The organism is Stenotrophomonas sp. ZAC14A_NAIMI4_1, from assembly GCF_003086915.1.
Classification (GTDB): Bacteria; Pseudomonadota; Gammaproteobacteria; order Xanthomonadales; family Xanthomonadaceae; genus Stenotrophomonas.
Genome location: NZ_CP026002.1, coordinates 1,321,135 through 1,377,100, shown reverse-complemented (window position 1 = coordinate 1,377,100; position 55,966 = coordinate 1,321,135). Strand labels below are relative to the sequence as shown.

53 protein-coding genes and 2 rRNA genes (1 of these 55 cut by a window edge) are annotated in these 55,966 nt (G+C 67.5%); 20 read left to right on the top strand and 35 right to left on the bottom strand.

Going from position 1 to position 55,966, the window contains the following annotated elements; genetic code table 11:
- The 7 genes from C1926_RS06415 to C1926_RS06385 all read right to left on the bottom strand — a co-directional run.
- Positions 1-572, bottom strand: the 5' portion of a protein-coding gene (locus tag C1926_RS06415) for an HAD family hydrolase (protein WP_108758623.1). 181 nt of this gene lie to the left of the window's left edge; the window shows 572 of its 753 coding nt (coding positions 1-572); its start codon is at positions 570-572; its stop codon lies beyond the left edge, outside the window.
- 123 nt (positions 573-695) lie between these two features.
- The gene (locus C1926_RS06410; protein WP_108758622.1) at positions 696-1,106 is read right to left on the bottom strand and encodes an EF-hand domain-containing protein; all 411 of its coding nucleotides are present in this window, start codon (positions 1,104-1,106) and stop codon (positions 696-698) included.
- Positions 1,107-1,333: 227 nt separating this feature from the next.
- A complete protein-coding gene (locus C1926_RS06405) occupies positions 1,334-1,705 on the bottom strand; it encodes a hypothetical protein (protein ID WP_108745791.1) in 372 nt (123 codons plus the stop codon).
- A gap of 580 nt (positions 1,706-2,285) precedes the next feature.
- Entirely contained in the window at positions 2,286-2,999 is a 714-nt protein-coding gene (locus C1926_RS06400) for a M15 family metallopeptidase (RefSeq protein WP_108758621.1), read from the bottom strand.
- Positions 2,932-4,449 carry a serine hydrolase domain-containing protein gene (locus C1926_RS06395; protein WP_108760638.1) on the bottom strand — a complete coding sequence of 506 codons (1,518 nt, stop codon included), beginning with the start codon at positions 4,447-4,449 and terminating at the stop codon, positions 2,932-2,934. The genes C1926_RS06400 and C1926_RS06395 overlap by 68 nt, the downstream gene beginning before the upstream one ends.
- A 146-nt stretch (positions 4,450-4,595) precedes the next feature.
- Positions 4,596-7,619: a TonB-dependent receptor gene (locus C1926_RS06390; RefSeq protein ID WP_108758620.1), complete on the bottom strand. Its 3,024-nt coding sequence runs from the start codon at positions 7,617-7,619 to the stop codon at positions 4,596-4,598.
- Between the two features lie 51 nt (positions 7,620-7,670).
- Positions 7,671-9,137: a transglutaminase-like domain-containing protein gene (locus C1926_RS06385; protein WP_108758619.1), complete on the bottom strand. Its 1,467-nt coding sequence runs from the start codon at positions 9,135-9,137 to the stop codon at positions 7,671-7,673.
- 137 nt (positions 9,138-9,274) lie between these two features.
- Between C1926_RS06385 and C1926_RS06380 the strand changes: the two genes are divergently transcribed.
- The 7 genes from C1926_RS06380 (at position 9,275) to C1926_RS06350 (ending at position 15,851) form a co-directional block, all read left to right on the top strand.
- Positions 9,275-9,628, top strand: a complete 354-nt coding sequence (locus C1926_RS06380) for a hypothetical protein (protein WP_108758618.1) — start codon at positions 9,275-9,277, stop codon at positions 9,626-9,628.
- A gap of 56 nt (positions 9,629-9,684) precedes the next feature.
- Positions 9,685-11,121 (top strand): SH3 domain-containing protein, encoded by a 1,437-nt coding sequence (locus C1926_RS06375; protein ID WP_108758617.1) that lies wholly within the window; start codon positions 9,685-9,687, stop codon positions 11,119-11,121.
- Positions 11,118-12,212, top strand: coding sequence for a dipeptide epimerase (locus tag C1926_RS06370; RefSeq protein ID WP_108758616.1), 1,095 nt, complete (start codon positions 11,118-11,120; stop codon positions 12,210-12,212). The genes C1926_RS06375 and C1926_RS06370 overlap by 4 nt, the downstream gene beginning before the upstream one ends.
- A 295-nt stretch (positions 12,213-12,507) precedes the next feature.
- Positions 12,508-13,356: a MurR/RpiR family transcriptional regulator gene (locus C1926_RS06365; protein WP_108758615.1), complete on the top strand. Its 849-nt coding sequence runs from the start codon at positions 12,508-12,510 to the stop codon at positions 13,354-13,356.
- Between the two features lie 15 nt (positions 13,357-13,371).
- Complete coding sequence (locus C1926_RS06360) at positions 13,372-14,133, top strand: L,D-transpeptidase family protein (protein ID WP_108758614.1); 762 nt, start codon at positions 13,372-13,374, stop codon at positions 14,131-14,133.
- A complete protein-coding gene (locus C1926_RS06355; RefSeq protein ID WP_108758613.1) occupies positions 14,130-15,428 on the top strand; it encodes an amino acid permease in 1,299 nt (432 codons plus the stop codon). Before C1926_RS06360 ends, C1926_RS06355 begins: the two co-directional genes overlap by 4 nt.
- A gap of 75 nt (positions 15,429-15,503) precedes the next feature.
- Positions 15,504-15,851 carry a hypothetical protein gene (locus tag C1926_RS06350; RefSeq protein ID WP_079220385.1) on the top strand — a complete coding sequence of 116 codons (348 nt, stop codon included), beginning with the start codon at positions 15,504-15,506 and terminating at the stop codon, positions 15,849-15,851.
- 128 nt (positions 15,852-15,979) lie between these two features.
- Here the strand turns inward: C1926_RS06350 and yiaA are convergent, their stop codons facing one another.
- Positions 15,980-16,432, bottom strand: coding sequence for an inner membrane protein YiaA (yiaA, locus tag C1926_RS06345; protein ID WP_108758612.1), 453 nt, complete (start codon positions 16,430-16,432; stop codon positions 15,980-15,982).
- Between the two features lie 165 nt (positions 16,433-16,597).
- Between yiaA and C1926_RS06340 the strand changes: the two genes are divergently transcribed.
- Entirely contained in the window at positions 16,598-17,776 is a 1,179-nt protein-coding gene (locus tag C1926_RS06340) for a PQQ-dependent sugar dehydrogenase (RefSeq protein ID WP_108758611.1), read from the top strand.
- A 72-nt stretch (positions 17,777-17,848) separates the two neighbouring features.
- On the opposite strand, the gene C1926_RS06335 is transcribed toward C1926_RS06340, so the two are convergent.
- The 4 genes from C1926_RS06335 to folB all read right to left on the bottom strand — a co-directional run bounded on the left by C1926_RS06335 (position 17,849) and on the right by folB (position 22,553).
- On the bottom strand, positions 17,849-18,421 hold the full coding sequence (locus C1926_RS06335) for a hypothetical protein (protein WP_108758610.1): 573 nt from the start codon (positions 18,419-18,421) through the stop codon (positions 17,849-17,851).
- 106 nt (positions 18,422-18,527) lie between these two features.
- Positions 18,528-20,702, bottom strand: a complete 2,175-nt coding sequence (locus tag C1926_RS06330) for a glycoside hydrolase family 3 N-terminal domain-containing protein (protein WP_108758609.1) — start codon at positions 20,700-20,702, stop codon at positions 18,528-18,530.
- Positions 20,703-20,840: 138 nt separating this feature from the next.
- Positions 20,841-22,112: a mechanosensitive ion channel domain-containing protein gene (locus C1926_RS06325; RefSeq protein WP_108758608.1), complete on the bottom strand. Its 1,272-nt coding sequence runs from the start codon at positions 22,110-22,112 to the stop codon at positions 20,841-20,843.
- Positions 22,113-22,199: 87 nt separating this feature from the next.
- On the bottom strand, positions 22,200-22,553 hold the full coding sequence (gene folB, locus C1926_RS06320; RefSeq protein ID WP_025878255.1) for a dihydroneopterin aldolase: 354 nt from the start codon (positions 22,551-22,553) through the stop codon (positions 22,200-22,202).
- Positions 22,554-23,062: 509 nt separating this feature from the next.
- Here folB and C1926_RS06315 point away from each other — a divergent pair.
- Positions 23,063-23,716, top strand: coding sequence for a hypothetical protein (locus tag C1926_RS06315; protein WP_108760637.1), 654 nt, complete (start codon positions 23,063-23,065; stop codon positions 23,714-23,716).
- Between the two features lie 33 nt (positions 23,717-23,749).
- Here the strand turns inward: C1926_RS06315 and tsaD are convergent, their stop codons facing one another.
- Positions 23,750-24,775, bottom strand: coding sequence for a tRNA (adenosine(37)-N6)-threonylcarbamoyltransferase complex transferase subunit TsaD (gene tsaD / locus C1926_RS06310; protein ID WP_108758607.1), 1,026 nt, complete (start codon positions 24,773-24,775; stop codon positions 23,750-23,752).
- Positions 24,776-24,941: 166 nt separating this feature from the next.
- Between tsaD and rpsU the strand changes: the two genes are divergently transcribed.
- The 6 genes from rpsU (at position 24,942) to C1926_RS06280 (ending at position 30,155) form a co-directional block, all read left to right on the top strand.
- On the top strand, positions 24,942-25,157 hold the full coding sequence (gene rpsU, locus C1926_RS06305) for a 30S ribosomal protein S21 (RefSeq protein WP_002808376.1): 216 nt from the start codon (positions 24,942-24,944) through the stop codon (positions 25,155-25,157).
- 134 nt (positions 25,158-25,291) lie between these two features.
- Positions 25,292-25,735, top strand: coding sequence for a GatB/YqeY domain-containing protein (locus tag C1926_RS06300; RefSeq protein ID WP_079225055.1), 444 nt, complete (start codon positions 25,292-25,294; stop codon positions 25,733-25,735).
- Between the two features lie 172 nt (positions 25,736-25,907).
- Positions 25,908-26,828, top strand: coding sequence for a YihY/virulence factor BrkB family protein (locus tag C1926_RS06295; RefSeq protein WP_108745780.1), 921 nt, complete (start codon positions 25,908-25,910; stop codon positions 26,826-26,828).
- Between the two features lie 60 nt (positions 26,829-26,888).
- Positions 26,889-28,631, top strand: coding sequence for a DNA primase (gene dnaG, locus C1926_RS06290; protein WP_108758606.1), 1,743 nt, complete (start codon positions 26,889-26,891; stop codon positions 28,629-28,631).
- A 24-nt stretch (positions 28,632-28,655) separates the two neighbouring features.
- Complete coding sequence (locus C1926_RS06285; protein WP_108758605.1) at positions 28,656-29,156, top strand: protein tyrosine phosphatase family protein; 501 nt, start codon at positions 28,656-28,658, stop codon at positions 29,154-29,156.
- A 27-nt stretch (positions 29,157-29,183) separates the two neighbouring features.
- On the top strand, positions 29,184-30,155 hold the full coding sequence (locus C1926_RS06280; protein ID WP_097048522.1) for a bile acid:sodium symporter family protein: 972 nt from the start codon (positions 29,184-29,186) through the stop codon (positions 30,153-30,155).
- Positions 30,156-30,302: 147 nt separating this feature from the next.
- Here C1926_RS06280 and C1926_RS06275 read toward each other — a convergent pair whose 3' ends face one another.
- From C1926_RS06275 to C1926_RS06250, 6 genes are all read right to left on the bottom strand, one after another.
- Positions 30,303-31,028, bottom strand: a complete 726-nt coding sequence (locus C1926_RS06275) for a hypothetical protein (RefSeq protein ID WP_108758604.1) — start codon at positions 31,026-31,028, stop codon at positions 30,303-30,305.
- Between the two features lie 186 nt (positions 31,029-31,214).
- On the bottom strand, positions 31,215-32,024 hold the full coding sequence (locus tag C1926_RS06270) for a calcium-binding protein (RefSeq protein ID WP_108758603.1): 810 nt from the start codon (positions 32,022-32,024) through the stop codon (positions 31,215-31,217).
- Between the two features lie 136 nt (positions 32,025-32,160).
- Positions 32,161-33,054 carry a heme o synthase gene (gene cyoE / locus C1926_RS06265; RefSeq protein WP_079225044.1) on the bottom strand — a complete coding sequence of 298 codons (894 nt, stop codon included), beginning with the start codon at positions 33,052-33,054 and terminating at the stop codon, positions 32,161-32,163.
- A gap of 4 nt (positions 33,055-33,058) precedes the next feature.
- Positions 33,059-34,222, bottom strand: coding sequence for a COX15/CtaA family protein (locus C1926_RS06260; protein WP_108758602.1), 1,164 nt, complete (start codon positions 34,220-34,222; stop codon positions 33,059-33,061).
- Positions 34,223-34,232: 10 nt separating this feature from the next.
- Positions 34,233-34,802: a hypothetical protein gene (locus tag C1926_RS06255; protein ID WP_108758601.1), complete on the bottom strand. Its 570-nt coding sequence runs from the start codon at positions 34,800-34,802 to the stop codon at positions 34,233-34,235.
- Between the two features lie 94 nt (positions 34,803-34,896).
- Positions 34,897-35,613 carry an SURF1 family protein gene (locus C1926_RS06250; RefSeq protein WP_108758600.1) on the bottom strand — a complete coding sequence of 239 codons (717 nt, stop codon included), beginning with the start codon at positions 35,611-35,613 and terminating at the stop codon, positions 34,897-34,899.
- Positions 35,614-35,670: 57 nt separating this feature from the next.
- On the opposite strand from C1926_RS06250, the gene C1926_RS06245 reads away from it, so the two are divergent.
- Positions 35,671-35,889, top strand: coding sequence for a twin transmembrane helix small protein (locus C1926_RS06245; protein WP_049468560.1), 219 nt, complete (start codon positions 35,671-35,673; stop codon positions 35,887-35,889).
- A gap of 20 nt (positions 35,890-35,909) precedes the next feature.
- Here C1926_RS06245 and C1926_RS06240 read toward each other — a convergent pair whose 3' ends face one another.
- From C1926_RS06240 to C1926_RS06215, 6 genes are read right to left on the bottom strand one after another with little or no spacing between them, the layout of a single operon-like run.
- A complete protein-coding gene (locus tag C1926_RS06240) occupies positions 35,910-36,785 on the bottom strand; it encodes a cytochrome c oxidase subunit 3 (RefSeq protein ID WP_079225028.1) in 876 nt (291 codons plus the stop codon).
- A 13-nt stretch (positions 36,786-36,798) separates the two neighbouring features.
- Entirely contained in the window at positions 36,799-37,389 is a 591-nt protein-coding gene (locus tag C1926_RS06235; RefSeq protein WP_108758599.1) for a cytochrome c oxidase assembly protein, read from the bottom strand.
- Positions 37,386-37,601 (bottom strand): hypothetical protein, encoded by a 216-nt coding sequence (locus C1926_RS06230; RefSeq protein ID WP_108758598.1) that lies wholly within the window; start codon positions 37,599-37,601, stop codon positions 37,386-37,388. Before C1926_RS06230 ends, C1926_RS06235 begins: the two co-directional genes overlap by 4 nt.
- 8 nt (positions 37,602-37,609) lie before the next feature.
- Positions 37,610-39,217 (bottom strand): cytochrome c oxidase subunit I, encoded by a 1,608-nt coding sequence (gene ctaD / locus C1926_RS06225; protein WP_057497455.1) that lies wholly within the window; start codon positions 39,215-39,217, stop codon positions 37,610-37,612.
- Positions 39,218-39,276: 59 nt separating this feature from the next.
- Positions 39,277-40,227 (bottom strand): cytochrome c oxidase subunit II, encoded by a 951-nt coding sequence (gene coxB, locus C1926_RS06220; protein ID WP_108758597.1) that lies wholly within the window; start codon positions 40,225-40,227, stop codon positions 39,277-39,279.
- Positions 40,228-40,238: 11 nt separating this feature from the next.
- On the bottom strand, positions 40,239-40,715 hold the full coding sequence (locus C1926_RS06215; RefSeq protein WP_079225023.1) for a DUF2244 domain-containing protein: 477 nt from the start codon (positions 40,713-40,715) through the stop codon (positions 40,239-40,241).
- 274 nt (positions 40,716-40,989) lie between these two features.
- Here C1926_RS06215 and putA point away from each other — a divergent pair, with 274 nt between their 5' ends.
- Positions 40,990-44,208: a bifunctional proline dehydrogenase/L-glutamate gamma-semialdehyde dehydrogenase PutA gene (gene putA / locus C1926_RS06210; protein WP_108758596.1), complete on the top strand. Its 3,219-nt coding sequence runs from the start codon at positions 40,990-40,992 to the stop codon at positions 44,206-44,208.
- Positions 44,209-44,264: 56 nt separating this feature from the next.
- On the opposite strand, the gene C1926_RS06205 is transcribed toward putA, so the two are convergent.
- From C1926_RS06205 to C1926_RS06185, 5 genes are all read right to left on the bottom strand, one after another.
- Positions 44,265-45,332, bottom strand: a complete 1,068-nt coding sequence (locus C1926_RS06205; protein ID WP_108758595.1) for an AAA family ATPase — start codon at positions 45,330-45,332, stop codon at positions 44,265-44,267.
- Positions 45,319-45,918 carry a nicotinamide riboside transporter PnuC gene (pnuC, locus tag C1926_RS06200; RefSeq protein ID WP_108760636.1) on the bottom strand — a complete coding sequence of 200 codons (600 nt, stop codon included), beginning with the start codon at positions 45,916-45,918 and terminating at the stop codon, positions 45,319-45,321. Before pnuC ends, C1926_RS06205 begins: the two co-directional genes overlap by 14 nt.
- Positions 45,919-46,027: 109 nt before the next feature.
- Positions 46,028-46,468, bottom strand: coding sequence for a hypothetical protein (locus C1926_RS06195; protein ID WP_108758594.1), 441 nt, complete (start codon positions 46,466-46,468; stop codon positions 46,028-46,030).
- Positions 46,465-46,944: a hypothetical protein gene (locus tag C1926_RS06190; RefSeq protein WP_108758593.1), complete on the bottom strand. Its 480-nt coding sequence runs from the start codon at positions 46,942-46,944 to the stop codon at positions 46,465-46,467. Before C1926_RS06190 ends, C1926_RS06195 begins: the two co-directional genes overlap by 4 nt.
- Positions 46,945-47,082: 138 nt before the next feature.
- A complete protein-coding gene (locus C1926_RS06185) occupies positions 47,083-48,510 on the bottom strand; it encodes an outer membrane protein transport protein (protein WP_108758592.1) in 1,428 nt (475 codons plus the stop codon).
- Between the two features lie 228 nt (positions 48,511-48,738).
- Between C1926_RS06185 and C1926_RS06180 the strand changes: the two genes are divergently transcribed.
- The gene (locus tag C1926_RS06180) at positions 48,739-49,431 is read left to right on the top strand and encodes a rhomboid family intramembrane serine protease (protein ID WP_079225019.1); all 693 of its coding nucleotides are present in this window, start codon (positions 48,739-48,741) and stop codon (positions 49,429-49,431) included.
- Between the two features lie 35 nt (positions 49,432-49,466).
- Here C1926_RS06180 and C1926_RS06175 read toward each other — a convergent pair whose 3' ends face one another.
- From C1926_RS06175 to C1926_RS06165, 3 genes are all read right to left on the bottom strand, one after another.
- Positions 49,467-49,886 carry a hypothetical protein gene (locus C1926_RS06175; RefSeq protein ID WP_108758591.1) on the bottom strand — a complete coding sequence of 140 codons (420 nt, stop codon included), beginning with the start codon at positions 49,884-49,886 and terminating at the stop codon, positions 49,467-49,469.
- A 40-nt stretch (positions 49,887-49,926) separates the two neighbouring features.
- Positions 49,927-51,408 (bottom strand): S41 family peptidase, encoded by a 1,482-nt coding sequence (locus C1926_RS06170; RefSeq protein WP_108758590.1) that lies wholly within the window; start codon positions 51,406-51,408, stop codon positions 49,927-49,929.
- 108 nt (positions 51,409-51,516) lie between these two features.
- Positions 51,517-52,821: a peptidoglycan DD-metalloendopeptidase family protein gene (locus C1926_RS06165; RefSeq protein ID WP_108758589.1), complete on the bottom strand. Its 1,305-nt coding sequence runs from the start codon at positions 52,819-52,821 to the stop codon at positions 51,517-51,519.
- 95 nt (positions 52,822-52,916) lie between these two features.
- Between C1926_RS06165 and C1926_RS06160 the strand changes: the two genes are divergently transcribed.
- Positions 52,917-53,579: a hypothetical protein gene (locus C1926_RS06160; RefSeq protein ID WP_108745774.1), complete on the top strand. Its 663-nt coding sequence runs from the start codon at positions 52,917-52,919 to the stop codon at positions 53,577-53,579.
- A gap of 84 nt (positions 53,580-53,663) precedes the next feature.
- Positions 53,664-55,382, top strand: coding sequence for a M28 family metallopeptidase (locus C1926_RS06155; protein ID WP_108758588.1), 1,719 nt, complete (start codon positions 53,664-53,666; stop codon positions 55,380-55,382).
- Between the two features lie 219 nt (positions 55,383-55,601).
- Here the strand turns inward: C1926_RS06155 and rrf (C1926_RS06150) are convergent.
- Together rrf (C1926_RS06150) and rrf (C1926_RS06145) are read right to left on the bottom strand one after the other, a co-directional pair.
- A 5S ribosomal RNA gene (gene rrf, locus C1926_RS06150) occupies positions 55,602-55,716 on the bottom strand.
- Positions 55,717-55,848: 132 nt separating this feature from the next.
- Positions 55,849-55,963 (bottom strand): 5S ribosomal RNA (gene rrf, locus C1926_RS06145).
- Positions 55,964-55,966 lie beyond the last annotated feature (3 nt).

The window sequence follows — 55,966 nt, the reverse complement described above, 5'->3', positions numbered from 1 at the left end:
TCCGAGCGCAGCGAATTGCCGACCATCACGAACTGCTGCATCGGCAGGTCGAATTCGGCCAGCACGCGGGGGTAGGTTTCCGGGTCCTTTTCCGAGACGATCTCGATGCGCGGGAACAGCTCGCGCAGGTTGGCCACGTTGATCTTGGCTTCCTGGTGGAACAGGTCGCCCTTGGTGATCAGCACCACCGGGTAAAGCTCGGCGATGGCCGCCACCGACTCGCGCACGCCGTCGATGAGATCCACCGGGTGGCGCAGGGTGTCATGGCCGATGTCCAGCATGCGCTGGATGTCCTTGGCGTCGATGCGCTGGCCGGTGATGTCGATGGCCGCTTCGATCATCGACAGGACCATGCCCTTCACCCCATAGCCGAACACGGCCAGGTTGCGCTGCTGCACTTCCAGCAGGTGGCGGGCGGTCTGGGTGTCGTGCACATCGACGTAGCGCGACAGCAGGTCCAGGTAATCCTGCTCGGCCTTGCGGTAGTAGTCCTCGCTCTTCCACAGCGTGTCGTCACCGTCAAAACCGACCAGGCCGATGGCGCGCGAGCGCGCAGGCGTGGAGGCGTTCATGCGACAAGGATACAGCGCTGGCGAAGGCAACAAAAACCCGGGCGGCCAACGCCGCCCGGGCCCCATGCACCGGTTGCCCCGAACGCAACCGGATCCGTTCAACCGGTTCTGGTCAGGCGGCGATCAGTTGCCACCGCCGGCACCCGCACCCGCCCCGGCCTGCTGGGCGGCCACGAAGGCCTTGTACTCGTCGGCGCTGAGCTCGCCGTCCTTGTTGGTGTCGGCCTGGTCGAACACCTGGGCCAGGCCCGCGTTCACCTGTGCCTCGGACTTGCTGATGGTGCCGTTGCCATCGGTATCGATGCTGGCCCAGGTCTGGCCGCCGCCACTGGCCTGTGCCTGCGCCGATGCAGCCGCACTGGAGGCCTGGTCAGCCGCCTGGCCCGCCTGGGCTGCCGACTGCTGGGCCTGCGCCGCCTGATTCTGTGCCTGGGCTGCCTGCTGCTGGGCGGTCTGCGCCATGGCCGGGACGGCCAGCACACTACCGGCGGCAACGATCAGGGCGAGCAGGGGCTTGCGGTTGCGAATAGTCATCAGGTGGATCTCCTTTGGGTGGTGGAGCGCGGGGTGTTGTCTCCGCACGGCACCTACCCTGCCACCGCGTTTCTGAATCGATTTTGGGCTGCAACCGGCGTGAATACACCTCATTAACCACTCGCCCCGACGCATGCGTTAGCGCGGTGGTTAGGGCAAAGTGAGCGCTCCATAAGGCGAGCATTCAGCGCGGACGGATTTAACCGGCACGCAACGAAAAACCTGCGTCAATCGACGTTCTGCGCAGATGACCGCGAACTGAACAAGAGCCATCCCAATGCAACACCGGAGAGCGCACCGGCGATTTCCAGCACCACGCGGCTGCCCAGTTCGTTGGGGTCGTGGATGGTGGAGAGGAAGATGCGCGCATACAGCGGCGATTCCAGCCGCACGATGCCCATGTAGAACAGCTTCCACATATCGATGCCGGCGGAGATGGCCACCGCGAACACGCAGGCCCAGCCGATGGCATGGCCCATGGACCAGCGGAACACGCGGCACAGGTGATGCCAGAGGAAGTACACCAGCAGCCCGACCAGCAGGGCGATGGCACCGGCTTCGAGCGAGCCGAGCAGGCCGAAGTGCAGCGGAAGGTTCATGCGGGTGGGCAGTTGGGAGGCGGTAGTGAGTGTAAGGGTATCGGCAGGGCTTGCAGCCCTGCACCTGCAGAAGCCAGAGCCGAAGCAACAGCAAAAAGCTGACATTCCGTGGGATGGCGGGGCACTGTGGGTGTGCGGGGACGCCGTGAACCCGTCCCTGGGGGCTTGGTCGCCGCATCCATGCGGCTCACACCCCGCAAACCCACAGTGCCCCGCCTTCGACAGTTGGCCGGCGGCTTTTGGTGGGTGCCGACCGTTGGTCGGCACATCTGTCAGATCTCAAAATTCTTCTGGGGTCAGAGCCCGTTGCGAAGCAACGGGATCCGACCCAGTGCCGACCAACGGTCGGCACCCACCAGAGCAGAACGCCGTTCCAACAGGTCGCGAAAAACTGTCGAAGGCGGGGTGGGTCCGGTTGAGGGGGCGTGAGCCGCATGGATGCGGCGACCGAGCTTACATGGACGTACTTGCAGCGTCCCCCTCAACCGGACCCACCCCGCCATCCCACGGAATGCACGCATTTGACGTTGAAGTTGACGTTGATTCGGCAGGTGCAGGGCTGCAAGCCCTGCAAAAAACCTCACCTCACGGGAAAATCGTACGCGGTGCCGGCATCCGGCTCCGGCTGCAGCGTGTAGTGCCACCACTCCTGCGGGTAGTTGGCAAACCCTCGCCGCGCCATCGCCTGCAGCAACCGCTGCCGGTTCCCGCGCTGCGCCGCCGTCAGCCCCGCCGCGTCGGTATGCGCGCGTACGCCGAAGAAATCGAAATCCGTGCCCATGTCCATCACCACGCACGCGCCGGCCCGGCAATCCAGCAGCCCCAGGTCCACCGTCGCCCCCCGGCTGTGCCCCGAGCGCGCGGCGATGTAGCCATCGGCCAGCAGCCGCGGCTTGTCCAGGCCCGGGTACTGCAGTGCCTTGCGCGACTGCTCATGCGAATCGTTCACCCAGGCCATGAAGGCCTGCACCGAACGCACCGGGCGATAGCAGTCGTAGATACGCAGCGCGTAACCCTCCCCACGAAGATCACGCTCCACCGCGGCCAATGCCTTCGCCACCGGGGCCAGCAGGTAACACGAGGGCGCCTCGTAACCCGGCACGCGGGCGCCGGTGAAGTTGTTGCGGCCGGCGTAGCGGATGTCCATCTCGATCTGCGGGGCCAGCGTGCGGATCTCCAGCAGGCCGGCGCTGGCCGCATCGGTGGCCGGCGAGATGCGCGGTGGCTCAGCGGCGTGCGTGCTGCCCGCCAGGGCAATCGCCAATACGAGTGAAATGCAGGTCCTGGAAGTCATAGCTGAAGTCGATGTCCGGATCGATGGCGCGCAGCTGCAGCGTGGGCGGGTCACCGTCACCGGGCTGCAGCCATGCCTGCGCGGATGCCTCCAGCGTATCCCAGTGCAACCGCCACCGGCGCCCTTGCTGCATCACGGTCGCAGCCAGTTTCGGCGAGCGCAGCACCTCGAACCGCAGCGTGCCCGCAACCGGGCACAGCGTGGCCTCGCCCAGCCAGGGATCACGGTAGCGCCCCTGCTGCGCCTGCAGCGCGCCGGCACCGGCGGGCGCGATCGGATCGAGATACTCATCAACGTGGCCGATCACATCGGTCCGGCTCCGCTCATCGGCCAACGCCTGCAGATAGCCCAGCGCCGTCTGGCCCTCGGCAGGGGCGGTGAAGCGCTTCAGGAGCGACTGCATCAGCACCGTGCGTGCATCCTCGCCCTCGCCGTTCATCAGCATCACCGCGCCCACCCTGCGGTCCGGCAGCAGGGCCAGCGAGGAGTACATGCCCGACAGCGTGCCGGTGTGCGCCACCTTCCACTGCCCGTCCATGTCCGAAACACGCCAGCCATAGCCGTAACCCATGAAGTGCGCGTTGTCCCAGCGGCGCTGCCGCTCGCCCAGCGGCAGCGGCATGTGCAGGGTCCACAGCGTGCGCCGCTGGTCGCTGCCCAGCCAGCCGGGCACCAGCGCGGGGTCCAGCAGCACCTGCATCCAGCGCGTCATGTCGCGCAGCGAGCAACGGATGCCACCGGCGGCCATCGACGTCAGGTCGGGACTGGTCGTGCCATCGGCGTTGATCACCACGTTGCGGCCCTTGCGCCACGCATGTGGCTGGGCCACGTTGCCCACGCGCTTCACCGACCATGCGCCCACCTGGCAGCGGTCCATGCCGAGCGGTTCGAATACCTGCTCGCGCAGCAACTGGTCATAGGGTTTGCCGCCGGCGGCGGCCGCGACTTCACCGGCCACCACGTACATCAGGTTGTCGTAGGCGTAGCCGCTGCGGAAGCTGCTGACCGGCTTCAGGTGGGCCAGGCCGGCGATGATGTCCGCGCGGGTATAGGCGTTGGGCTCCGGCCACAGCATCAGGTCGCCGGCGCCCAGGCCAAGGCCACTGTTGTGGATGAGCAGGTCCCGCACCTGCATGTGCTCGCCCACCCACGGGTCATGCATGGTGAAGCCGGGCAGGTGCTTGCGTACCGGGTCATCCCAGCGCAGCCGGCCCTGCTCCACCAGGCGCGCCAGCAGCGCGGCGGTCATCGCCTTGCTGTTGGACGCGATCTTGAACAGCGTGTCTTCGTCGATGCGGCCGCCATCACCGCGCGCGCCTTCGGCGTGCTGGTAGACCACCCGCCCCTGCTCGACCACGGCCATGGCCAGCCCGGGCAGATGCGCGTGCTGGACCACGGCGGCGACATCGGCATCGATGGCGGCGGTGGCCGCCGCCGGGAAAAGCCACAGCGCAGCGACGCAGCCGTAGAGTCGAGCTTGCTCGACTGAACGACGTCCGGCAACCCGCAAAAAACAGTCGAGCAAGCTCGACTCTACCGGGCTGCGGGCAACCCGCGAAAAGCAGTCGAGCAAGCTCGACTCTACCGGGCTGCCGGTCAGAAGTTCCACGTCACCACCAGCTGCGTGTAGCGCGGCGCCTGCCAGCGGGTGCCCGTGGCGAAGGTGGCTTCGCGGTACTGGCCCGGCTGTGCTTCGTAGCGCTGGTGCACGTTGATGGTCTTCTGGTTGTTGGTCAGGTTGTACACCGACAGGCGGGCGCTGAGATCGATGCCCTCCACCGGCAGGCGCCAGGTCACGTTGGCCCCCATCGTCCAGGTCCACGGCAGGCGACCGAACGCGCCGCGCGGGCTGTACTCGAACTGGCGCTGGTCGTACGGCCCGGAGCAGTTGGCCACGCACAGCCAGCCGGTGCCGCCGCCACTGCCTTCGCTGGAGGTGCTGCCGCCGGCAATGGTGTCGTTCGGCCACATCACGCCATAGGCGGTGATCGGGCCGCCGGACTGCACCTGCAGCGTGGTGCCGAACGACCACTGCTTGTTCAGCGCATAGGCCGCGCGCAGCTTTATCTGGTGGCGGAAGTCGTTGAACAGCACGCCGTAGCGTTCATTGGTGGCCGGGTGGTCCCAGTACTGCACCATGCCGGTGTCGCCGTAGTTGGTATCGGAGTTCACCGGGCCTTCGAAGTTGCCATCGCTGCGCGACCACAGGTAGGAGGCATTGAGCATCCACTTCTCGTCCCAGGCGCGATCAATCTGGAATTCCAGGCCCTTGTAGGTGCGCTTGGGCTTGGAATAGCCGATGACCTCGCCGCTGCCGCCCTTGCGGTAGCCGCTGTTGGCGGTGTCGATGGTGATCCAGCCTTCGGTGGCGCAGCCGATGCTCTGGTCGCCCCACAAGGTCAGGCTCTCGCCGGGGTTGCCGATCGGCCACAGCGTGCTCGGCGTCGGGCCGCACGGGGTGTAGTTGATGCGGATGTCATCCAGCGCGCGGGTCATGCGCCGGTAGGTGGCGTTGACGCCCCACGACCAGGCCGCGTTGATCATGCTCTGGAAGCCAAGGATGTACTCGTCCTGGTAGACCGCCTTCAGGTCGCGGTCCACGCTCTGCCGCAGGTCGGCGCCGCCGGTGTTCATGCGGGTGTCGGTCGGCCCGATCTGCGCGCCGATGATCGGTGCCATGTACGCCGAACCGGTCGGCGAAGTCTTCTGCTCCCAGCCTTCCAGCACGTAGTAGCTGTATTCGTCGGTGAGGCCACCGGCAAAGTTGACGTTGATGTTGTTGGTGACCGGCAGGTAGTAGCGGCCCGCGTTGCCGAACAGCTTGGTGCTGCCATCGCCGCGCATGTCCCACGAGAAGCCCAGGCGCGGGGCGAACAGGTCATCCATCTTGATGAACGCCTTGCCCTCGGCCGTGCGGTTCTCGAAGCGGTCCCAGCGGATGCCGAGGTTGAGCATCAGGTTCGGGGTGATGTTCCAGATGTCTTCCAGGTAGAAGGCGTTGGCCTCGGTCTCGAACTTGCCGCCCGACTGGCGGTTGCGCGCGCGCAGCATCTCGGTGACGCCGGCCGGCACAAAGGCGTTGGCGCCGTCCCACACTTCATCGCCGGGCCGCGCCACGTAGGCGGTGTAGCTCAGCGCACTCGGCCCGGGGTAGCGGGTCGACTGGTCGGTGGTCATCAGCTCGCGGTCGAGGCCGAAGCGCAGCAGGTGGTCGCCCAGCTGCCATTCGAAATCCAGGCGCGCCACATCGCGGGTGTCATCGCGCTCGGCCACGGCCGTGCCGGTGGGATGGCAGCCGGGACGCAGGCCCTGCAGCTTGCCCAGGCGCGGGCCGTAGGTGCTGTCGGTGAACACCGGGCTGCAGGCCTGGTCCAGCGACGAGTTGGTGAACGCGCGCTGGTTGTTCTGGCCGACCATGGCGCGGGCGGTGAAGTTCTGCCCGAAGTGGCCGGTATAGGTGGCCGACCAGTTGCGGCCGCCGGTCTCGGTGATGGAATCACCGCCCCAGGCGCCGATCCGGTCGTCATCCCAGTCGTAGCCGTAGGACGCGTTGGTGACATCGCCCTCATCGGAGAACGCCAGCAGCGCCAGGCTGTGGTTGTCGTTGATGTTCCAGTCCAGCTTGGTGCCCCAGAAGCCGTTGCCGGAAGTGTTCTTGAACCAGGTGCTGCCATCGGACGAGGTGTTGTGGCCGCGGTCGTCGCGGTCTTCGTACATGGCGAACAGGAACAGCGTGTCCTTGATGATCGGGCCCGAGCCCCAGACGTTGGTCTTCAGGAACGAGTTGTTGTCACGGCTGCCATAGGAATGCGCGGTGCCGTCGCGATGGAAGTGGTCGCGTCCACTGGAGCGCCCGGCGCTGGGCTCGACGGTCACTTCCACGCCGCCCTCGAATTCGTTGCTGCCCGACCGCGTCACCGCGTTGATGACGCCGCCGGTGGAGCGGCCGAATTCCACCGAGTAGCCACCGGTCTTGACCTGGAATTCGTTGAAGAAGGCGAACGGCGCGGTGCTGAAGCCACGCCGCGTGTACATGTCGGTGACGTTGAGGCCGTTGATGAACACCGCGTTCTCGGCCACCGATGAACCGGCAAAGGACAGGCCGCCGAACGAGGAGTTGCCGCCGACCACGCCCGGCGCCATCAGCGCCACGGCGGACAGATCCTGCGCCACCGGCAGCCGCGAGATTTCCTGGCGGTTGATGTTGAACGAGGTCTCGGTGGAATAGACATCCACGCGGTTGACCACGCGCGTGCCGGTCACCTGCAGGGCATCGAGGTTGGTCACGCCGCCGGCGCTGGCCAGGTTGACCGTGGTGGTGCCGCCCACCGCCACGCTGACGGCGACCTGGTCACCCAGGTTCTGGCCCTCGCGGCTGAGCTGCAGCTGGTAGTCGCCTACCGGCAGCTGGCCAAGGCGGTAGCTGCCATCGGCGCCGACGGTGACGGTGCGGGTCAGCCCGGTGCTGCTGCTGACCACGGTGACCTGGTCACCGGCCGTCGCCCGGCCGGCCACGGCGCCGCTCACGTTCTGCGCCATCGCCATGCTGGGCAGCATGATGCCCAGACACGCCCCGAGGGCGACGCACAACGCCGCCCGCTTGATGCTGTAAGCCTTCATCCCCTGCTCTCTCCTGCAAGAATTGAATGGTGTGGTGGTGGAGGTATCGCGCTAGCGTTGCCCGGACGGCAGTACCCGCCACTGGAGGTCATAGCCCCATTGGTCGAAGTACAGATTGCCGCCCGCCCACTCGGCCTCGCCGCGCTGCGAGTCGACCGTTTCCGAGCGGTAATGCTGTTTGGCCGGCACGAACGGCTGGCCGAAATCATCGTTGAAGGCGATGCGGTAGCCATCGAGGCCACCCAGGTAGAAGTCGCGCAGCGCCGGCGTTTCGCTGGCCAGCGCGCCGGTGGTCACGTCCATCGGCAGCCATCCATACGGCGCCAGGTAGACCGCACCCCAATCGTGCAGGTTGTTGTAGCCGCTGCCGTCGTCGGAGAACACCATGCCCGACTGCCAGCGTGCGGGAATGCCGTTCATGCGCAGCAGCGCGATCAGCAGCAGGGTCTGTTGGCCGCAGTCGGCATGGCCGGCGCGCAGGGCGTAATCGCTGAGGTTGCTGAGGGTGGAGTATTCGCGGGCACCCGCCCACGGGATGCGGTCGACCGCGGCGTACAGCCTGCGCACCACTTCATACGGGCGCGTCTCGCCCTGCAGCACCTGCTCGGAGAACAGTTTCAGCGCCGGGGTGAAGCGCACATGCGGCAGCTGCTCGGCCAGGAACGGATGCAGCGCCGGGTCGGCCGGCGTGGGCTGCACCTTGGCTGGATCGATCGAGGTATGCCGCGCGTAGAGGGTGACCGCGTAGTGCACTTCGAAGTGTGTTGGCTGCCCCGCCACCGCCCGGGCTTCCATATAGGCGGTGCGCTGCAGGGTGCTGGCCGGGGCCACGCGCGCCTTGCCCGGCGTGCTGCCCAGCCATTGCACGCGTTCCTGCTGGCCGGGAATTTCGCGCGGGTACGGAATCCACGCGCGGATGGTTTCACCGGCCGGCACGGCATCGGCCTTCACCGTGAGCGACTGGGTAAAGGCAATGCGCTGCGGCAGCACCGAGGCCTGGCCCTGCTGCGCGGCGGCCGCAACCACGCGCGCGTGGTGCGCGTTGAGCACTTCGTTCGGGCCCGGCGCTGGCATCGGCGCATCGGCGCGACGGCGGGCGCGCGCTTCATCGCTGAGCAGGAACAGGTTGGACGGCGCACGCTTGAAGTACCAGCGGGTGCCGTCGATATCCAGGTGTTCGATCAGGCCGAGCTGATCCCAGCGCGCGAACTCGGCATCGGTCAGGTCGGGAATCCAGCGGCGTACGGCGGATTTCGCTGCGGCTTCGTCCAGGCTGAAGTCCAGGCGGATGCGGCGCATGCGCTCGCGCTGGTAGGCCGCCGTGGCGGGCAGGTCGCCGCGCGCCAGCTGGTCTTCGGCCTGCGCGAAACGGCCGCTGTCGACCAGGTCGACCAGCCGCGTTTCGCCGGCAGCCTGTTGCTCGGCCTCCTGTGCGCCTGCCACCCACGGCCACAGCAGCAGCGCGGCACACAGGCCGGCGGCGGCAGGCAGACGCGGTTTGCGAACGGCGGGATCCACAGCGACACTTCCCCAGCGCGGGTGGTAACGGCTGTGTAACACGGGCCGGAGAGAGGGTCAATTATTTATTCTTGCTTTCGTGGGTGAAAGGAATAAATATTCCAAAGCAGTCCGCCAACAACCGGAGCCCGTGCGGGATGGAACAGACTCACCTGCGTTGCCCCCAGTGCAGCGCGACGTTCGTACCGGCTGCCGCAGGCCTTGCGCTGCTGCAGCAGTCCCGCGCCAAAGGCATGCGCCTGGTGATGATCGAATGCACCCGCTGCGGCAGCTATGGCGATTTCGATCCGCAGACCGGTGAGCGCCCGCCGGCCAGTACCGCCGACGCGACACCGGCCATCCCCTGCCCGGAACCCGGCTGCGACGGCCTGGTCAGCCATGTTGAAACCCTGCGCCCGCCGATCTGGGGCTGCGGCCACTGCGGCACGGTCTGGGCCGACCGCGCTGCACTGGATGCGCAGATCGCCCAGCAGGCGCCGGCCGCGCCGTAGAGGCCAGCACGGGTCGCCGCCACATGTTCCAATGGATTCGATAGGGAGCGTTGCGCATGAATCGATCGATCGCTGCACCCCGGCACTGGCCGCGCCGCTTCACCCTGGCCCTGTGCCTGCTGGCCGCACCGGCCTTTGCGCAGGCCCCCCGCGCACCTGATCCCGGCGCGCCGCTGCCGTATGTGATCGGCCTGCACGAGGCCTACCTGACCCCGCAGTACTGGGCCGCGCGGCTGGACAACGCCGATACCCCGATCCTCGACCGCACGCAGATCAACGCGCAGAACGCGCGCATGCGCAGCCAGGACGCGCACATCCAGGACATCGCCGCCCTGCCCGCGCAGCTGACCGCCGCGCAGGTGCGCGCCAGCATCAGCGCGCTGTCGGCCTGGCCGACGCGGGCCCTGTACGACGACCAGGGCCAGCCCATCGCGGCAGCGCTGCGCGCGTCGATCGAGGCCAACCTGGGCGTGACGGCCATCGCCGCACCGGTGGCGCCGCAGTACGGTCTGGTGGTGAAGCGCGCGGCATTGCGCACCTTCCCCACCCGCCAGCGCGTCTTCAGTACCGCGGGTGATACCGATATCGACCGCTTCCAGGAATCGGCGCTGTTCCCCGGTGACAAGGTGGCCGTGGTCCATCGCAGCGCCGATGGCCGATGGCTGTTCGTGCACAGCGAACGCTACAGCGCGTGGATCGAAGCCGAATCGGTGGCCACCGGCGAGAAAGCCAGCGTGCTCGGCTACGGCGCGCAGGGCCCCTACCGCATCGTGACCGGCGCAGTGGCGCATACCGCGTTCACCCCGGAGGAGCCGCGCGTGTCGCGCCTGCAGCTGGACATGGGCGTGCGCCTGCCGGTGCTGGCCGACTGGCCCGCCGCCGCCCCGGTCAACGGCCAGCAGGCACATGCCGCCTGGGTGGTGCAGCTGCCGGTACGCGAGGCCGATGGCCAGTTGAAGCTGGTGCCCGCGCTGCTGCCGCGTTCGCAGGACACTGCCGCTGATTACCTGGCGCTGACCCCGCGCCTGCTGCTGCAGCAGGCCTTCAAGTTCCTCGGCGAACGCTACGGCTGGGGCCACGACTACGACACCCGCGACTGCAGCGGGTTCGTGTCCGAGATCTACCGCAGCTTCGGCGTGCTGCTGCCGCGCAATACCAGTGCCCAGGCGGTCAGCCCGGCGCTGAACCGCCTGCCGTTCACCGAAAAGGCCGGCAAGGCCGCGCGCGACCGCGCCGTGAGCGCGCTGCAGGTGGGCGACCTGGTCTACATCCCCGGCCACGTGATGATGGCCATCGGCCACGTCGACGGCCGCACCTGGGTCATCCACGATACGGCGGGCGGCAGCTGGTCCGGTGCCGACGGTAAGCGCGTGCAGGCCCACCTCAATGGTGTCTCGGTCACCCCGCTGGAGCCGATGATGGCCAGCGATACTGTCCGCTACATCGACCGCATCACCAACATCCAGCGCCTGCGGGCGAAGACTGCCGAATGAAGATCACCGCCATCGAACTGGGCATGCTGCGCGTGCCGCTGAAGACACCGTTCAAGACCGCCCTGCGCACGGTGGAAACCGTGGAAGACGTGGTGGTGCTGATCCGCACCGACACCGGCAACACCGGCTACGGCGAAGCGCCGGCCACCGCAGTCATCACCGGTGATACGCACGGCTCGATCATCGAGGCGATCCGCCACTTCATCGCCCCGCGCCTGGTCGGGCAGGACGTGGTGAACCTCAACCACCTGTGCACGCTGGTGCAGACCGCCATGGAGCGCAACACCAGCGCCAAGGCGGCGGTGGAGATCGCCCTGTACGACCTGTGGGCGCAGCTGCATGGCGCACCGCTGTACCAGATGCTGGGCGGTGGCGATCCGGTCATCACCACCGACATCACCATCAGCGTGGACTACATCGACAAGATGGTGGCCGATTCGCTGTCGGCCATCGAGCGCGGCTTCGAGTCGCTGAAGATCAAGGTGGGCAAGGACATCGGCCTGGACATCGAGCGGGTCAAGGCCATCCATGCCGCCGTGCAGGGTCGTGCGCTGCTGCGCCTGGACGCCAACCAGGGCTGGACCGCCAAGCAGGCCGTGCATGCCATGCGCACGCTGGAGGAAGCCGGCGTGGTGCTGGAACTGCTGGAGCAGCCGGTAAAGGCCGCCGACATCAGCGGCCTGAAGTACGTGACCGATCGGGTCAACACGCCGGTGATGGCCGACGAAAGCGTGTTCAGCCCAAGCCAGGTGATGGACCTGATCCAGCAGCGCGCGGCCGACATCATCAACATCAAGCTGATGAAGACCGGCGGGCTGTCCAACGCGATCCGCATTGCAGACATCGCCGGCATCTACGGCGTGCCGTGCATGATCGGCTGCATGATCGAATCGAGCATCAGCGTGGCGGCCGCGGTACACCTGGCGGTGGCCAAGAGCGATGTGATCACCAAGGTCGACCTCGATGGCCCCTCGCTGGGCCAGTTCGACCCGGTCAGCGGCGGTGTACATTTCAACGAATCGGAGATCAGCATCAGCGACGTACCCGGGCTGGGCATCACCGAAGTGCGTGGGCTGGAGATGCTGGGTTGACCCGCGCAGTCGAGCATGGCTCGACTCTACAAGGGCCGCGCCCCGGTAGATCCACGCCATGCGTGGATGCACCTGCTTCTGCTCCACCCCGTAACCCCTTCGCGGCTGGCACGCGCGCGATCTGTCCGGGGGCGGGCGAGTGGGGCTTGCGGGGGTGTCCGCCGCATGGATGCGGCGGCCAAGCCTACACGGACGTACTTGCGGCGTCCCCCGCAATCCCCACCCGCGCGACCCACCCCATAATCCGCTCCACGCTGCCAGCCGCAACGCGCCTACCCACGCCCGGACGCCCCGCATGCCGCCCCTGCTGAAAATCCGAACCGAGCGCGGGCAGATGTCGGCCATCGAACGCCGCATCGCCGATTTCATCCTCGACAACGCCCACCTGCTGCGCGACTACTCCTCCCAGCAGCTGGCCAGCGCGCTGGGCATCAGCCAGTCCAGCGTGGTCAAGTTCAGCCAGAAGCTGGGCTTCAAGGGCTACCCGGACCTGAAGTATTCCATCGGCCAGGACGTGGCCCGCGCCGGCGCCGACCCGCAGCAGGCCCCCAGCGAACCGGACAACGGCGATCACTACCTGCGCCTGGGCGATGCCCTGCGCCGCAGCAAGGCCCAGGCCGAGGAAGAAACCCGCCAGGCCAACCCGCGCGAGGAGATCGAGCGCATCGTGCAGCTGCTGGACGGCGCGCCGAAGCTGTTCGTGTACGGGCTGGGCGATGACGGCCTGTTCGCCCGCGAGTTCGCCATGCGGCTGTCGCTGCTCGGCCTGCTGGTGGTGCCGCACACCGATCCGGTCCTGCTGCTGGCCAACCTGTCGGCCGCGCGCCCCCGCGATGCCCTGCTGGTGTTCTCCGAATACGGCAACCTGCCGCAGCTCTCGCAGCTGTCGCGGCAGTTCCAGAACATGGGCGGCAGGGTCGTGTCGATCACCCGCCACACCGCCAACCCGCTGCGCGCGCACGCCGATGCATCGCTGGTGGTGTGTGCCTACGACCGCACGCCGCAGGTGGCGCAGCTGCTGTACCGTAGCGCCATGCATGCCCTGCTCGACTTCCTGTTCGTGCTGCTCTGCCACGCCAATCCAGATCGCCAGCGGCAACTGGCGGTGAACCTGGAACGCATTGACCACCTGCTCGATTCCTGACCGGAGCGCCTGCTGATGAAGCCGCTGTCCCGCCTTGTCACCGCTGCGCTGCTGCTGGCCGCGTCGCTGTCCCTCCACGCTGCGCCGCTGGATGGCGCGCGGCAGTTGATCGTGGTCACCAGCGAGGGCTGGGACAGCACCCAGGGCCAGCTGCAGGCGTTCGTGCGCGACGGCAAGGGCTGGCGCGCACAGGGCACGGCCTTCCCGGTGGCGCTGGGCCGCAGCGGCAGCGCGTGGGGCCTGGGCCTGCACCCGGCGCAGGGCGATGGCCCGCAGAAGCAGGAAGGCGATGGCCGCAGCCCGGCCGGGGTGTTCGCCCTGGGCAGCGCGTTCGGCTATGCCGGCACACGCCCGCAGACCGCAATGCCCTACCAGCCGATGCTCGACAGCAGCTACTGCATGGACGTGCCGGCCTCGCCGTTCTACAACCGCATCGTCGATGCGGCCAAGGTCGGCCGCGCGGCCGTGCAGGGGTCCACCGAACCGATGCGCCTGGACCTGCACGACAAGGGCGACGTGCGCTACCAGGAAGGCTTCGTGATCGCGCACAACCCGCAGAACCAGCCCGGCAAGGGCAGCTGCATCTTCGCCCACCTGTGGCGCCAGCCCGGTGAGGCCACTGCCGGCTGCACGGCCATGCCGCAGGCACGCATGCAGGCACTGCTGGACTGGCTGCGCCCGCAGGACACGCCGCGCTTCGTGCTGCTGCCGCGCGCCGAGTACACGCGCCTGCAGGCGCAGTGGCAGCTGCCCGCGCTCGCCGGAGCCAGCCAGTGAGCGCGCAGGACGAACCGCAGCTGCAACGTGCGGTCAGCCGCTGGCAGATCGTCGGCCTGTCCATCAACGATGTGGTCGGCAGCGGCATCTACCTGCTGCCCGCCGCCACCGTCGCCCTGCTCGGCCCCTTCAGCCTGTGGGGCGTAGTCGCCGCCGGCATCGTCGTGGCCCTGCTGGTGCTGTGCTACGCGCAGGCCGCCAGCTACTTCGATGAACCCGGCGGCAGCTACCTGTACGCGCGCGAAGCATTCGGCCGCTTCGCCGGTTTCGAGATCGGCTGGATGATCTGGCTGACCCGCATCAGTTCGGCTGCGGCACTCAGCAATGCGCTGGCCGATGCGGTCGCGCGGTTCTGGCCGTGGGCCGGTGCCGGCATGGGCCGCATCGCGGTGATCGTGGTGTCGCTGGGCTTCCTCACCGGGGTCAACATCATGGGCGTGCGCTCGGCGGCGCGCACCGGCATCGTGCTGGTCATCGGCAAGATGCTGCCGCTGCTGCTGTTCGTGGCCATCGGCGCGTTCTACATCGACCCGAAGCTGGCGTTCTCCGGCCAACGCCCGGACCCGCACGACCTGCAGCGCATGGGCGAAGCCGCGCTGCTGCTGCTGTACGCCTACGCCGGTTTCGAGAACATCCCGGCCGCCGCCGGCGAATACCGCAACCCGCGCCGCGACATCCCGTTCGCGCTGATCACCATGATCGTCACCGTCACGGTCATCTACGGCGCGGTGCAGCTGGTGGCGCAGGGCACGCTGGCCGGCCTGGCCAGTTCGGCCACGCCCCTGGCCGATGCCGCCGCCGGTTTCGGCGGCGAGGCGCTGGCGCTGATCCTCACCGTCGGCGCGACCATCTCCATCCTCGGCACCAACAGCAACACGATGATGATGGGCCCGCGCTTCCTGTTCGCCCTCGCCCGCGATGGCTACGGCCCGAAGGTGCTGGCGCAGGTGCATCCGCGCTTCCGCACGCCGGCCGCGGCAATCTTCTGCCAGGGGCTGATCGCGCTGGGCCTGGCCCTGACCGGCTCGTTCGTGCAGCTGGCCCTGCTGTCGATGACCACGCGCCTGTTTGCCTACATCGGTACGGCGGCGGCGGTGTTGGTGCTGGCCAAGCGCTATGCCGACCGGCCCGGCGCGTTGAAGCTGCCCGGCGGTCCGCTCATCCCGGTGCTGGCACTGTTGCTGTGCGTGGCGCTGTTCGCCAGTGCCAGCTGGCAGAACATCGCCGCTGCGCTGGTCGCCTTCGCCATCGGTGCGGTGATCTACCTGCTGCCGCGCAAGGCCGACGCGACCTGATCTTCACGCAACCGGCCCGGGCGGTTAACCGCCGCACGGGCACCATCAGGCTTCGTCCACCACGGAGCCCGACCGATGAGCCCCGATTACCAGATTCCCGGCCGCGTGCCGGATGACAGCACCCCGCGCGAAACCATTTCCGACTACTGGCGCGACCGCTACAGCGCCGAGCCCTATTACGACGCCAGCCTGCTGTTCGATGACTACGAGCCGGCCTACCAGGTCGGCCATGCGGCGCGCTTCCACGAGACCCGCGCCGACCAGGTGATCCGCGCCTACGAAGAAGTGGAGCGTGAGCTGGAATCGCGCTGGGCCAGCGATCGTGGCCGCAGCCGCCTGGAGTGGGAACAGGCCCGCGCGGCAGTGCGCCGTGGCTGGGATGAGGCGAACACGGTGGACCCGCGCCTGGGGCGCCTGGGCTGACACGCCGCGCCACTGTAGAGCCGAGCCCATGCTCGGCTGCTTCTACCTTTGCGGCCTGAGCCGAGCGTGGGCTCGGCTCTACAATTCCAGCCTGAGCCGAGCATGGGCTCGGCTCTACAAACCAGCGCTCAGTCCTGTTCCGGCAGCGGCGGCATGGCCACCTTGCGTGCTGGTTCACCGCCATTGGCGGCAATCAGGTCGCGGGTGTTCTTCTGTACCGCCACCGCACCAAACAGCGACAGCGCGAACGCCATGCCATAGAAGCCCTTCTCGCTCAGGGCCAGCGTCGCGTTCCACAGGCCGACCAGCAGCAACAGCAGCGAGGCCAGCAGGGCAAACCAGCACAGCGCGTAGTAGAGGCCACTGACCGGAATGTCTTCCACCCGGTCGCGCACGCTCTTCTGCAGCGACACCGCCGCGAACAGGCCGAACAGCAGCAGGGTCAGGTAGTAGCCCTTCTCGTTCAGGGCCATCTCGGCATTGAACAGGCCGATCAGGTAGGCCACCGCGCCCAGCAGCAGGGCCACCCAGGAGGCGGCGATGAACGCGGGCGAAGGCTTGGAGACGACGGTCGGATGCATTGCGGTTCCTTGGCGGGCAACGGGCACGCTTTGCCCGGATGGCCCACCGTAGTCGATCAGCCGCGCGCCGCACAGGGGGCAGCAGGACCTTTGGACCACGCCCCGTGCAACCGCAGTGGTGTACAACGGGGCTTGGCCATCCGCATCCCCACCCTGGAGATACCCATGACCCCTCTTTCACACCGTGCGCCCCTGCTGCTCGCCATGGGCCTGCTGCCCATCCTCGCCACCACCGCCTGCAGTGCCGCCGGTCCAGACGCGACAACCGCTGCGCAGGCCACGCCTGCAGCGGCCAGTGCCGACCAGCGCCCGTTCACCGCCGCCGAGGTCAGCCGTTTCGACCAGCCGTGGGCGATGACCTTCCTGCCCGATGGCAGCCTGCTGGTCACCGAAAAGCGCGGCAAGCTGCAGCACCTGGACCTGGCCAGCGGCCAGAAGCATGAGATCACCGGCGTGCCGAAGGTGGCCTACGGCGGCCAGGGCGGCTTCGGCGATGTCATCCTGCATCCCGACTTCGCCCGCAACAACGTGGTCTATGTCAGCTACGCCGAAGAAGGCACGCTCGATACCCGCGGCGCGGCCGTGGCGCGTGCCACCCTGGCGCTGAACGCCGATGGCGGCGGTGCGCTGAAGGATCTGAAGGTGATCTGGCGGCAGACGCCCAAGGTCAGCGGCCAGGGCCATTACGGCCACCGCCTCGCCTTCGGCCCGGACGGCAAGCTGTGGATCAGCTCCAGCGAGCGGCAGAAGTTCGATCCGGCCCAGGACATGAGCGGCAACCTCGGCAAGATCATCCGCCTCAATGACGATGGCAGCGTGCCGGCGGACAATCCGTTCGCCTCGCAGGGCGGCGTCGCCGCCCAGGTCTGGTCGCTGGGCCACCGCAACGTGCTGGGTATCGCCTTCGACGCCAACGGCAAGCTGTGGGCGCAGGAAATGGGCCCGGCCGGCGGCGACGAACTGAACCTGATCCAGCGCGGTGCCAACTATGGCTACCCGATCGTCTCCAACGGCGACCACTACGATGGCCGCCCGATTCCCGACCACGACACGCGTCCGGAATTCGCCGCACCGAAGGTCACCTGGAACCCGGTGATCTCGCCGGCCGGCCTGATGTTCTACAACGGCACCCTGTTCCCGCAGTGGAAGGGCAGCGCCTTCATCGGCGGCCTGTCGTCCACCTCGCTGGTGCGGGTGGCCTTCGATGGCGAGAACGCGCGCGAAGCCGAGCGCTTCAACATGGGCGAGCGCATCCGCGAAGTGGAACAGGGCCCCGATGGCGCGCTGTGGCTGCTGGAAGACGGCAGCAAGGCCCGCCTGCTGAAGCTCACTCCGAAGGCCTGATGCCGGTAGTGCCGGCCGCTGGCCGGCATTGCGTTGATGAAACGGCCCCGCATCATGCGGGGCCGTTCGCGTTTACTGGATGGTGCCGACCTTCACTTCGGTGCGGGCGCAGGCCTTGTCCAGGCACTCGCCGGTCAGCCACACCTGGCCATCGCCGATCATCACGCCCTGCTGGTTGACGAAGACCTTGCTGAACTCCTGCCCGGACATCGCCTTGACCACCGCCGGGGTGATGATCTTTTCGTAGTTGCGCTGGAACTCGCCCGGGCCGGTGATCTTCTTGCCACCGGCGATGTTCAGCGGAAAGCGCACTTCCTCCACCACGGCAGCACGGTCACCGCCGACCACGGCGGTCTTGAATGCGTTGAACACCTTCTCGTACTGCGCGGCATCGCCCAGCACGCTGTCGATGCGCGCGCGCGCATCGCCTTCATCGGCGGTGGCGGCGGGTGCAGGAGTCTCGCTGGCGTGTTCGGCAGCCGCCTGCGGCGCTGCAGCCGGGTCAGGCGTGGTGCTCGCCGCAGCTTCGGCCGGCGTGGAGCCGGTCATCGGCGGCGGTGCATCCGCCGCGGGCTCGGCCGGCGGTGCCGGCTGCGAACAGGCGGCCAACAGCAGGGCCGGAATCAGGAAGGCAATCTTGCGCATGCGCGGGCTCCATCGAATGAATGCCCCGATGGTAGCGCCGGGCCATGCCCGGCGTGTTTGCCATGGGTGAGGACGCCGGGCATTGCCCGGCGCTACCACTCCGCGGTCAGGCCTTCAGCAGCTCGAACTGCACCGCTTCGCCAGCGGCCGACGAGGCGCACACCCACACGTCGAACTGGCCCGGCTCGGCACGCAGCACGCCGTCGCGGCCGGTGAATGCCAGCTGCTCGCGGATCAGAGTGAAGCTCACATCGGTCGACTCGCCCGGCTGCAGGGCAACCTTGCGGAAGTCCTTCAGCTCGCGCACCGGCCGCACGCGGCTGGCCACGCGGTCGTGGATGTACAGCTGCACCACTTCCTCACCGGCCACGGCGCTGGTGTTGGTCAGCGTGGTGGTGACGGTCAGGGTGTCGTCCCAGCCCAGCTGGGCCGCGCTCAGCTGCGGCACGCCGTAGGCGAAGGTCGCATAGCCGATGCCGTGGCCGAACGGGTACAGCGGCTCGTTCGGAATCTCGCGCCAGCGCGCCTTGAACTCCGACATGGTCGGCAGTTCCGGGCGGCCGGTACGCGGGTGGTTGTAGAAGTACGGCTGCTGGCCGGACACCTGCGGGAAGCTGACCGGCAGGCGGCCGGACGGGCTGTAATCGCCGAACAGCACATCGGCCACGGCATGGCCGGTCTGCGTGCCCAGGTACCAGGTGACCGCCACGGCATGCGCGTTGCGCACCGCGCCCTGCAGGGCCAGCGCGCGACCGTTGCGCAGCAGCACCACCAGCGGCTTGCCGGTCATCGCCACGGCCTCGGCCAGCGCCTGCTGTGCCGGCGGCAGGGTGATCTCCACGCGCGACTGCGCTTCACCGCTGTAACGCTGCGGTTCGCCCAGTGCCAGCACCACCACGTCGGCGCGCAGTGCAGCGGCCACGGCCGCTTCGGTGCCACCCGGAATCGCCGCTTCCAGCTCGCTGCCCGGCACGATCTCCAGCAGCGCTTCATCGCCGATGGCGGCGCGCACGCCGGTTTCCAGGTCCACGTAGCGCTGCTTGTCGCCGAACAGGGTCCAGCAGCCTTCGATGTTCTCGCGGTCCTGCACGAACGGGCCGATCAGGGCGATCTTCTGCCCGGTCTTCTGCAGCGGCAGCACGTTGTCGCGGTTGTTCAGCAGCACGATCGAGCGGCGCGCGGCATCGCGCGACAGCTCGTCATGGGCAGCGATGTGCGAGGTGTCCGCTTCGCGCGCCGGGTCCAGCGAGCGGTACGGGTCGTCGAACAGGCCGATGGTTTCCTTCAGCCACAGGATGCGGCGCACGCCTTCATCCAGCACGGTCATCGGCACGTCGCCGCTCTCGACCAGGCCCGGCAGGTGTTCGGCGTAGAAGCCGCTCTGCATGCTCAGGTCCAGGCCGGCGGTGAAGGCCTTGGCGGTGGCGTCGCGGTCGTCGGCGGCATAGCCGTGCGCGACCAGCTCCATGTCGGCGGTGTAATCGGAAATCACCACGCCCGGGAACTTCCACTCACCGCGCAGGATGTCGGTCAGCAGTTCGGCGTTGGCGCTGGCCGGCACGCCGTTGATGTCGTTGAACGAGGACATCACCGTGATCGCGCCAGCGTCGAACGCGGCCTTGAACGGCGGCAGGTGCACGTCGCGCAGGGTCTGCGGCGAGATGTCCACCATGTTGTATTCCATGCCGGCCATCACCGCGCCATAGGCGGCGAAGTGCTTGGGCGTGGCCAGCAGCGAATCGGCGGCGCGCAGGTCGCCGCCCTGGAAGCCACGCACGCGGGCAGCGGCAAAGGCACAGCCCAGCACCACGTCCTCCCCGGCACCTTCGGCACCACGGCCCCAGCGCTGGTCGCGGGCGATGTCCACCGCCGGTGCGTAGGTCCAGTGCAGGCCGGCGGCGGTCGCCTCGACGGCGGTGGCACGGGCGGTGCGCTCGGCCAGGTCCGGCTCGAAGCTGGCAGCTTCGCCCAGCGGGATCGGGAACACGGTACGCATGCCGTGGATGACGTCGGCGGCCAGGATGACCGGGATGCCCAGGCGGCTTTCCTCGGTGGCGACCTGCTGGATGCGGCGGCCCAGCTCGGCGCCCACGCCGTTGAACAGCGAGCCGACCTTGCCTTCGCGCACCTGCTGCAGCACCTGGTCGGCGTTGCGCACGTTGGCTTCCGGGTTCACGTCCGGGGCAAACGGGCGGACCATGTCCGCGAAGACACCCAGCTGGCCGACCTTTTCCTCGACGGTCATCTGGGCAATGAGGGATTCGATGCGATCGGAGGCCACCAGCTGTCCTTATGAAAACGTTTACAAGCCCGGCATTCTAGCGTTCCCGGGCCATTTGGCGAGAGGTTTCGTCATTCAGTTTCGTGCGCCCGCCCACAGTCTGGGCGGCCCATACGGGGGCGGACGCGAGGGTGGAGCTTACTCCGACCCGGCCAGTGAGCGCTGCCCCGCCATCAACATGGCGTCGCTGGAGGCCTGGAACACCCGCAGGCCAAAGGCCGGAAGAATCGCCAGCAGGTGGTCGAAAATGTCCGACTGCACCGCCTCGTACTCGCCCCAGGCGGTGCTGCGGGTGAAGCAGTACAGCTCCAGCGGCAGGCCCTCGGTGGTCGGCTGCAGTTGGCGCACCAGCAGGGTCATGTCCTGATGGATGCCGGGGTGATTGCGCAGATAGCGCTCCACATACGCGCGGAAGGTGCCCAGGTTGGTCACCCGGCGGCTGTTCACCTCGGCCACGCCCTGCTCGCGCAGGCGCCCGTTCCACTGCTCCAGCTCCTGCGCCTTGTCGCGCAGGTAATCGCCCAGCAGGGCAAACTGGCCCAGCTGCTGCAGCGCGTCCGCGTCCAGGAAGCCAACGCTGTGCTGGTCCAGGTACAGCGCGCGCTTGATCCGGCGGCCGCCGGCCTCCTGCATGCCGCGCCAGTTCTTGAACGACTCGGTCACCAGCTTTTTGGTCGGGATGGTGGTGATGGTCTTGTCGAAGTTCTGCACGGTGATGGTGTGCAGGGCGATATCGATGACATCACCGTCGGCGTTCTGGCTGGGCATCTCGATCCAGTCGCCCAGGCGCACGCGGCCATCGCCACTGATCTGCACGCTGGCCACCAGCGACAGGATGGTGTCCTGGAAGATCAGCATCAGCACGGCGGTGGCCGCGCCCAGGCCGGTTACCAGCGGGCCGATCTTCACCCCCAGCAGGGTGGCGACGATGGACAGGCCGGCGGCCACGAACACCACGATCTTGACCACCTGCAGGTAGCCCTTGATCGGCTTGTTGCGCGCATCGGGCTTGCGTTCGTACAGGCTGTTGGCCGCATCCAGCGCGTGCGAGAACGCCAGCGACACGGTCAGCACCGCCCACACGATGCACAGCTTTATGATGACGTTGACCAGGCCGGGCGGGAGGTCGGGGATCAGGACGATGCCCGAGGCGATCACCTGGCTGGGCACCACGTTGGACAGCCGCGCGATCACCCGCATCAGGTGGCTGCCGCGCCCGGATTCCGCGCCGGGCAGGCGCTGCAGCAAGCGCCGCAGGCCGCGCACCAGGATGCGCTTGGTCAGCCAGTTGGCCAGGCCGGCGGCGACCAGCAGCGCCGTGATCATCAACGCCAGATAGGCGCCGGGATAGGGTTCCAGTGTCATCTGCAGCTGTTCCAGCCACTGTACCGCCACCACCGCATCCACCATCCTTCATCTCCTTCTTTAGTGCTGTTGGGGTTGCCGGCCAGCGGCCGGCACTACCGGGGCTTGCCGGCCAGCGGCCGGCACGACCGGTCAGTCGCGAGAGCGCTCGATGATCACGCCCACCGCGCGCGCACCGCGCACCGCACCGGGCTTGCTCAGCTTCAGGCGCAGCCACTTCACGTCGAACTCGTCCAGCACGATCTGCGCGCAGCGCTCGGCCAGGGTCTCGACCAGGCCGAATTCCGATTCGCGCACGAACTGTTCCAGGCGCTTGCTCACCGCCTTGTAGTTCAGGGTGTGGGCGATGTCATCGGACGCGGCCGGGCGGCGGTTGTCGAAGCCCATTTCCAGGTCGAACACCAGGTCCTGCCGGATCCGCCGTTCCCAGTCGTAGATGCCGATCAGGGCGTCGATCGTCAGCCCTTCGATGAAAACCTTGTCCATTGCGGTTACCAGCCGGATACAGGTGGCCATGGTAACGGCACGGCGGTGACCCTGCCCGGAACGGGCGGTGGCGTGGGTGGTGGCGGGAAAAACAAAGGGCCCCGCTAGCAGGGCCCTTTGGTACTACCGTTTGTCCCCGGGGGGAGCTGTTGAACAGCCGCGAGTCCCGGTGGCGCAGTATTTGAAATTGAAGCAGGTCAGGCCTGCTGATCAAGAGGCGATTACGACTATGCCGGTGCCTCAAAAGACAAAGGGCCCTGCTAGCGGGGCCCTTTGGTACCTCTCAACGTCCCCAGGGGAAGCTGGAATCCAGCCGCGAGTCCCGGAGCACACGCCGCAAGGTTAGGAGCGCCACCCAGCCCAGTCAATTGGCAAATGCGTCACGGCAGACGACCGGGTGAAAAACCGAGCCGATACACAAAAATCACTGACGATCATGATGCCGTTTCCTGATGTTCCTGCCTCGTTCCCAGAGTCAAGGTGAAGCCACGTTCCCAGGGAGTGAGTTGATGAAGGAAAGCAGGATCCTGCAGGCAGCGCTATCCCGGCAAAGATGGTCGACCTACGAGCGCATTGCTTCGCGTTGCGTAGTCGATCCAGCCACGCTCTATGCTTGGAACATGCAGATGTGTGCTGCTCTCCTGCCACCGTTGCACATCTGCGAGGTCGTGATCCGCAATGCAGCCGCTATGGCGCTGGTGCATCGTTATGGTCGATGCTGGCCTTGGCATCCAGCGCTACTGCGCAGCCTTCCTGCCGAAGGCGCGCTTGCCTCGCTATGCGATGTCCGCGGCAGCGCCGGAGCTCCGCGGGATGTACCGGAGGTCATCGCCAAACTGCGATTCGGCTTCTGGCAGCAATTGTTCGCTCGACGGTTCGAGCATTCGATCTGGGCCGGGACCATGAGCCTGGCGCTGCCACACGCACCCTCGGCGCCGCTGTCCGTCCTGCGTCGGTCCATCCATGCCGACCTCGACCGCATCCGCCACCTGCGCAACCGCATCGCCCACCACGAACCCATCCTCGAGCGCGACCTCGGTGCCGACCTGGCCGCGATCGGGCGGCTGATCCATGCGCGCTGCCCGCATACCCTGGGGTGGCTGCAGCGCCATGAGCGGGCGACGACGGTATTGGCTGCGTCGCCGCTGGGTGCACGCCCGTGATGCATCCGCCGGGCGCGGCCCGGCGCTACCGGTTCAGACCGCCGGCAGGGTCGCCATGTCCCAGCGCGGGGTGACTTCCACCTTCGGCGGGTTGTGCTGGCCGGCCTGCAGGCGCAACGCGCCAGCGAAGGCGATCATCGCGCCGTTGTCGGTGCACAACGCCGGGCGCGGGAAGCAGGCGCGGCCGCCCAGGCGCTCGGCCATCTGCTGCAGGCGCGCGCGCAGGCGCGTGTTCGCGCCCACGCCGCCCGCCACCACGATCACGTTGGTGCCCGCCGCTTCCAGCGCGCGCTCGCACTTGATCGACAGCGTCTCCACCACCGCATCTTCAAAGCCACGGGCGATGTCGGCGCGGGTCTGTTCGCTCTGGTCGCTGTCGCGCCAGGCCATCAGGACCTGGGTCTTCAGGCCGGAGAAGCTGAAATCCAGCCCCGGGCGGTCGGTCATCGGCCGCGCGAAGCGGTAGGCGCCCGGCGTGCCCTGCTCGGCCAGCCTGGCCAGCTGCGGGCCGCCCGGGTAAGGCAGGCCCATCAGCTTGGCGGTCTTGTCGAAGGCCTCGCCGGCCGCATCGTCCAGGGTTTCGCCCAGCAGGCGGTACTGGCCGATGGCGTCCACCGCCACCAGCTGGGTGTGGCCGCCGGACACCAGCAGCGCCACGAACGGGGCTTCCGGTGGGTCGTCTTCCATCAATGGCGCCAGCAGGTGGCCTTCCATATGGTGTACGCCCACCGCCGGCACCTCCAGCGCCCAGGCCAGCGAACGGGCCACGCCCGCGCCGACCAGCAGGGCGCCGACCAGGCCGGGGCCAGCCGTATAGGCCACGCCGTCGATGTCGCCCACGCCCAGGCCGGCCTCGGCCAGGGTCTGGCGCACCAGCGGCAGCAGCTTGCGGACGTGGTCGCGGCTGGCCAGCTCGGGCACCACACCGCCGTACTCGGCGTGCAGCGCGATCTGGCTATAGACCGCATGGGCGCGCAGGGCCGCGCTGCCGGCCAGGTCGGTGTCATACACCGCCACGCCGGTCTCATCACAGGAAGATTCGATGCCAAGGACTCGCATGCCTGCTATTATGACGCCCCTGCCGCCCCCTCGGGGAACCGGCAGATCCCATAGCACGCAAACGCCTCGCCCGTATTCAGGGTTGGACGCTTGCAGTTTGTCCATTCGCCGCTATAATGTGCGGCTCGCCGGGCGTGACCCGGTTCTACTGTGTCCCGGAGATTCCATGCCCAGCGTCAAAGTCCGCGAGAACGAACCCTTTGAGTTTGCTCTTCGCCGCTTCAAGCGCACTTGCGAAAAGGCCGGTGTGCTGGCCGAAACCCGCAAGCGCGAGTTCTACGAAAAGCCGACCCAGGAGCGCAAGCGCAAGGCTGCTGCTGCTGTGAAGCGTCAGCTGCGCCGTTCCTCGCGCGACGTCACCAAGCGTCAGCGCCTGTACTGATCGGACGCATCTTCATTGCGATGGGCTTGCCTGTCGCAGTGGAGCCGAAGCCGGCACGCGCAAGCGTCGCCGGCTTTTTGCGTTTCCGGACTCGGGCATCCGCCCCTGCCCCACCACACACCACGAGGTTCCTCATGAGCATGAAGCAGCAGCTCACCGACGACATGAAGGCCGCCATGAAGGCGGGCGAGAAGCACAAGCTGGGCGTGATCCGCCTGATCAACGCCGCCATCAAGCAGAAGGAAGTGGACGAGCGTGTCGAGCTGGATGACACCGCCGTCATCGCCGTGCTGGACAAGATGGTCAAGCAGCGCAAGGACTCGGTCACCCAGTTCGTGGCCGCCAGCCGTGAAGACCTGGCCGAGATCGAGCGCGCCGAGATCGTGGTGATCGAAGCCTACCTGCCGGCCAAGATGGGCGAAGCCGAGATCGTGGCCGCCATCCAGGCAGCCATTGCCGAGACCGGTGCCACCGGCGCGGCCGACATGGGCAAGCTGATGGGCGCACTGAAGCCCAAGCTGGCCGGCCAGGCCGACATGGGCCTGGTGTCCAAGCTGGTCAAGCAGCAGCTGTCGTAATCCAGCACCCGGGGTCAGATCCCTTTCGCGTGGCGAAAGGGCTCTGACCCCAATGCCGCATTCCCGGGGTCAGATCCCTTTCGCCACGCGAAAGGGCTCTGACCCCACCGCCGCGACCGCGTCGCCGCGATGCTTCACCACGCCTTCGACCCCCGGCTGTTACAACAGCCGCATGGTTGAACCCGCGTCCCCTGTCCCCGTGAATCTACGCAAATACGTCCAGCGCCTGCAGGACAGCTTTCCCATGGCCGTCGGCAAGCGCTTCGTCGAGATCGACGTGCTCACCCAGGCCGCCTCGGTCTCCTTCTACGCCCTGCTCTCGATGGCACCCCTGCTGGTGCTGCTGCTGTGGCTGACCGCGTCGCTGTATCCCCCCGCGCAGCAGGCTCTGGTCGAACAGATCAGCGCCGCCGCCGGCAGCAGCGCGGCCACCGTGGCCGAAACCGTACTGAAGAACGCCGACAACCAGCCCGATGTCGGTTCGCTGGCCGGGCTGTGGAGCACCCTGCTGCTGTTCATCGGTGCCACGGCCGTGTTCGCCCAGCTGCAGAACGCACTGAACCTGATCTTCCGCACCAGCGGCGAGCGGCTCGAGGGCATCAAGGCCTGGCTGCGCAAGCGCGTGTTCTCCTTCGGCGTGGTGCTGGCACTGGGCTTCCTGCTGATCCTGTCGATGACCGCCACCACCATGCTGCAGGTGGCCTTCGCCCAGTTGCCCTCGATCCTGCCGGCCATCGGCTATCTCACCAGCCTGCTGCTGTATGCGGTCGGCTTCGCTTTCATGTACCACTACCTGCCGGACCGACGCGTAGCCTGGCGCCAGGCCTTCATCGGCGGCGTCATCACCTCGGCACTGTTCGCGCTGGGCCGCTATGGCATCGGCGTCTACATCGCCACCGTCGCCCCCGGCAGCGCATACGGCTCGATGGGCGCGCTGGTCATCTCGCTGGTCTGGATCTACTACGCCACTGTGGTGTTCTTCGTCGGCGCACTGATGACCGCAGTGATCGACGAGCGCCTGCGCGCACGTACCCACCTGGCCGCTGCCGGCATCGATCCGGCCAACGCCGGCCCACTGCCCGGCAGGGAGTAAACTAGGCGGATTGATCGTCCGCCTCGCGTGGCCCCTGGCCGCGCCCCTGCCCTGTTGCCCATGGCCCGTATCCCCGACGCATTCATCGACGACCTGCTGGCCCGCTCCGACATCGTCGAGGTGGTGGGCAGCCGCGTGCCGTTGAAGCGCCAGGGCAAGGAATATGCGGCGCGCTGCCCGTTCCATGACGAGCGCTCGGCCTCGTTCACGGTCTCGCCCACCAAGCAGTTCTACCACTGCTTCGGCTGCGGCGCGCACGGCACCGCCATCAGCTTCCTGATGAACTACGACCGCCTCGAATTCCTCGATGCGGTGGATGAACTGGCCAAGCGCGCCGGCATGGAAGTGCCGCGCAGCGAGAACCCGCGCAACGCCCAGCAGCAGGACGACAGCCGCGAGCTGTATTCCGCGCTGGATGCGGCCACGAAGTTCTTCCAGAAGAACCTCGAAGGCAGCGAAAAGGCCCGCACCTACCTGGACGGCCGCGGCGTGGACGAGGAAAACCGCGCGCGCTTCCAGATCGGCTACGCGCCGGACGGTTACAGCGGCCTGCGCGATGCGCTGGGCAAGGACGAGCGGCGGATGAAGCTGCTCGACCGCGCCGGCCTGTTTTCCAAGAACGACCGCGGCCACGTCTACGACAAGTTCCGCGACCGGGTGATGTTCCCGATCTTCGACCGCCGTGGCCGTGTCATCGCCTTCGGCGGCCGCGTGTTCGAGAAGGACGACGGCCCCAAGTACCTCAACTCGCCGGAAACCGCGCTGTTCCACAAGGGCCGCGAGCTGTACGGCCTGTGGCAGGTGCGCCAGGCCAACCAGAAGATCGAGCGGCTGATCGTGGTCGAGGGCTACATGGACGTGGTCTCGCTGTTCCAGTTCGGGGTCACCCAGGCGGTGGCCACGCTGGGCACGGCCACCACGCCGGACCATGCCGAGCTGCTGTTCCGCAACGCACCGGACGTGTTCTTCTGCTTCGACGGCGACGCCGCCGGCCGCCGTGCCGGCTGGAAGGCGCTGGAATCGGTGCTGCCGCGCATGAAGGATGGCCGCCAGGCGTTCTTCCTGTTCCTGCCCGATGGCGAAGACCCCGACACCATCGTGCGCAAGGAAGGCGCCGAGGTCTTCAACGAGCGCCTGAAGCAGGCCACGCCGCTGTCGCAGTTCTTCTTCGATGAACTGACCCGCGAGATCAATCTGGGCACGCTGGACGGCAAGGCACGCCTGGCCGAGCGGGCCAAGCCGATGCTGGCGCAGATTCCCGATGGTGCCTTCGGCGACCTGATGAAGCAGCAGCTGGCACAGCTGACCGGCCTGGGCGGTGGCAACGCCGCAGCCGCACGCGCACCGATGCCGCAGCGCGCGCCGGCGCGACAGATCCAGCCCATCGCCAAGCGCAGCCTCGTGCGCGGCGCCATCGCCGTGCTGCTGCAGCAGCCGTCGCTCGCGATGAGCCTGGGCGGCAAGCACCACTTCCAGGGCCTGCGCCTGCCCGGCGTGGAGCTGCTGCTGGAACTGCTGGGCCTGGTCGAACAGCGCCCGGACATCAGCACCGGCGCCCTGCTGGAACATTTCGATGGCCGCGAAGAACAGGCCTCGCTGCATACGCTGGCCGCGCAGACCATGCCCGGCGACGAAGCGATGTGGACCCAGGAACTGCACGACGCGGTGGCCCAGCTGGAGAAACAACTGCTGGTGCAACGTCTGGACGAGCTGTTGGCAAAGCAGCGCCAGCAGGGCCTGGACGATACTGACAAATACGAACTGCGCGAACTGCTGAAGGCCCGCGCCACCCTGCGCCTGTAGCGGCAGCCCATCCACGGAGAGACCATGCTGCTGCGCCTGACCTGCCTGCTGTTGCTGTCGCTCTGCACGTCCCTGCCCGCCTGGGCCGGGGACACCCCGCTCAATGAAGTCCGCCCCGGCCTGTATGCCGGCGGCCAGCCCAGCGCTGCGCAACTGCAGTCGCTGGCCGCGCAGGGCGTGCGCACCGTCATCGACCTGCGCCAGCCCGGCGAGGACCGTGGTTTCGACGAGACCGCCCAGGCCGAGGCGTTGGGCCTGCGCTACGTGCGCATCCCGGTGGCCGGTGCCGAGGGCCTGGATGCAGCCAACGTGCGCGCCGTGCACCAGGCACTGCAGCAGAGCCAGGGCCCGGTGCTGCTGCACTGCGCGTCGGGCAACCGTGCCGGCGCCGTGCTCGGCCTGGTCAACGCCCGCTACGAGCACGCCAGCCCCGAGCAGGCCCTGCAGCTGGGCCAACGCGCTGGCCTGACCTCACTGGAAGCGGCCACCCGGCAACGCCTGGCCGCACCCGTTTCCCATCCCTGACCCCCTGTAACAAGGAGCCTGCCCACCATGACCCGCTGGTGGTCGCGCCTGCGACCGGACAATTTCACCCTCGCCCTGCTGTGCACCGTCGGCCTGGCCTCGCTGCTGCCGATGAAGGGCGCCGCCGCCATCGTGCTGGACGATGTCACCACCGTCGCCATCGCCGCACTGTTCTTCCTGCATGGCGCTCGCCTGCCGCGCGAGTCGATCATCGGCGGCATGCTGCACTGGCGGCTGCACCTGACCATCCTGGCGTGCACCTTCATCCTGTTCCCGCTGCTGGGCCTGCTGTTCAAGCCACTGTCCGGCTGGCTGCTGACGCCTGAGCTGTACATGGGCGTGCTGTTCCTGTGCACCCTGCCCTCCACCGTGCAGTCGTCCATCGCCTTTACGTCGATGGCGCGCGGCAACGTGCCGGCGGCGGTGTGCAGCGCCTCGCTGTCGAGCATCCTCGGCGTGTTCCTCACGCCCCTGCTGCTGACCGCACTGGCCGGTACCTCCGGCGGGGTGCACGACCCGCTGCATGCCATCGGCGGCATCATGCTGCAGCTGCTGGTGCCGTTCGTGGCCGGCCACCTGCTGCGGCCGTGGATTGCCGGCTGGGTGGAAAAGCAGCGTGCGCTGCTGCGCTACACCGACCAGGCGACCATCCTGCTGGTGGTGTATTCGGCCTTCGGCGAAGCCGTGACCGAGGGGCTGTGGAGCAAGACGCCGCTGCTGTCCCTGTTCGCCGTGGCCGTGGTGGCCGCCGTGCTGCTGGGCATCGCCATGCCGCTCATCACTTTCCTGGCCCGCCGCCTGCACTTCAACCGCGAGGACGAGATCGCCATCGTGTTCTGCGGCTCGAAGAAGAGCCTGGCCACCGGCGTGCCGATCGCCAAGGTGCTGTTCGCCGGTGGCAGCCTGGGCGCCATCGTGCTGCCGGTGATGATCTACCACCAGATCCAGCTGATCGTCTGCGGCGTCATCGCGCAGCGGTATGCGAAGCGCGCGCCCTGATTGGGCGCGCGGGTTGTTGCGGGAACCCCATCCACGCATGGCGTGGATCTACTGACACCATCCACGCGCGGCGTGGATCTACCAAACCGCGGATGGCGTTACCCCGCAGTCGATCCACGCCATGCGTGGATGACGCTCGCGCCGCCGCTAATCCACGATGGCCGCAGCGATGTCGTGCAGCACTCGGGCGTTGCGCTCCACGTCACTCCCCGGCTCGCCTGTGGCAATCAGGCTGTAGGTCTTGCTGTCTCCCGTCCAGGCAAGCTCTACCCGGGTACGGCCGGCACCATCAACAACCTTTCCAAGGTTAGCGGGCTTGCCGTTCACCTCGGTGTTCTGCGCCTCCGCAATGACCTCGAGCTGCATGCCCGCAGCGAGGAAGTTGTTCTCGCTGAACTCCACGATGCCGACACCCTCCAGCCGGTAGAAGCGGCTCAGGCCCGAGGACTTTGCACCGTCCAACGCACCACTCGGCTCCATGCCGATCAGCTCGGCTGGTCCGAGGAGAGTAGCGTCCAGCCTGCTAGGAGGCTGCGGCAGACGCTGGCGTAGTTCCGACGCAGAACGCTGAGTACGCGGCACGGCAGCCAGTATTTCGGCCTGCGTTGGGATGTTCCCTGCTGCAACCTGCACGACACCGTTGGATCGTTCGATGTCAGCGCGAAGCTGCTGCTTCACCGCGTCGGGGGCATCCAGGTCTGCCAATCGCACGATGCGGTAGCTGCCCACAGGCGACGTGCTCGCCTGTGCAGCCGCCTGCATGGCGCGTAGCTGCAGCCATTGTCCGACCGCGTCAGCTTCCGCATCAACCTGGGATGCGCATGCAGTTGCCGAGATCGGGATGCAGGCAACAAGCAGAAGATTGAAGTTCATTGCGACCACCTTGCTCCACAGAAGGACGAGTCATCAACGGCCGCAGTGCGGCCCACGCGAGCAGAAGCCGACACCGGGTGCAATGGATCCCGTGGGAAATCATCCACGCGTGGCGTGGATCTACCGGACCACGGATGGCGCGAACCTGCAGTAGATCCACGCCATGCGTGGATGGGCTGCCTGGCGTTACGGGTCTACCAGCGTGCCGACACTCAGTTCCGGCATCCAGACCCACAGGTCGTACTGGCGGCCGGCATGGGCGTTGACCTCCGGCGAACGCGCTGGCCGTTCGAGCAGGGCCAGCGCCTTGCAGCGGTCCATGCATCCCCAGAAGTGGCCGCGCAACGCTTCCAGCCGCACGCTGTAGATATCCAGGTCACGCAGTGCCGATGCCATCGGCTGGGTCTGCATTTCCGGCGGAGCATCGGCGGGCCGCCGCAGCATGGCGTGGACATTGCCGGTCAGCACGACCATGCGTGCACCATCCGGCAGGCGCCGGTACAGCCGCCGCAGCTCGGCCGCCATGCGGTCATCGCGTGTCTGGTTGTTGCCATCACTGCTGTTGACGTCATAGCCGACCACGTCGATGACACGCCCCTGCGCCTTCAGCGTGCGCAGGCTCTCAATCAACGCCAGCATGTCGCGGCTGCGACGGCCATCGTGCTGGTCGTCGGGCACGGTCCAGAACGCACGCCCGTGCAGCTGCTGGCGTGCCGCGGCCCCGCCATCGGAAGCCAGGTAATCACGCAGGGTGGGGGTCTCGCCGCGCGGCAGTTCCAGCGCCAGCAGCACCGGCGTGCCATCGCGGCTGTAGTCGTCCAACAGCTGCCGCACCAGCAGCGGCGTCTCGCGTGTTCCGTGGAATTCGCCCAGCACCAGCATGCGATGGTCGCCGGCGTGCTGGCGGATCTGCGCGGCGGTGTCGTCGGCATGCGCGGTCACGGCCATGCCCAGCGCCAGCATCAGCGCGGTGGTCCAACGGAAGATCGAATGCATCCCTGCTGCTTCCTTTCCCTGGGGTCAGGAACAGCAATGGCGGCGCCACGAGCGCGGTTCAAGGTGATCCACGTCATGCGGGGATGTCCGTGCGATCAGGTGGGGTCAGAGCCCCTGCGGGGATCCGACCCCGACATCACAACCAGGGCAGGATCCAGTGGTCCACCAGCAGGAAAGCGAACAGCGCCATCAGGTACACGATGGAGTAATGGAACATCTTCATCGAGAACAGCTCGTCCGGCGGGTTCAGCATGCGCCAGGCGTACCAGAGGAACACGGCGTTGAGCACGATCGCGCCGCCCAGGTAGAACGGGCCGCTCATGCCCACCAGGTACGGCACCACGCACACCAGCGCCAGCACCACCGAATACACCATGATCTGCTTGCGCGTGTGCACCACGCCATGGGTGACCGGCAGCATCGGGATCTTCGCCTTGGCGTAGTCCTCGCGGCGGAAGATCGCCAGCGCCCAGAAGTGCGGCGGGGTCCAGATGAAGATGATCAGCACCAGCAGCGACGAGTACGCCCAGTCCGACGAACCCTGCATTCCGGTGATCGCCGCCCAGCCCAGCATCGGCGGCATCGCGCCGGCGAGGCCGCCGATGACGATGTTCTGCGAGGTCGCACGCTTCAGGTACACGGTGTAGATCACCGCATAGCCGATCAGCGAAGCGAAGGTCAGCACCGCGGTGATCCAGTTCACCCACAGCAGCAGGATCGCCATCGACAGCACGATCAGCACGCTGGCAAACACCAGCACCTGCCACGGCTTGACCTTGCCCACCACCAGCGGGCGCCACGAGGTGCGTGCCATCTGCGCATCGATGTGCGCATCCAGCAGCTGGTTGATGGCGGCGGCAGCCGAAGCGGCCAGCCAGATGCCGAGGAAGCCGAGCGCACCGGCGCGCACCTGTTCCCAGCTGGGCACGCCCGGAATGGCCAGGACCATGCCGACCAGGGCGGTGAAGACGATCAGGGCCACGACCTTGGGTTTGGTCAGGTCCCAGTACTGGCGGTAATTGGAAAACATGGAATCAGTCCGGGGCACGCAGGCGGGCCAGCAGGCTGACCAGTACGAACAACAGGGCGACGGCCACGCCGTTGTGGGCCACGGCCACTTCCAGCGGCAGGGCCAGCTTCACGTTGAGGATGCCCAGGGTGACCTGCAGCACCAGCAGCGCCACCAGCGCGCTGGCCCAGCCACGCATGCTGGGCACGCGGAACAGGCGCAGGCCCAGCCACAGCAGGTAGGCCGCCACCACGATCGCAAACAGGCGGTGCGCCATCTGGATGGCGATGCGCGAGGCGCCATCCAGCACGCCGCCTTCGTAATCCACGCCGATGCCGCGCCACAGGGTGAAGCCTTCGGCGAAGTTGTGCTGCGGCCACCACTGGTTGGCACAGCGCGGGAAATTATCCAGCGAAGCGCTGCCGCCGCCGCAGGCCAGCGCCGCATAGTTGGCGCTGACCCAGCCACCGAGGGCGATCTGGGTGACCAGCACTGCCACGCCGATGCGCAGCAGCCACTTCAGCCTGGGTGCTTCGGCCAAGGTGATCGGCAGGTGGGTCGCACGCCAGGCCATCCACACCAGCAGCGCGAACATCAGCATGCCGCCCAGCAGGTGGCCCATCACGACGATGGGTTTCAGCAGCAGGGTCACGGTCCACATGCCCAGCAGCGCCTGGAAAATCACCACGGCCAGCGTCAGCAGGGCCGCGCGCGCCAGGTCGATGTTGCTCCAGCGCAGTGCTGCCAGCAGCAGGATCGCCTCGCCCACCAGGGCCAGGGCGCTGGCCGTGCCGTGCCAGCCCATCATGTACAGCGGTATGCCGGCGGCCACCAGTACGCAGGCGGTCACCACCGCCGTGCTTCCGAAGCGCCGCTTGCGGGTGGCCAGCAGGGCCAGGGTGAGGATCTCGATGCCCAGCGCGCCGGCCAGGAAGCGGTGCACCTGCTCACGCCAGGCCTTGTGGGTTTCCAGCGGGCGGATCTCGGCGGCGGGGTGGCCGATGGTTTCTTCCACGTGCTGCGGCCAGGTGGCCTGGCCATAGCAGGTCGGCCAGTCCGGGCAGCTCAGCCCGGCATCGGACAGGCGGACGAAGGCGCCGAACATGATCGTGCTGGCGGTCATGATCATGGCGAACCACGCCAGGCGGTGGAAGTTGCGATGCAGCGCCGGGCGCGCGGAAAGGCTCATCAAACAGGACTCACTTCAGTTTCAGCAACGTGGCCATGTCCTTGCGCAGGCCACCCAGGTCGGAACCGGGGGCATGGCGCATGATCACGAAGCCGTTCGGATCGATCACGTAGACCGGCGGTCCCGCCGGATCATCGACGCCCGGCAGGGCCGCGCGCAGGGCTGGCGACGGGGCCAGCGGCCGCAGCGCGGGCAGCGAGGCGATCGACGCCGGTGGCGTTCCCAGCCACAGGATCTCGACATTATCGGCGTTATGGCCGAACAGCTGCCACACCTTGCCCAGTCCCTGCGACAAAGTGACGCACTGCGCGTCACAGGCGCCGGCGGGGGCGACCAGCAGGCGCCAGGTCCGCGCTTCGGGGTTCCAGGGATAGGCCTGGCCGTTGGCCAGGGTCGGTGGCTGCTGGCGCAGGTCCACCGGCGGCTCCAGCAGCTGGCCGGCATTGCGGTGCGCGGTCGGCTGCCAGCCGGTGAAGCGCAGCACGGCGGCCAGCGCCATCGCCCCGAAGAACACGGCGAACAGCAGCACCAGGGTCCGGCGGCCGGAACCGCGCGCCTGCGGGGACGTAGCAGTGTTCATGCGGGGCATTTTCTCACGGTTGGGAAAGGGATGCCGGTAGTGCCGGCCGCTGGCCGGCAGCAGGAAACCGGGGGATGCCGGCCAGCGGCCGGCACTACCGGGCCATGGGGCGCTTCCTGCGGCGCTCCAGCACCAGTGCCACCACCAGCACGGTCAGCGCCAGGCCGAACCACTGCACGGCATAGCCCAGGTGGCGCTGTGGCGGCAGCGTGTTCGGCAGCAGGTCGAGGTCGCGCTCATCGCCAAACGGCAGGGCCGGGTCCAGTCGCAGCACCCGGTCAGGCAGCGCGGCCAGCCCCAGCGCGCGGGCCAGGCCGTCGGCCGGCAGGCGGCTGGCCAGCCAGCGCCCGGCCACGCCGGTGGGCGACAGCGCCGGCCCCAACGCCAGGCCGGCTGCGGGCGGCGGCGCCAGCAGCCCGCGTACCGCCACCGGCGAAGGCGGCGCCGGCAGCTGCGGCAACGTGCGATCCAGCGGCAGCGCGCGCCAGCCGAGGTCGACCAGCAGTACGCTGCCGCCATCACTCTGGAACGGCCGATAGATCTTCACCCCGGCACGGCCGTGGCGCATCTGGTTGTCCAGCAGCACCACCCCGGGCAGGAAGCGGCCATGGTCGGCCACGCCATGCAGCGCACCGGGCGCTGCCAGGGCCTGCGCCAGTGGCAGTGCCTGCGCCGCCGCGGGCCCCTGCGCATCCAGCATCGCCTGCTTGGCGTGCATGCGCTGCAGCTGCCAGAACCCCAATGCGGTGAACGCGGCCATCGCCAGCACCGCCATCAGCCAGCCGATCACGCGCGTGTGCTGGCGCATCATGACAAGTCCGCGCAAACGCGGTCAGATAGGCGCATCCATCCTGCCCTCGAGCCGCGCATGAGTGATTCGCTGAAGACCCTGCTGGTAATCGCGTTTCTGATCGTCATCGTCTGGAATCTGGGCGCCGGCCTGTATTACCTGCTGGTCGACCGCGGCCAGACCAAGCGCACGGTCAACGCACTGACACGCCGCATCGGGGTGTCGGTGGCCCTGATCGTACTGGTGATCGTGTGCATCTACATGGGCTGGATCAAGCCGCACGGCATCGGCGGCTGAGGCCGCCGTCGCCAGCGTGGTCAAAGCACGTAGACGAACATGAAAAGCATCAGCCACACCACGTCGACGAAGTGCCAGTACCACGCGGCGGCTTCGAACGCGAAGTGGTTGTCGCGGGTGAAATGGCCCTTGGCCGAGCGCAGCCACATCACGATCAGCATGATCGTGCCCAGCAGCACGTGCGCGCCGTGGAAGCCGGTCAGCATGAAGAACGTCGAACCGTAGATGCCCGAACCCAGGGTCAGGTTCAGCTCCTTGTAGGCGTGGATGTACTCCTCCGCCTGCAGGGTGAGGAAGCCCAGGCCGAGCAGCACGGTCACGCCCAGCCAGACCAGCAGCTGGCGGCGGTTGCCGGCCTTCAACGCATGGTGGGCGATGGTCAGGGTCACGCCGGAGGTCAGCAGGATCAGCGTGTTGATCAGCGGCAGGCCCCAGGCCGGGATGGTCTGGAACGCACCGCCGATGGCGGCCGGCCCGTTGGTCGGCCAGCCTGCGGAATAGCCCTGCCACAGCAGCTCGTTGGTCATCACCCCGCGGCCTTCGCCGCTGAGCCAGGACAGGCCCAGGTTGCGGGTATAGAACAGCGCGCCGAAGAAGGCACCGAAGAACATCACTTCGGAGAAGATGAACCAGACCATGCCCATCCGGAACGAGCCGTCGACCTGACGGTTGTAGTGGCCGGCCTGCGATTCGCGCACCACGTCGCTGAACCACCAGAACAGGGTCAGCACCAGCATCGCGATGCCGATGTAGAAGGTCCAGCGCCCCCAGCTGGCATCGTTGAGCCAGCTGGCCACGCCGACCATGGTCACCATCATCGCGATGGAGCCCACGAACGGCCACCGGCTCTGGGCCGGGACGAAGTACACGTTGGCGTCGGTCGGTGTCTGGGCCATGTCGGTATCCGGGTCAGGGAGCGGCGTGCGCACCTTCCGAGGTGGCGGCAGGTGCCAGCCGGTCGGACAGCGCGTCGTTGCGGTAGAAGGTGTAGGACAAGGTGATCGTCCTGATTTCCGGCGGCAGGTCCGGATCGACGATGAAGCGCACCGGCATGTCGCGCTTCTCGCCGGCCTGCAGCGTCTGCGCGGTGAAACAGAAGCATTCGGTCTTGCTGAAGAAGCCCGACGCGCGCGCCGGTGCGACGGAAGGCACCGCACTGCCGACCACGGCGTTGGCGCTGTCGTTGCGGGCGAAGTACAGCGCTTCGTTGAGTTCGCCCGGCACCACGTCCATGGTCAGCTGCTCGGGATGGAACGACCACGGCAGCCGCGAATTGACGCCGCCATCGAACTCCACGCGCACGGTGCTCTTGCCGGCCGCAGCGCCGGTGCTGGCCTCGCTGCCGGGGCCGCGCTCCAGGCGCACGCCGAAGACCTTCTCGCAGGCGATGCGGTACAGCGGCACCAGCGAGAACGTCAGCAGGAACACCGCCACCGCCACGCCGATCAGGCGCGGCAGCCCGGCACTGCGGGACGGAGCGGTGGCCGGCGCCTCGCTCATCGGCCGATCACCCCGCTGAGGATGAAGCCGACGTAGACCAGCACCGCGATGGCGCCGACCCACAGGGCGGTGCGCCTGGCGCGCTGGCGCTGCTGCTCGATGCTTCCGGCCTGGTAGAGCCGACCGCTGGTCGGCTGCTCTTGACCGGACGACACGCTGTCAGCCGAACCTGGCTCGACCCTACCGATCGGAAGCGGGCTCTCGTTATGCATGCCCCACCTCAATGCGTGATGTCGTCATGGGCCAGATCCCCCGGGCGGATGGTCGGCGGCGTGGTGAAGGTGTGCGCCGGCGCCGGCGACGGCAGCGTCCACTCCAGGCCGCGCGCACCTTCCCAGCTGCGCGCTTCGGCCTTCTCGCCGTTGCGCAGCGAGGACAGCAGGATCGCGGCCATCATGAACGGCGTGGCGAACATGCCGAACGCACCGATCGAGCTGATCAGGTTCCAGTCGGCGAAGGCCACGCTGTAATCCGGGATGCGGCGCGGCATGCCGGCCAGGCCGAGGAAGTGCTGCGGGAAGAACAGCAGGTTGACGAACACGATCGACCACCAGAAGTGCACCTTGGCCCACTTCTCGCTGTACATGCGCCCGGTCCACTTCGGCCACCAGTAGTACACCGCGGCGATCAGCGCGAACACCGCGCCGGTCACCAGCACGTAGTGGAAGTGGGCCACCACGAAGTAGGTGTCGTGGTACTGGAAGTCGGCCGCCACGATCGCCAGCATCAGGCCGGAGAAGCCACCGATGGTGAACAGGATGACGAAGGCCACCGACCACAGCATCGGCGCCTCGAACGTCAGCGAGCCACGCCACATGGTGCTGACCCAGTTGAACACCTTCACGCCGGTCGGGATCGAGATCAGCATGGTGGCGAACATGAAGTAGATCTCGCCGCCCAGCGGCATGCCCACGGTGAACATGTGGTGGGCCCAGACGATGAACGACAGGAAGGCGATCGCGGCGGTGGCGTACACCATTGCCTGGTAGCCGAACAGCGGCTTGCGGCTGAAGGTCGGGATGATCTCGCTGACCACGCCGAAGGCGGGCAGGATCATGATGTAGACCTCGGGATGGCCGAAGAACCAGAAGATGTGCTGGTACATCACCGGGTCACCGCCGCCGGCGGCGTTGAAGAAGCTGGTGCCGAAAAACTTGTCGGTCAGCAGCATGGTCACCGCGCCGGCCAGCACCGGCATCACCGCGATCAGCAGGAAGGCGGTGATCAGCCAGGCCCAGCAGAAGATCGGCATCTTCAGCAGGTCGATGCCCGGCGCACGCATGTTGAGCACGGTGGCGATGATGTTGATCGCGCCCATGATCGAGCTGATGCCGGCGACGTGGATGGCGAACACGCTGAAGGCCACGTTGTAGCCGCCCTGCAGCGACAGCGGCGGGTACAGCGTCCAGCCACCGGCCGGCGCGCCACCGGGCAGGAACAGGGTCAGCAGCAGCAGGCTGAAGGCCACCGGCAGCAGCCAGAACGACCAGTTGTTCATGCGCGGCAGGGCCATGTCCGGCGCGCCGATCTGCAGCGGGATCATCCAGTTGGCCAGGCCGACGAAGGCCGGCATCACGCCGCCGAAGATCATCACCAGCGCATGCACGGTGGTCATCTGGTTGAAGAACTCGGGCTTGACGAACTGCAGGCCCGGCTGCGCCAGTTCGGCCCGGATCACCACGCTCATCGCCGCACCGATGATGAACATGATGAAGCTGAAGCCCAGGTACAGCGTGCCGATGTCCTTGTGGTTGGTCGAGAAGAACCAACGCTCGAAGAAACTCTGGTGGTGGTGGTGATCGTCGTGCCCAACTGCCGAGTGCGCCATCGCAAAACACCTCTCAGAATCGGTTGTCGCCACGGCCGCGAACGGCCGCGGGCTTTACATCACGCGCCGCTGGCCGCGGTGGCAGGGGTACCGGCTTCAGCCGCCGCCGGTGCGGCTGGCGCTGCCGGTGCCGCCGGCGCTGCCGGTTCGGCCGGTGCCGCAGGCGTGGCAGGCGCAGCCGGCGGCGGCTTGCGCTGCGCCAGCCACTGCTTGAAGTCTTCCTTGGACACCGCCTCGACCACGATCGGCATGAAGCCATGGTCCTTGCCGCACAGCTCGGCGCACTGCCCGCGGTACACGCCGGGCTGCTCGATGCTGGTCCAGGCCTCATTGATGAAGCCGGGGATGGCGTCCTGCTTCCAGCCCAGCGCCGGCACCCACCAGGCGTGGATCACGTCATCAGAAGTGATGACGAAGCGCACCTTGGTGTCCACCGGCAGCACCAGGCGGTTGTCCACGTCCAGCAGGTAATGCGGGTGGCTTTCGCGGGTGGGCACCACCCCACTCTGCCGCACGCGGTCGGACTCGCGGTCCAGGCGGCTGGTGAAGGTGACGTTCTCGCCGAGGTATTCGTACTTCCACATCCACTGGTAGCCGGTGACCTTCACCGTCATCTCGGCATCGCGGGTGTCGTACATCTTGATCAGGTTGGCCGTGGCCGGCCACGCCATCACGATCAGGATGATCACCGGGATCACCGTCCAGATCACCTCGGCCTTGGTGTTGTGGCTGAAGGTGGCGGCCACCGCGCCCTTGGATTTGCGGAACTTGAAGATGGCGTAGGCCATCGCCCCGAACACGATGACGCCGATCACCGTGCAGATGATCAACGACAGGTTGTTCGACTCCCAGGCCAGGCGCGAGGTCTGGGTCACCCCCTTGCCCATGTTCAGCTGCCACGGCTTGGGATCGGCGGCCTGCGCCCATGCCCATGCCGGAACCAGTCCCCCGGCCACCAGGCTGGCGACCGCTGCAACGCACTTCGTGCCCCACCTGCTGCTTTGCTTCATTGCCTAGACCCTTAGCGTCGTCGGTTGCCGCCATCGCTGGCGGCGAGCAAGCCTTCAAGCATTTCAGCGAGCGTCTGGCGTTCGGCCGGCGCGAGGAAACTCCCCACCTCCACCTGCCGTCCGCTGGATGCCAGCCGGACCCTCTCGTCGTCGGTGAGCAGGCGCACCCAATGCGGGTGGGCCCGGAACACCGGCGATCCACCGGGTACGGGGATGACCTCCACGCACGCCGGCACGACCCGGATCTCCTCCTGCCGTTCACCGCTGCGCCACAACGCGCGCAAGGCGGCTGCCAGCAACAGGCTGTACAGCAGCGCGAACAGGGGGGCGAATGCATTGCCGGCCAACCACCCGAGGGCGGAGACCAGCCACATCGCACCCGACAACACGGCAAACAACAGGATGAACTGCCGGGCATCGAGCGCCCGTGGGGGACGCAGCCGCAGCTGCGTACCTGACCCATCCGGAGCTGGAAGCACCTCGATCATGTCGCAACCGCGTTCCTGCCGCGGGAAACGTCTCGATGGTAGCCCCGCCCTCTCACCGGTAGCAAGGGTCCATTCACACTTTTTCCCATGTTGCAATACAGCATGACCCCGTCGGCGCGAATGACGAATTCAGCACAAATACTGTCGAGCTTGCTGAACACGCTGAATCCACCACCGCTAGGGGCTATCAGCCCTCTACAAAGGTGTCTGCGGGGCACTTCCGCAGGGCGCAAAAATGATTAAAATCGCCAAGTTTTCCACTGGCCGGATCGGCATGAACGCACCCTCCTCCTCCCCTGCCGCCCACGACGCCCCGCGTCCGGGCGCGCTGCTGTCGCCGGAACTGCCGGTGTCCCCCAACCCGTTCCGCCAGGCCATCACCGATGCCTGGTTGAAGGACGAGGCCAGCCACGTGCGCGAGCTGCTGGCGCAGGCCCGGCTGCCCGCCGAGGAGCAGGCCCGCGTGCAGGCGCTGGCCGCCGACCTGGTCGGCCGGGTGCGCGTGCGCGCCAAGGACCAGGGGGCGATCGAAGCCTTCATGCGCCAGTACGACCTGGGCAGCGAGGAAGGCGTGCTGCTGATGTGCGTGGCCGAGGCGCTGCTGCGCATTCCGGACCAGGACACCGCCGACAAGCTGATCCGCGACAAGCTGGCCGACGCCGACTGGGAAAAGCACCTGGGCGGCAGCGACTCGGTGCTGGTCAACGCCTCCACCTGGGGCCTGATGCTGACCGGCAAGCTGGTGCAGATGAACGATGCCACCCGCGCCGACGCCCCCAGCGCCTTCAAGCGCCTGGTCGGCCGCGTCGGTGAGCCGGTGGTGCGCCTGGCCGTGCGCCAGGCCATGAAGATCATGGGCCACCAGTTCGTCATGGGCCGCACCATCAGCGAAGCGCTGTCGCGCTCGCACAAGGGCGACAACGCCAGCTACCGCTACTCGTTCGACATGCTGGGCGAAGGCGCGCTGACCATGAAGGACGCGCTGCGCTACCTGGAAGACTACCGTCGTGCGATCCACGCCATCGGCGGCGATCACAAGGCACGCGGCGGCCGTCCCGACGGCGACGTCAACAACGCCCCGGGCATCTCCATCAAGCTGTCGGCGCTGTACCCGCGCTACGAGCACGCCAAGCGCGAGCGCGTGCTGACCGACCTGGTGCCGGGCGTGCTGGAACTGGCACAGCTGGCCAAGAGCTACGGCATCGGCTGCACCGTCGACGCCGAAGAATCCGACCGCCTGGAACTGTCGCTGGACATCATCGAACAGGTGTTCGGCGATGCCTCGCTGGCGGGCTGGGATGGCTTCGGCGTGGTCGTGCAGGCCTACCAGAAGCGCACCCCTTACACGATCGACCACCTGGCCGACATGGCGCGCCGCGCCGGTCGCCGCCTGCAGGTGCGCCTGGTCAAGGGCGCCTACTGGGATGCCGAGATCAAGCGCGCGCAGATCGAAGGCTACCCGGGCTACCCGGTGTTCACCCGCAAGCAGAACACCGACGTGTCCTACCTGGCGTGCGCCAAGCGCCTGTTCACCCATGCCGACGCGATCTACCCGATGTTCGCCACGCACAACGCGCACACCATCGCAGCGGTGCGCAGCATCGCCAACGGCGGCGTGTACGAGCACCAGAAGCTGCACGGCATGGGCGATGACCTGTACGCCGAAGTGGTGCCGGCCGACCGCCTGGGCCTGCCGTGCCGCGTGTATGCGCCGGTCGGTTCGCATGAAGACCTGCTGCCGTATCTGGTGCGCCGCCTGCTGGAAAACGGCGCCAACTCCAGCTTCGTCAACCGTATCACCGACGAACGCGTGCCGATCGCCGACCTGATCCGCGATCCGGTCGAGATGGTCGCCTCGTTCGCCTCGATCCCCCACCCGAAGATCCCGCTGCCGGTTGACCTGCTGCGCAGCCAGAACCACGACAGGAAGAACTCCATGGGCGCCAACCTCGCCAACGACAACGAACTGCGCGCCCTGGCCGAGCAGATCAACGCGGCTGTGAAGCCTTGGCAGGCCGCTCCGCTGGTACCGGGTGCCAACCCGGCCGGCGCCGCACTGCCGGTGACCAACCCGGCCGACACCCGCGAGGTGGTCGGCCAGTGGCTGGCCGCCGATGCCGCCACCGTGCAGAAGGCCCTGGCCAATGCCGTGGCCGCACAGCCGGCCTGGAACCGCACCCCGGCCGCCAGCCGCGCCGCCATCCTCGAGCACGCCGCCGACCAGCTGGAAGCGCGCATGCCGGAATTCATGGCGCTGTGCGTGAAGGAAGCCGGCAAGAGCCTGCCCGACAGCATCGCCGAAGTGCGCGAAGCCGTGGATTTCCTGCGCTACTACGCCAAGCAGGCGCGCGAGCAGTTCAGCCACGCCGAGAAGCTGCCCAGCCCGACCGGTGAATCCAACGAACTGCAGCTGCACGGCCGCGGCGTGTTCGTCTGCATCAGCCCGTGGAACTTCCCGCTGGCGATCTTCCTGGGCCAGGTGGCTGCGGCACTGGCCGCCGGCAACAGCGTCATCGCCAAGCCGGCCGAACAGACCAACCTGATCGGCTACTACGCGGTGAAGCTGCTGCACGACGCCGGCGTGCCGGCTGAAGTGGTGCAGTTCCTGCCGGGCGACGGCGCCACCGTCGGTGCCGCGCTGACCGCCGACCCGCGCGTGGCCGGCGTGGCCTTCACTGGTTCCACCGACACCGCCCGTGCGATCAACCGCGCGATGGCCGCACGTGACGCCGCCATCGGCGTGCTGATCGCCGAGACCGGCGGCCAGAACGCCTTCATCGCCGACTCCTCGGCGCTGCCGGAACAGCTGGTCAAGGACGCGATCGGTTCGGCCTTCACCTCCGCCGGCCAGCGTTGCTCGGCCGCGCGCGTGCTGTTCGTGCAGGACGACATCGCCGACAAGGTGATGACCATGCTGGCCGGTGCGATGAAGGAACTGAAGGTCGGCAACCCCGGCCTGCTGTCCACCGACGTCGGTCCAGTGATCGACGCCGATGCGCTGAAGATCCTGCAGGACCACGCCGAGCGCATGGACCGCGAAGCGCGCCTGATCGCTGCTGCTGAACTGTCCGCCGAAGCAGCCAACGGCACCTTCTTCGCACCGCGTGCGTATGAACTGAAGGACCTCGGCCAGCTGCAGAAGGAAGTGTTCGGCCCGGTGCTGCACGTCATCCGCTGGAAGGGCGACCAGCTGGAGGCGGTGATCGACCAGATCAACGCCACCGGCTACGGCCTGACCCTGGGCGTGCATTCGCGCATCGACGAGACCGTTGATCGCATCAGCAACGGCGTCCACGTCGGCAACGTCTACGTCAACCGCAACCAGATCGGTGCGGTGGTCGGCGTGCAGCCGTTCGGCGGCCAGGGCCTGTCCGGCACCGGCCCGAAGGCCGGCGGTCCGCACTACCTGCTGCGCTTCGCTACTGAAAAGACGGTGACGGTGAACACCACCGCTGCCGGTGGCAACGCCTCGCTGCTGACCCTGGGCGACTGATCGCCTGCGTCATGCAGTGAACGAAAAACCCCGCGAAAGCGGGGTTTTTTGTGCCATCACGCCACCACGCTGAACCGGTGGTCCGCGCGCTCGGCCAACGCGTCCTGTACTCGCGCGATGCGCGTTTCCAGATCGCCTTCCAGCAGCATGTACGCGACACCCCGCGCCTGCAGTTCGCGCACGTACCACGCATGCTGCTGCGCACGGAACGACTCGCCCACCCGCGTGCCATCCTGGTCGAACGCAATGTCCGGCGCACACAGGAACAGCAGGTCGTAGGGCCGCAACGCCGCCTGCAGCAGCGCCTGCGGGGCCGTGCCGAACATCCAGCCGCTGTAGCCCAGGGTCACCAGCGGCGTGGTATCGCAGAACAGCCAGCGCTGCGCCGCCAGCGCGGCCGTCTCCTCACGCCGGGGCTGCTCCTCGGCAATGCGCAGCAGATCCTGCGCCCGCAGCTCACCGCCCTGCGCTTCCCACAGCGTGCGACCGTACTCGGGCACCCACTGCGTACCCATGCGTCCGGCCAGCACGCGCGCCAGCGTGGTCTTGCCGGTGGACTCGCCGCCGATGAATGCCACGCGCTGCACGTAGGCCGCGTACACCTCCGCTGAAAGACTCTGCCGGTGTGCATGCGGATCGGCGCGCAGCTGGGTGCCGCTGGCCTGGCCGACATCGCAGGTGCGCTCCAGCCGCTGGTGCTGCACGGGTGCGTTGAAATGCCCGGCCAGCGCAGCCGCGAAGCCATCGCCGTAGTCCTCGCCGGTGAACACCGCCTGCACCGGCCCGCCGGACAGGTGCAGGCACAGCCAGGCAGTGAAGTCGCGCTGCGCCTGCTCGCTGTCATCGTCCCGTGGCAGCACGCGCGGTGGCAGGCCGTGCTGTTCGCACAGCGCCGCCAGGCGTGCATCGTCCAGCACCGCAACCGTCGCCTGCGGGAAGCGCGCACGCAGCCAGCGTTCGCGGCGCGCGGCGCTGTAGCCGGCAAAGCCGGGCTGCGACCAGCTGATCACCAGCAAGGCCCGGCAGCGGGAGGCCGCAAAGTCGATCAGGCGTTCGTGGCCGCGGTGCAGCGGGCAGAACTTGCCCACCACCAGCCCCCGCTCAACGCGCTCAGGCAGCGGCATCGGCCGCCCTGGCCTCGGCACGCATCAGGTTGCGCCAATGGCGCAGCGCCACCAGCGCGTTGATCCAGAAGCCGATGTAGAGGATCGAGGTCAGGTGCAGGCCGCGGCTGTAGTACAGCGGCACGGCGATGGTGTTGACCAGCAGCCACACCCACCACGATTCCAGCTTGCGCCGCATCATCAGGATCTGCGCGATCACGCTCAGCACCAGCACCGCCGAATCGATGTAGGGCGCGTAGGCATGGGTGAGGCGGGTCAGCATCCAGCCGTAGGCAACGGTGGCCACCACCGCCCCCGGCAGCAGCCAGGCCCACGCCCGCGGGCGCACCGGGGTGATCGGCAGGGGCGCGCCGTGGTCGCCGCGCAGCCACTGCCACCAGCCCAGCACGCTGATGGCGATGAAGAAGAACTGCAGCACCATGTCCGCATACAGGTGCGAACGCTCGAACACCGCCGCGAACAGGGCGCAGCCGACGATGCCCATCCACCAGGTGTGCACGTTGTTGCGCCCGGCCAGCAGGATCGAGCCGGCGACGGCGATGTTGGCAGCCAGCTCCAGCTGGAAGTTCGGATCGGTCAGGTTCATGGCGCCATTGTCGTTGATCCGCGCGGCGAGCGTGGATGGCACACGTATCCGTTCCGTGCACGCCCTGCGTAAATGCTGCATGTAGATCCACGCCGTGCGTGGATGGGCCTTACACGCGTGCCATGAAGGCCTCCACCGGCCCACCCCCGCATTTCCACTCGGCATAAACCCCCACCAACTGGCACTGCGGGCACCGGCAGCCGATGTACAGCCAGCGCACATCGCGCGAGTCGGGGTACAGCGCCACGCCACAGTGGATGGAAAGGGCCTCGCTGCCACACAGGCATTCATGGGCTTCAGGGTCCGCCTCATCGGCATACTCCGCGCTGTCGAACATCAGGTGCGATTCCCCGCACGCCACGCAGTCCCGGCGCGCGACGCCCGCCTCCTCGTCATCGAACAACCGGAACAGCGTCGATCCGCAGACACAGACCGCAGCCCGGTAGTCGGTCGCGGGGTAACCGTTGCGTTCACTGAAGCTCTGGATGACCGCCCGGATGTCGTCGTCCCCGCTGCCATACCAGTGTTCGCCCTTGCGCGTGAGCGTCATGCCTGCCTCTCCTGCGTACTCTTTGCGTCTCCTGACGCGCGCTTTCGCACCATCCACACCTGGCGCTCGCCCTCTCCCCAACTCCCGGCCTGCATGCCTTCCGGCAGCAGCGGCGCAAGCCAGTCCGGCATATCGGCATCCCAGCGCGTGCCCTCGAATGGGTGCGGCCAAGGGGTTCCCTGCGGATTGCACGAATGCAGGAACAGTGCGCTGTTGCCCGTGTCCGTTGCCAGCGACACCCAGCACTGGACATCCTTCCTGCCCGTGGATGCAGCCCGCTGCAGCAGCCGCAGCAAGGCGCCAGCGACGTCTGCCCGATCGGTCGGGTGGCGATTGCCCCGGCCTCTCCAGTCGAGGTGGGTATGCCAGTAGTCGAACCACTCCGATTCCAATACCCGGTCGAGGATCGCATCGGCCTTGGCTTCCTCCCGGGCCCAGTAGCGGAGCATCTTCTTCCGGTAACGACGATCAACCATCGTCCACTCTCCTCATTCACGTGAGGCGGCAAGGTATCAAGGCCGCCCCGCGGACGCAGCAGCCAGATGCGACTGCCCACAAAAAGAAAGCCCCGCTTGCGCGGGGCTCCCTCGTGCTGCTTCAGGCCTTAGCCTGGATCAGAACTTGTACTGCATCGAAGCGGCCAGCACGTCGCCGGACACCTTGTACTTGCCGGTCACGGTGTTGCCGGTGGCCGAGGTCGAGGTGATGTTCGGGTCCTTGGTGAACAGGTGGGTGTAGCCCACGCTGTACTCCATCTTCTCCGAAGCGGCGTAGGTCAGGCCCAGCGACAGCCACTTGCGGGTGGTGTCCGGCACGCGCACGTCACGGTGGGCGTCGGTTGTCGGGGTCTGGTCCAGTGCCACGCCGCCACGCAGGGTCAGCTGGTCGTTCAGGCGGTACTCGGTACCGATCGACGCGAAGGTGGTGTCGCGGTAGTTGAACGGCAGCACGCTGTCCGGCTGGTTGGAGTCATAGTCGACGGTGACCTTGTCGAACTTGCTCCACGCGGTGCGCGAAACGTCGGCCATGATCTTCCACTGGTCGTTCACGCGGTGGCTGACGCTGACCGTGGCGCTGGCCGGCAGGGTGATGGTGGCGCGACCGTTGCTGTCGATGAAGGTGCCCGGGGCAGCCTGTGCCAGGAACGCGGCGGCAGCCGGGGTCATGGTGAAGTCAGCCTTGCCGTCGGTGATCTTGTGCTCGACTTCCGAGCGGTAGCTGAAGGCGATGTTGGTGCCTTCCACCGGGCTGACGGTCATGCCCAGGGTGTAACCCACGGACACTTCGTCACCCTTGATGCGCAGGTTGCCATCGGCCGAACCCGGCGAGAAGCCGAGCTGGGCGGCCTGGGCGGCAGCCTGGCGGGCAGCGGCAGCGGCCTGGGCCGGGGTGCCACCGGCAGCCAGCACGGCGGCCGAAGCACGCTGCTGGGCGCTGGCGTTGATGGCGGTACCGGCGTCGACGGCGCTGGTCAGGTCGACGTTCAGGCGCTCGGCGAACACGCCGACACCGAACGACAGGTACGGGTTGATGTCATAGGAGAACGCGACGCCCAGGTCGATCGCCTTCAGGTCGGTCTTCACGCCGTTGTAGCGGCCGACCCAGTCGGTGTCGTATTCGGTCTTGAAGCCGAACGGCACGGTCAGCGATGCACCGAAATGCATGTTGTCCTTCTCGCCGAACGGCACGTGGAAGTACGCGGCCGGGACCGGGGCGATCATGCCGGCGTCGCCGCCGTTGCCGCCGGAAATCGGGGCGCCGTTGCCGTACTGGCCTTCGCCGCGGAACTTGGCGCCGAAGCTGATGGCGCTGACGTCACCCTGGAACTGGGTGCCGTCGAGCAGGCGCATCGAGGCCGGGTTGGTGGCGACCACCGAGGCATCGCCTTCGGCGGAGGTGGAGCCGGCGAACGCACGGCCCAGGCCCTTGGCGCTGTTTTCCTTCAGCTGGAAGGCAGCAGCATTGGCATCGGCGGCGGCCAGCGCACCGGCGACGCCGACGGCCAGCAGGGTCAGTCGGGCAATGGTGGAAGCAGTTTGCATCGTGTTCTCTCTCCGGTAAGCGGTGATGGTGCTCTGAGTGCGCCTGCGCCTACCGGACCCGCAAAGGTCCGCCAGAACGCGCCGGATTCCCCTCCCGACATACGACGCCGTATGCGAGTATTACCCAGAGCCGTTAATGAAACAATAACAGCAGCGGCCGTATTTCCGGTGCGAAAACTGAACAGGCGCCACGCCCGCGCATAGTCCCGGCACGCTAGGCTAGCGCCCATGTTCGTGTCTCTCCCGTCCCGCAAGAAGGCCACGCTGCGCTGGGCTACACCCGTGCTGTTTGCGGCACTGTGGCTGGCGTTCCTGTGGTCGATCTCGCGCCCGGGGGACGCCCGCAACAGCCTCTGGCTGGACTGGGGCGCCCTGTCCACCGGCCTGACCCACCCGCTGGACTGGTGGGCGACCCTGCAGGACGGCAGCGTGCTGCGGTTGTTCACCGCCCTGTTCCTGCACGCGGACTGGTCACACCTGCTGGGCAACCTGGTGTTCCTGCTCATCTTCGGCCTGCCCGCCGAACGGGTGCTGGGGCCCTGGCGCCTGATGCTGCTGTTCCTGGTGGGGGGCGCGGTGTCCAACCTGGTGGCGATCTACACCATGGGCAGCCCGGACCAGATCATCATCGGCGCCAGCGGCGCGGTGTCGGCCATGATCGGCGCCTACCTGGCCCTGTTCCCGGCCGCCCGGCTGGGCGTGGTCATCCCGCTGGGCCTGTTCCTGGAATTCGTGCGTGCCCCGGCCTACCTGCTGATCGGCGTCTGGGCCGCACTGCAGGTGGTGTTCGCCCACATCGGCCCGAGCTTCGGCATGGTGGCCTGGTGGGCGCACATCGGCGGCTTCGTGTTCGGCCTGCTGTACGGCGTGTACGTGCGCGCGGCCATCGCCCGCAAGCTGCGCAAGCGCCACGGCTTCTGAGCACCGGGTAGTGCCGGCCGCTGGCCGGCTCCCCCTCAGCGGTTGCGGGCGCGGCTGACCAGCAACGTGTTGTGGTGGGTATCGAACACCAGCGTTGCGCCACCTTCCAGCACCACGGCGTATTCGAAGAACGGCAGCTCGCCCAGCAGAGGCAGAAGCTCGCTCGCCTGCAGTGACCACACCGGCCAGGGCGGTGCGCACTCTTCGGAAACGATCAGCTGGATCTCTCCCTGCGCAGGGGCCAGCAGCTCCTCGAGCCGGGCAAGCCCCTGCATGCCATCGTCGTAGCAGGCGTGCACCTGCGTGGCCGGTGCGCCGTCCCACCAGAGAACCCGGTCGGGAGCGATACAGTGCCGATGCGCGAGCGCGTCCAGCCAAGGCCCGGCTGCACCGGGCGCCCATGGCTCCCGGCCCAGCCGTCCAGCGATCAGGGTCGCAACGTCAGCGTCATCCATGAGGCGAGCTCCGTGTCGCCGGGCGTGGCCCGGCGCTACCTCAGGGCTTGGCCGGGGTTTCGGCCGGCTTGGCCGCAGGCTTCGGTTCGGGCTTCGGTTCGGGCTTCGGCTCTGCCTTCGCATCGGGCGTCGCCTCAGGCTTCGGCGCCGGCTTTGCCGCCGCTGCCTTCGCCGCCTTCTCCGCATCGGCCTTGGCCGCCTCCGCCTTCAGCCGCGCAGCCACCGAACCCGGGCTCTTCAGTTCGGCCAGGGCATCGTTGATCGGGCCGTCGCCCGGCAGCACCGCGCCGGCGCGGTAGCCCTCGGTGCCTTCATCATCGCCACGCAGATGGCCCGGCAGGGTCGCCTCGCTGTAATCGCTCAGGCTGGCCGGCAGTGCATCTTCCTCCGGCGTCGGCGCCGGCTTCAGCTCCACGTCGGGCACGATGCCGGTGGCCTGGATCGACTTGCCGCTGGGCGTGTAATAGCGCGCGGTGGTCAGCTTGACCGAATCGCCGTTGTCCAGCGGCAGCACGGTCTGCACCGAGCCCTTGCCGAAGGTGCGGCTGCCGACCACGCGCGCGCGCTTGTTGTCGCGCAGCGCACCGGCCAGCACTTCGGATGCGCTGGCCGAACCGGCGTCGGTCAGCACCACCACCGGTGCGCCCTTCAGCAGGTCGCCCGGGGTCGCATCGAAGCGTGCATCGCTGATGCTGATGCGGCCGCGGGTGCTGACGATGTTGCCCTTGTCGAGCAGGTCATCGGCCACCTGCACCGCAGCGGTCAGCAGGCCACCGGGATTGCTGCGCAGGTCCAGCACCAGGCCCTTGAGCTGGCCCCCGGCCTGCTTCTGCAGCTGCTGCACGTGCTTCTGGAAATCAGAACCGGTATCGGCCTGGAACGTGCTCAGGCGGATGTAGCCGTAGCCCGGTTCGAGCATGCGGCTCTTCACGCTGGTCACGCGGATGGTCTGCCGGGTCAGGCTGACGTCGAACGGCTTGGGCTTGCCGTCGCGCACGATGGTCAGCACCACCTTGCTGCCAGCGGGGCCACGCAGCGGTTCGCTGGCATCGATGGCGCTGATCGGCTTGCCGTCGATGGCGATGATCAGGTCGCCGGCGAGGATGCCGGCCTTGGCCGCCGGCGTGTCGTCGATCGGCGAGATGACCTTCATGCTGGCGTTGTCCGGCTGCTGCTGCAGCTCCACGCCGATGCCTTCGTAGGCGCCGTTGGCCTGTTCGTCGAAGGCCTCGGCGTCTTCCTTGTTGAAGTAGGTGCTGTGCGGATCGAGGTCCAGCAGCAGGCCGCGCACCGCCGACTGCATCAGCTTGTTGTCATCGACCGGATCGACATAGGCGGCGCGGACCGCGTTGTACACCGAGACGAAGCGACGGATGTCTTCCAGCGGCACCTTCGAGGTCACCGCCTCCTCGTTGCTCGCTGCCTGGCCGGAGGTATCGGTGGCGGCCGGCGCAGTCTGCTGCGCCCAGGACAGCGCTGGCATCAGGGCCAGCAAGAGGGTGGCGGTACGGGCTGCGCGCATGGATCACTCCTGTCGACGGTGGCATCGTGCCCAAGGCACATTCCCCGATTATGCGCGAAGCGTAGCTAAATTCCCGTTGAATCCGGCCCTGCCCGCAGTGCCTTTGATTCAGCGCCGCTGCAGCCAGCTGTCCGGGTTGACTGGCTGCCCGCCACGACGCAGCTCGAAGTACAGCGCGGTGACGCCCTGGCCACCGGAATTGCCGACCTTGGCCACCGCATCACCACGGCTGACCCGCGCGCCGGCATCCTTCAGCAAGGTGTCGTTGTGTGCGTACAGGCTCATGTAGCCGTTGCCGTGGTCGACGATCAGGATCATGCCGTAGCCGGTCATCCAGTCGGAGAACACGACGGTGCCATCGGCCACGGCGGTGACGGTGCTGCCGGCCGGCGCGCCGATCAGCACGCCGCTGCTGGTGCGCCCGTCGGGCAGCTTGGCGCCATAGCGGGCCAGCAGGTTGCCGGACAGCGGCCAGCCCAGGCCACCCACCTTCGGCGCAGGCGCAGAGGCCACGGCCGGCGGTACCTTGGTCGGCGGCGGCGGGCGGCCTTCGGCCTTGGCCTGGCGTGCCGCCTTCTCGGCAGCGGCCTTCTCGGCGGCTGCCTTGCGCGCGGCGGCGCGGCGTTCGGCCTCGGCACGGGCCGCCGCTGCGCGCAGGTTGGCCAGCAGCGTTTCCAGTGCCTTGGCATCCTGGCCGAGCGCCTGTTCCTTCTCGCGCCGGTCCTTGAAGCGTTCTTCCAGCGAGGCCACGGTCTGCGCGCGATCGCGGCGATCGGCGGCCAGCGTGGCCGCCTGCTGCTTCTGGTCGCGCTGCGCGCCCTGCAGGGACTGCTTGCGCTCGGCAATCTGGGCCTGCAGCGTCTCCAGTTCCTTCAGGTCGCCGGTGAGGGTGGCGATGCGCTGGGCGCGCTCGCGCTGCAGGTAGCGGTGATAGGCCAGTGCGCGGTTGGCATCGGCCACCGTGTCCTGCGACAGCAGCAGCTTCAGCGGGGCATGGTTGCCCAGCTGGTAGGCCGCACGCAGCAGCCCGGCCAGTTCGCGGTTCTGCTGGGCCAGGTTGGCCTGCAGGGTCGCGCGGCGCTGCTCGGCCTCGGCCAGGGCCTGGTTCTGCTCGCGCAGCGCGGTTTCGGTCTGTGCCAGCACCCGGCCGCTGCGAGCGACCTTTTCATCCGCATCGCGCAACTGCCGCGAGGCCTGCCCGCGCTGGCCTTCGATCTGCCGGCGCTCCTGCGCAACGCCCTTCAGTTCGGTGCGCAGCTTCTGCAGCTTGCGCTCGGCCTCGCGGGTGGAGGCGGTCTGCGCGCTGCCCGGCAGGGGAACCGCCAGCGCCAAGGCCAGCCCCAGCAACAGGCAACGCCCGGCGCGGGCAGCGGCGGCGTGATGTCGGCGTGAGGGGAAGACGTTGTCGCGCAAGGGCTTTCCAGTGACTTCAGGCAGTTGCAGGGGGTGCCCGGGAATGGTGACATCAACGCACGCGGCCTGCCAGCCGCACAACAACGAGGTCCCCCATGAAAACGCTCTCCATTCCGCTGCTGTTGGGCGCGCTGCTGGTCGCCGGCCCGCTTGGCGCGCAGGACAACATCAGCAAGGTCAACGGCAGCATCAGCGCCGATCCGGGCCAGCGCTACGGCAAGCTGGACACCGTCAACGGTGGCATCCGCGTCGGTGATGGCGTCGAGACCGGCAGCATCGACACCGTCAACGGCGGCGTCACCGTGGCCGACCGCGCACACACCGGCAGCATCGAGACGGTCAACGGCAGCGTGCGCCTGGGCCGTGAGGTCATCGCCCGCGGCGATGTCAGCACGGTCAACGGCAGCATCTTCAGCGACCACGGCAGCCAGATCGAGGGCGGCGTGGAAACAGTCAACGGTGGCATCGGCCTGGTCAACAGCCGCGTGCGCCAGGACGTGGAGACGGTCAACGGCGACATCACCGTGGGCATCGGCTCGCAGGTCGGTGGTGGCCTGCGCGTGCGCAAGCCGAACTTCAGCGTTTCGCTCACCGCCAGCCGCAAGCCGCGCGTGATCATCGGCCCGAACGCCGTGGTCGAAGGCGCCCTGCTGTTCGAACGCGAGGTGGTGCTGTACGTGCACCGCACCGCGCGCGTCGGGCCGATCACCGGTGCCGAGCCGATCCCGTTCGACACCGATACCGCGCCGGCGGACTGAGTCCCCGGCGCTGCAGTACGGGGAATGTTCCCCTTCACAGGCCGCGCCCGGCGTGGCCATCCCTCGTGTATCCAGGAAACGACGATGCCCCGCAAACTCCTCCTGTGCCTGGCCGCCGCGGCCGCGCTCAGCGCCTGCAAAGGCGAAGACACTTCCACCCCGGCAGCGGCCGCCAGCCCCGACGCTGCGGCCACCCCGGCGGCCCACACCTTCTCGCCCGGCATCAACGCCGCCGACTTCAGCGAGATGGTCAAGACGCTGGCCTCGGACGAGTTCGAAGGCCGCGCCCCGGGCAGCAAGGGCGAAGAGCTGACGGTCAACTACATCCGCGACCAGATGCAGCGCATCGGCCTGCAGCCGGGCAACGGTGACAGCTGGTTCCAGGACGTGCCGATGACCGAGACCACGGCCGACGAATCGACCGTGCTGAAGATCACCCAGGGCGGCAAGACCACCGAGCTGAAGTTCGGTACCGACATGGTGGTGGGCACCCGTACTGGCCAGGCTGAGGTGAAGGTCGATGCCAGCGACCTGGTGTTCGTCGGCTACGGCGTCGATGCGCCGGAACAGAAGTGGAACGATTACGCCGGCCAGGACTGGAAGGGCAAGACGGTCGTCATGTTCGTCAATGACCCGGGCTTCCACGTCGACGACGAGAAGCTGTTCGACGGCAAGCGCATGACCTACTACGGGCGCTGGACCTACAAGTTCGAGGAGGCCGCACGCAAGGGTGCTGCCGCCGCGCTGATCGTGCACGACACTGCCGGTGCGTCCTATGGCTGGGACGTGGTGAAGAACTCCTGGGCCGGCCCGCAGTACGACCTGCCTGCCAAGGATGATCCGGAAACCCGCATCCCGGTGCAGGGCTGGCTGAGCGCGGAGGCAGCCAAGGCGCTGTTCGCGGGTGCCGGCCTGGACCTGGCGCAGGCCTACAAGGACGCCAGCAAGCGCGGCTTCAAGCCGGTGCCGCTGAAGGCCACGGCCGCCGTCGACCTGAAGAGCCAGATCGCGCAGAAGCAGTCGCGCAACGTGGTGGGCGTGCTGCCGGGCAGCAAGCGTGCCGACGAAGCCGTGCTGTACATGGCCCACTGGGACCATCTGGGCAAGCATGAAGGCGAAGAAGGCGACAACATCTACAACGGTGCCGTGGACAACGCCACCGGTGTGGCGGGCATCCTCGAAGTGGCTGAAGCCATGGCCCACCAGGATCCCAAGCCGGAGCGTTCGGTGGTGTTCCTGGCTGTGACCCTGGAAGAGTCCGGCCTGCTGGGTTCCAAGTACTACGTGGCCCACCCGACCTTCCCGCTGGACAAGATCGCCGGTGTGATCAACATCGATGCGATGTCGGTGGCAGGGCGTGCCAAGGACGTGACGGTGACCGGCTTCGGCAGCTCGGAGCTGGAGGACATCCTCAAGCCGCTGGCCGCCGCACAGGACCGCACCCTGCACGGTGAGACCTCGGTGCAGAGTGGCTTCTACTTCCGTTCGGACCACTTCAACTTCGCCAAGGCCGGCGTGCCGGCGCTGTATGCCGACGGTGGCGAGGACCTGCGCGACGGCGGCGTCGAAGCGGGCCGCAAGGCGGCTGCCGATTACGGCAACAACCGTTACCACGGGCCGAAGGATGAGTTCGATGCCAGCACGTGGAAGCTGGATGGCACCGTGGAAGACCTGGAGCTGATGTACGGCGTGGGCAAGGAACTGGCCGGCGGTGATCGCTGGCCGAACTGGTATGAAGGCAATCCCTTCAAGGCCGCCCGCGACGAGATGATGAAGAACAAGGCTCCGGCCGCAGCAAAGTAGAGTCGAGCTTGCTCGACTGAACAGTGTTGAGGTCAAAGCGGCGCCCGTAAGGGCGCCGCTTTTTTGTGTGCGGGTGGGCAGTCCATCCACGCATGGCGTGGATCTACTGGTTCGCCGCCTGTTGACTTCATGCGTTGCCGGCCAGCGGCCGGCACTACCGCATTGATCTGCGCGCAAAGAAAAACCCCGCTGCGTCAGCAGCGGGGTTTGGGGTGTAAACCCTGGCGATGACCTACTCTCGCATGGCTTGAGCCACACTACCATCGGCGCAGCTGCGTTTCACTTCCGAGTTCGGGATGGGATCGGGTGGTTCCACAGCGCTAATTTCACCAGGGAGACGGTTGCAGCAGCGCTTGCAGCGCCAGCTCGCGATCTTGCCCTTGGGGCGGAAGGTACCCGGAAAAGCGATGCCTTCACTTAATAAGAAAAACCCCGCTGCGTTAGCAGCGGGGTTTTTGGGTATAAACCCTGGCGATGACCTACTCTCGCATGGCTTGAGCCACACTACCATCGGCGCAGCTGCGTTTCACTTCCGAGTTCGGGATGGGATCGGGTGGTTCCACAGCGCTAATTTCACCAGGGAG

What these genes read in the sequence shown, in the direction of transcription:
- C1926_RS06365 (WP_108758615.1), top strand. Translation starts at nt 12,508, where the DNA reads ATGCCGCCCCTGCTGAAAATCCGAACCGAGCGCGGGCAGATGTCGGCC.
- C1926_RS06275 (WP_108758604.1), bottom strand. Translation starts at nt 31,028, where the DNA reads ATGAACTTCAATCTTCTGCTTGTTGCCTGCATCCCGATCTCGGCAACT.
- C1926_RS06405 (WP_108745791.1), bottom strand. Translation starts at nt 1,705, where the DNA reads ATGAACCTTCCGCTGCACTTCGGCCTGCTCGGCTCGCTCGAAGCCGGT.
- C1926_RS06335 (WP_108758610.1), bottom strand. Translation starts at nt 18,421, where the DNA reads ATGCGCAAGATTGCCTTCCTGATTCCGGCCCTGCTGTTGGCCGCCTGT.
- coxB (WP_108758597.1), bottom strand. Translation starts at nt 40,227, where the DNA reads ATGAAGCAAAGCAGCAGGTGGGGCACGAAGTGCGTTGCAGCGGTCGCC.
- dnaG (WP_108758606.1), top strand. Translation starts at nt 26,889, where the DNA reads ATGGCCCGTATCCCCGACGCATTCATCGACGACCTGCTGGCCCGCTCC.
- C1926_RS06170 (WP_108758590.1), bottom strand. Translation starts at nt 51,408, where the DNA reads ATGCGCGCAGCCCGTACCGCCACCCTCTTGCTGGCCCTGATGCCAGCG.
- C1926_RS06235 (WP_108758599.1), bottom strand. Translation starts at nt 37,389, where the DNA reads ATGAGCGAGGCGCCGGCCACCGCTCCGTCCCGCAGTGCCGGGCTGCCG.
- C1926_RS06300 (WP_079225055.1), top strand. Translation starts at nt 25,292, where the DNA reads ATGAGCATGAAGCAGCAGCTCACCGACGACATGAAGGCCGCCATGAAG.
- C1926_RS06175 (WP_108758591.1), bottom strand. Translation starts at nt 49,886, where the DNA reads ATGGATGACGCTGACGTTGCGACCCTGATCGCTGGACGGCTGGGCCGG.
- C1926_RS06240 (WP_079225028.1), bottom strand. Translation starts at nt 36,785, where the DNA reads ATGGCCCAGACACCGACCGACGCCAACGTGTACTTCGTCCCGGCCCAG.
- pnuC (WP_108760636.1), bottom strand. Translation starts at nt 45,918, where the DNA reads ATGAACCTGACCGATCCGAACTTCCAGCTGGAGCTGGCTGCCAACATC.
- C1926_RS06260 (WP_108758602.1), bottom strand. Translation starts at nt 34,222, where the DNA reads ATGAGCCTTTCCGCGCGCCCGGCGCTGCATCGCAACTTCCACCGCCTG.
- C1926_RS06370 (WP_108758616.1), top strand. Translation starts at nt 11,118, where the DNA reads ATGAAGATCACCGCCATCGAACTGGGCATGCTGCGCGTGCCGCTGAAG.
- C1926_RS06215 (WP_079225023.1), bottom strand. Translation starts at nt 40,715, where the DNA reads ATGATCGAGGTGCTTCCAGCTCCGGATGGGTCAGGTACGCAGCTGCGG.
- C1926_RS06380 (WP_108758618.1), top strand. Translation starts at nt 9,275, where the DNA reads ATGGAACAGACTCACCTGCGTTGCCCCCAGTGCAGCGCGACGTTCGTA.
- cyoE (WP_079225044.1), bottom strand. Translation starts at nt 33,054, where the DNA reads ATGTTTTCCAATTACCGCCAGTACTGGGACCTGACCAAACCCAAGGTC.
- rpsU (WP_002808376.1), top strand. Translation starts at nt 24,942, where the DNA reads ATGCCCAGCGTCAAAGTCCGCGAGAACGAACCCTTTGAGTTTGCTCTT.
- C1926_RS06375 (WP_108758617.1), top strand. Translation starts at nt 9,685, where the DNA reads ATGAATCGATCGATCGCTGCACCCCGGCACTGGCCGCGCCGCTTCACC.
- C1926_RS06325 (WP_108758608.1), bottom strand. Translation starts at nt 22,112, where the DNA reads ATGGTGGATGCGGTGGTGGCGGTACAGTGGCTGGAACAGCTGCAGATG.
- C1926_RS06315 (WP_108760637.1), top strand. Translation starts at nt 23,063, where the DNA reads ATGAAGGAAAGCAGGATCCTGCAGGCAGCGCTATCCCGGCAAAGATGG.
- C1926_RS06160 (WP_108745774.1), top strand. Translation starts at nt 52,917, where the DNA reads ATGAAAACGCTCTCCATTCCGCTGCTGTTGGGCGCGCTGCTGGTCGCC.
- C1926_RS06180 (WP_079225019.1), top strand. Translation starts at nt 48,739, where the DNA reads ATGTTCGTGTCTCTCCCGTCCCGCAAGAAGGCCACGCTGCGCTGGGCT.
- C1926_RS06350 (WP_079220385.1), top strand. Translation starts at nt 15,504, where the DNA reads ATGAGCCCCGATTACCAGATTCCCGGCCGCGTGCCGGATGACAGCACC.
- C1926_RS06285 (WP_108758605.1), top strand. Translation starts at nt 28,656, where the DNA reads ATGCTGCTGCGCCTGACCTGCCTGCTGTTGCTGTCGCTCTGCACGTCC.
- ctaD (WP_057497455.1), bottom strand. Translation starts at nt 39,217, where the DNA reads ATGGCGCACTCGGCAGTTGGGCACGACGATCACCACCACCACCAGAGT.
- C1926_RS06185 (WP_108758592.1), bottom strand. Translation starts at nt 48,510, where the DNA reads ATGCAAACTGCTTCCACCATTGCCCGACTGACCCTGCTGGCCGTCGGC.
- C1926_RS06295 (WP_108745780.1), top strand. Translation starts at nt 25,908, where the DNA reads ATGGTTGAACCCGCGTCCCCTGTCCCCGTGAATCTACGCAAATACGTC.
- C1926_RS06360 (WP_108758614.1), top strand. Translation starts at nt 13,372, where the DNA reads ATGAAGCCGCTGTCCCGCCTTGTCACCGCTGCGCTGCTGCTGGCCGCG.
- C1926_RS06155 (WP_108758588.1), top strand. Translation starts at nt 53,664, where the DNA reads ATGCCCCGCAAACTCCTCCTGTGCCTGGCCGCCGCGGCCGCGCTCAGC.
- C1926_RS06250 (WP_108758600.1), bottom strand. Translation starts at nt 35,613, where the DNA reads ATGATGCGCCAGCACACGCGCGTGATCGGCTGGCTGATGGCGGTGCTG.
- C1926_RS06340 (WP_108758611.1), top strand. Translation starts at nt 16,598, where the DNA reads ATGACCCCTCTTTCACACCGTGCGCCCCTGCTGCTCGCCATGGGCCTG.
- C1926_RS06245 (WP_049468560.1), top strand. Translation starts at nt 35,671, where the DNA reads ATGAGTGATTCGCTGAAGACCCTGCTGGTAATCGCGTTTCTGATCGTC.
- C1926_RS06190 (WP_108758593.1), bottom strand. Translation starts at nt 46,944, where the DNA reads ATGGTTGATCGTCGTTACCGGAAGAAGATGCTCCGCTACTGGGCCCGG.
- C1926_RS06230 (WP_108758598.1), bottom strand. Translation starts at nt 37,601, where the DNA reads ATGCATAACGAGAGCCCGCTTCCGATCGGTAGGGTCGAGCCAGGTTCG.
- folB (WP_025878255.1), bottom strand. Translation starts at nt 22,553, where the DNA reads ATGGACAAGGTTTTCATCGAAGGGCTGACGATCGACGCCCTGATCGGC.
- C1926_RS06270 (WP_108758603.1), bottom strand. Translation starts at nt 32,024, where the DNA reads ATGCATTCGATCTTCCGTTGGACCACCGCGCTGATGCTGGCGCTGGGC.
- tsaD (WP_108758607.1), bottom strand. Translation starts at nt 24,775, where the DNA reads ATGCGAGTCCTTGGCATCGAATCTTCCTGTGATGAGACCGGCGTGGCG.
- C1926_RS06390 (WP_108758620.1), bottom strand. Translation starts at nt 7,619, where the DNA reads ATGAAGGCTTACAGCATCAAGCGGGCGGCGTTGTGCGTCGCCCTCGGG.
- yiaA (WP_108758612.1), bottom strand. Translation starts at nt 16,432, where the DNA reads ATGCATCCGACCGTCGTCTCCAAGCCTTCGCCCGCGTTCATCGCCGCC.
- C1926_RS06205 (WP_108758595.1), bottom strand. Translation starts at nt 45,332, where the DNA reads ATGCCGCTGCCTGAGCGCGTTGAGCGGGGGCTGGTGGTGGGCAAGTTC.
- C1926_RS06195 (WP_108758594.1), bottom strand. Translation starts at nt 46,468, where the DNA reads ATGACGCTCACGCGCAAGGGCGAACACTGGTATGGCAGCGGGGACGAC.
- putA (WP_108758596.1), top strand. Translation starts at nt 40,990, where the DNA reads ATGAACGCACCCTCCTCCTCCCCTGCCGCCCACGACGCCCCGCGTCCG.
- C1926_RS06410 (WP_108758622.1), bottom strand. Translation starts at nt 1,106, where the DNA reads ATGACTATTCGCAACCGCAAGCCCCTGCTCGCCCTGATCGTTGCCGCC.
- C1926_RS06280 (WP_097048522.1), top strand. Translation starts at nt 29,184, where the DNA reads ATGACCCGCTGGTGGTCGCGCCTGCGACCGGACAATTTCACCCTCGCC.
- C1926_RS06255 (WP_108758601.1), bottom strand. Translation starts at nt 34,802, where the DNA reads ATGAACACTGCTACGTCCCCGCAGGCGCGCGGTTCCGGCCGCCGGACC.
- C1926_RS06400 (WP_108758621.1), bottom strand. Translation starts at nt 2,999, where the DNA reads ATGACTTCCAGGACCTGCATTTCACTCGTATTGGCGATTGCCCTGGCG.